This is a genomic window from Empedobacter sp. UBA3475 (assembly GCF_002378465.1).
Classification (GTDB): Bacteria; Bacteroidota; Bacteroidia; order Flavobacteriales; family Weeksellaceae; genus Empedobacter; species Empedobacter falsenii_B.
In genome coordinates this window covers 1-57,671 of record NZ_DFRA01000002.1, presented here as the reverse complement: position 1 = coordinate 57,671, position 57,671 = coordinate 1, and the positions used below count along the sequence as shown (strand labels likewise).

55 protein-coding genes and 4 tRNA genes (1 of these 59 running past the window's edge) are annotated in these 57,671 nt (G+C 32.7%); 37 read left to right on the top strand and 22 right to left on the bottom strand.

The window, feature by feature from the left end; translation table 11 throughout:
- Both B3I31_RS00655 and B3I31_RS00650 read left to right on the top strand, forming a co-directional pair.
- Window positions 1–58: the 3' portion of an alpha-ketoacid dehydrogenase subunit alpha/beta gene (locus B3I31_RS00655; RefSeq protein WP_291071916.1), read on the top strand. It extends 2,357 nt beyond the left edge of the window; the window shows 58 of its 2,415 coding nt (coding positions 2,358–2,415); its start codon lies beyond the left edge, outside the window; the stop codon is at window positions 56–58.
- 84 nt (window positions 59–142) lie between these two features.
- Complete coding sequence (locus B3I31_RS00650; RefSeq protein ID WP_291087364.1) at window positions 143–1,399, top strand: type IX secretion system plug protein domain-containing protein; 1,257 nt, start codon at window positions 143–145, stop codon at window positions 1,397–1,399.
- Window positions 1,400–1,404: 5 nt separating this feature from the next.
- Here B3I31_RS00650 and B3I31_RS00645 read toward each other — a convergent pair whose 3' ends face one another.
- Window positions 1,405–1,764, bottom strand: a complete 360-nt coding sequence (locus tag B3I31_RS00645) for a DUF2200 domain-containing protein (protein WP_219033767.1) — start codon at window positions 1,762–1,764, stop codon at window positions 1,405–1,407.
- 100 nt (window positions 1,765–1,864) lie between these two features.
- Between B3I31_RS00645 and B3I31_RS00640 the strand changes: the two genes are divergently transcribed.
- The 5 genes from B3I31_RS00640 (at window position 1,865) to B3I31_RS00620 (ending at window position 8,928) form a co-directional block, all read left to right on the top strand.
- The gene (locus tag B3I31_RS00640; RefSeq protein ID WP_286495084.1) at window positions 1,865–2,854 is read left to right on the top strand and encodes a hypothetical protein; all 990 of its coding nucleotides are present in this window, start codon (window positions 1,865–1,867) and stop codon (window positions 2,852–2,854) included.
- Window positions 2,851–5,412 carry a hypothetical protein gene (locus B3I31_RS00635; RefSeq protein WP_291047727.1) on the top strand — a complete coding sequence of 854 codons (2,562 nt, stop codon included), beginning with the start codon at window positions 2,851–2,853 and terminating at the stop codon, window positions 5,410–5,412. The genes B3I31_RS00640 and B3I31_RS00635 overlap by 4 nt, the downstream gene beginning before the upstream one ends.
- 66 nt (window positions 5,413–5,478) lie before the next feature.
- Window positions 5,479–6,198: a DUF1003 domain-containing protein gene (locus B3I31_RS00630; RefSeq protein ID WP_291047729.1), complete on the top strand. Its 720-nt coding sequence runs from the start codon at window positions 5,479–5,481 to the stop codon at window positions 6,196–6,198.
- A gap of 113 nt (window positions 6,199–6,311) precedes the next feature.
- Entirely contained in the window at window positions 6,312–7,940 is a 1,629-nt protein-coding gene (gene pruA / locus B3I31_RS00625) for an L-glutamate gamma-semialdehyde dehydrogenase (protein ID WP_291059281.1), read from the top strand.
- Between the two features lie 58 nt (window positions 7,941–7,998).
- Complete coding sequence (locus tag B3I31_RS00620) at window positions 7,999–8,928, top strand: cation diffusion facilitator family transporter (protein WP_125349438.1); 930 nt, start codon at window positions 7,999–8,001, stop codon at window positions 8,926–8,928.
- A gap of 98 nt (window positions 8,929–9,026) precedes the next feature.
- Here the strand turns inward: B3I31_RS00620 and B3I31_RS00615 are convergent, their stop codons facing one another.
- Entirely contained in the window at window positions 9,027–9,671 is a 645-nt protein-coding gene (locus B3I31_RS00615) for an OmpW/AlkL family protein (protein ID WP_286495079.1), read from the bottom strand.
- 239 nt (window positions 9,672–9,910) lie between these two features.
- Between B3I31_RS00615 and B3I31_RS00610 the strand changes: the two genes are divergently transcribed.
- The 19 genes from B3I31_RS00610 (at window position 9,911) to B3I31_RS00520 (ending at window position 27,657) form a co-directional block, all read left to right on the top strand.
- Entirely contained in the window at window positions 9,911–11,053 is a 1,143-nt protein-coding gene (locus B3I31_RS00610; protein WP_291059283.1) for an acyl-CoA dehydrogenase family protein, read from the top strand.
- A 68-nt stretch (window positions 11,054–11,121) separates the two neighbouring features.
- On the top strand, window positions 11,122–11,316 hold the full coding sequence (gene rpsU, locus B3I31_RS00605) for a 30S ribosomal protein S21 (protein WP_038331168.1): 195 nt from the start codon (window positions 11,122–11,124) through the stop codon (window positions 11,314–11,316).
- Between the two features lie 82 nt (window positions 11,317–11,398).
- Window positions 11,399–12,298, top strand: coding sequence for a tyrosine-type recombinase/integrase (locus B3I31_RS00600; protein ID WP_125349436.1), 900 nt, complete (start codon window positions 11,399–11,401; stop codon window positions 12,296–12,298).
- Between the two features lie 2 nt (window positions 12,299–12,300).
- Window positions 12,301–12,600 (top strand): ribosome hibernation-promoting factor, HPF/YfiA family, encoded by a 300-nt coding sequence (gene hpf / locus B3I31_RS00595; RefSeq protein ID WP_038331066.1) that lies wholly within the window; start codon window positions 12,301–12,303, stop codon window positions 12,598–12,600.
- 130 nt (window positions 12,601–12,730) lie between these two features.
- Window positions 12,731–12,804: transfer RNA gene (locus B3I31_RS00590), tRNA-Thr, on the top strand.
- 31 nt (window positions 12,805–12,835) lie between these two features.
- Window positions 12,836–12,916 (top strand) — tRNA-Tyr (locus B3I31_RS00585).
- A 73-nt stretch (window positions 12,917–12,989) separates the two neighbouring features.
- A tRNA-Gly gene (locus B3I31_RS00580) sits at window positions 12,990–13,062 on the top strand.
- A gap of 185 nt (window positions 13,063–13,247) precedes the next feature.
- On the top strand, window positions 13,248–14,435 hold the full coding sequence (gene tuf / locus B3I31_RS00575; RefSeq protein ID WP_038331067.1) for an elongation factor Tu: 1,188 nt from the start codon (window positions 13,248–13,250) through the stop codon (window positions 14,433–14,435).
- A 60-nt stretch (window positions 14,436–14,495) separates the two neighbouring features.
- Window positions 14,496–14,566, top strand: a tRNA-Trp gene (locus tag B3I31_RS00570).
- A 15-nt stretch (window positions 14,567–14,581) separates the two neighbouring features.
- Window positions 14,582–14,770, top strand: coding sequence for a preprotein translocase subunit SecE (gene secE / locus B3I31_RS00565; RefSeq protein WP_038331172.1), 189 nt, complete (start codon window positions 14,582–14,584; stop codon window positions 14,768–14,770).
- 32 nt (window positions 14,771–14,802) lie between these two features.
- Window positions 14,803–15,351, top strand: coding sequence for a transcription termination/antitermination protein NusG (nusG, locus tag B3I31_RS00560; protein WP_219033762.1), 549 nt, complete (start codon window positions 14,803–14,805; stop codon window positions 15,349–15,351).
- Window positions 15,352–15,424: 73 nt separating this feature from the next.
- The gene (rplK, locus tag B3I31_RS00555) at window positions 15,425–15,865 is read left to right on the top strand and encodes a 50S ribosomal protein L11 (protein ID WP_038331069.1); all 441 of its coding nucleotides are present in this window, start codon (window positions 15,425–15,427) and stop codon (window positions 15,863–15,865) included.
- A gap of 17 nt (window positions 15,866–15,882) precedes the next feature.
- Entirely contained in the window at window positions 15,883–16,578 is a 696-nt protein-coding gene (rplA, locus tag B3I31_RS00550) for a 50S ribosomal protein L1 (protein WP_038331070.1), read from the top strand.
- 18 nt (window positions 16,579–16,596) lie between these two features.
- Complete coding sequence (gene rplJ, locus B3I31_RS00545) at window positions 16,597–17,109, top strand: 50S ribosomal protein L10 (RefSeq protein WP_291059290.1); 513 nt, start codon at window positions 16,597–16,599, stop codon at window positions 17,107–17,109.
- Window positions 17,110–17,155: 46 nt separating this feature from the next.
- Window positions 17,156–17,524, top strand: coding sequence for a 50S ribosomal protein L7/L12 (gene rplL / locus B3I31_RS00540; RefSeq protein ID WP_019974307.1), 369 nt, complete (start codon window positions 17,156–17,158; stop codon window positions 17,522–17,524).
- A 102-nt stretch (window positions 17,525–17,626) separates the two neighbouring features.
- Window positions 17,627–21,469, top strand: a complete 3,843-nt coding sequence (gene rpoB / locus B3I31_RS00535; protein ID WP_125349434.1) for a DNA-directed RNA polymerase subunit beta — start codon at window positions 17,627–17,629, stop codon at window positions 21,467–21,469.
- A gap of 62 nt (window positions 21,470–21,531) precedes the next feature.
- The gene (gene rpoC / locus B3I31_RS00530; RefSeq protein ID WP_291075993.1) at window positions 21,532–25,809 is read left to right on the top strand and encodes a DNA-directed RNA polymerase subunit beta'; all 4,278 of its coding nucleotides are present in this window, start codon (window positions 21,532–21,534) and stop codon (window positions 25,807–25,809) included.
- Complete coding sequence (locus B3I31_RS00525) at window positions 25,809–26,102, top strand: DUF3467 domain-containing protein (protein ID WP_038331074.1); 294 nt, start codon at window positions 25,809–25,811, stop codon at window positions 26,100–26,102. Before rpoC ends, B3I31_RS00525 begins: the two co-directional genes overlap by 1 nt.
- Window positions 26,103–26,337: 235 nt before the next feature.
- The gene (locus tag B3I31_RS00520; protein WP_291059149.1) at window positions 26,338–27,657 is read left to right on the top strand and encodes a dihydrolipoamide acetyltransferase family protein; all 1,320 of its coding nucleotides are present in this window, start codon (window positions 26,338–26,340) and stop codon (window positions 27,655–27,657) included.
- A 38-nt stretch (window positions 27,658–27,695) separates the two neighbouring features.
- Here the strand turns inward: B3I31_RS00520 and B3I31_RS00515 are convergent, their stop codons facing one another.
- Window positions 27,696–28,271 (bottom strand): DUF3575 domain-containing protein, encoded by a 576-nt coding sequence (locus B3I31_RS00515; protein WP_291047747.1) that lies wholly within the window; start codon window positions 28,269–28,271, stop codon window positions 27,696–27,698.
- Window positions 28,272–28,370: 99 nt separating this feature from the next.
- Here B3I31_RS00515 and B3I31_RS00510 point away from each other — a divergent pair, with 99 nt between their 5' ends.
- A complete protein-coding gene (locus B3I31_RS00510; protein WP_291087361.1) occupies window positions 28,371–28,886 on the top strand; it encodes a hypothetical protein in 516 nt (171 codons plus the stop codon).
- On the opposite strand, the gene B3I31_RS00505 is transcribed toward B3I31_RS00510, so the two are convergent.
- The 3 genes from B3I31_RS00505 to B3I31_RS00495 all read right to left on the bottom strand — a co-directional run bounded on the left by B3I31_RS00505 (window position 28,858) and on the right by B3I31_RS00495 (window position 31,486).
- Complete coding sequence (locus B3I31_RS00505; protein WP_286495068.1) at window positions 28,858–29,340, bottom strand: hypothetical protein; 483 nt, start codon at window positions 29,338–29,340, stop codon at window positions 28,858–28,860. The genes B3I31_RS00510 and B3I31_RS00505 overlap by 29 nt on opposite strands.
- Before the next feature lie 67 nt (window positions 29,341–29,407).
- Window positions 29,408–29,827, bottom strand: a complete 420-nt coding sequence (locus tag B3I31_RS00500) for a hypothetical protein (RefSeq protein ID WP_219033756.1) — start codon at window positions 29,825–29,827, stop codon at window positions 29,408–29,410.
- A 144-nt stretch (window positions 29,828–29,971) separates the two neighbouring features.
- Window positions 29,972–31,486: a Do family serine endopeptidase gene (locus B3I31_RS00495; RefSeq protein WP_291059152.1), complete on the bottom strand. Its 1,515-nt coding sequence runs from the start codon at window positions 31,484–31,486 to the stop codon at window positions 29,972–29,974.
- A gap of 163 nt (window positions 31,487–31,649) precedes the next feature.
- On the opposite strand from B3I31_RS00495, the gene dapF reads away from it, so the two are divergent.
- From dapF to B3I31_RS00480, 3 genes are read left to right on the top strand one after another with little or no spacing between them, the layout of a single operon-like run.
- Entirely contained in the window at window positions 31,650–32,426 is a 777-nt protein-coding gene (dapF, locus tag B3I31_RS00490) for a diaminopimelate epimerase (RefSeq protein WP_291059154.1), read from the top strand.
- 9 nt (window positions 32,427–32,435) lie between these two features.
- Complete coding sequence (mltG, locus tag B3I31_RS00485; protein WP_291059156.1) at window positions 32,436–33,458, top strand: endolytic transglycosylase MltG; 1,023 nt, start codon at window positions 32,436–32,438, stop codon at window positions 33,456–33,458.
- Between the two features lie 29 nt (window positions 33,459–33,487).
- The gene (locus B3I31_RS00480) at window positions 33,488–34,888 is read left to right on the top strand and encodes an FAD-dependent oxidoreductase (RefSeq protein WP_038331084.1); all 1,401 of its coding nucleotides are present in this window, start codon (window positions 33,488–33,490) and stop codon (window positions 34,886–34,888) included.
- A gap of 46 nt (window positions 34,889–34,934) precedes the next feature.
- On the opposite strand, the gene B3I31_RS00475 is transcribed toward B3I31_RS00480, so the two are convergent.
- From B3I31_RS00475 to panB, 9 genes are all read right to left on the bottom strand, one after another.
- Window positions 34,935–37,682, bottom strand: a complete 2,748-nt coding sequence (locus B3I31_RS00475; RefSeq protein ID WP_114998873.1) for a TonB-dependent receptor — start codon at window positions 37,680–37,682, stop codon at window positions 34,935–34,937.
- Window positions 37,683–37,777: 95 nt separating this feature from the next.
- Window positions 37,778–38,554: a GLPGLI family protein gene (locus B3I31_RS00470; RefSeq protein WP_291047757.1), complete on the bottom strand. Its 777-nt coding sequence runs from the start codon at window positions 38,552–38,554 to the stop codon at window positions 37,778–37,780.
- Between the two features lie 140 nt (window positions 38,555–38,694).
- Window positions 38,695–39,297: a bifunctional nicotinamidase/pyrazinamidase gene (gene pncA, locus B3I31_RS00465; protein WP_280035291.1), complete on the bottom strand. Its 603-nt coding sequence runs from the start codon at window positions 39,295–39,297 to the stop codon at window positions 38,695–38,697.
- 98 nt (window positions 39,298–39,395) lie between these two features.
- Window positions 39,396–40,181, bottom strand: coding sequence for a GLPGLI family protein (locus B3I31_RS00460; RefSeq protein WP_221853969.1), 786 nt, complete (start codon window positions 40,179–40,181; stop codon window positions 39,396–39,398).
- A gap of 65 nt (window positions 40,182–40,246) precedes the next feature.
- Window positions 40,247–41,035: a GLPGLI family protein gene (locus B3I31_RS00455; protein ID WP_221853968.1), complete on the bottom strand. Its 789-nt coding sequence runs from the start codon at window positions 41,033–41,035 to the stop codon at window positions 40,247–40,249.
- Window positions 41,036–41,141: 106 nt separating this feature from the next.
- Window positions 41,142–42,134 carry a glycosyltransferase family 2 protein gene (locus B3I31_RS00450; protein WP_291059168.1) on the bottom strand — a complete coding sequence of 331 codons (993 nt, stop codon included), beginning with the start codon at window positions 42,132–42,134 and terminating at the stop codon, window positions 41,142–41,144.
- A gap of 13 nt (window positions 42,135–42,147) precedes the next feature.
- Window positions 42,148–43,008 (bottom strand): lysophospholipid acyltransferase family protein, encoded by an 861-nt coding sequence (locus B3I31_RS00445; protein WP_221853966.1) that lies wholly within the window; start codon window positions 43,006–43,008, stop codon window positions 42,148–42,150.
- 24 nt (window positions 43,009–43,032) lie between these two features.
- Window positions 43,033–43,716, bottom strand: coding sequence for an RluA family pseudouridine synthase (locus B3I31_RS00440; RefSeq protein WP_221853965.1), 684 nt, complete (start codon window positions 43,714–43,716; stop codon window positions 43,033–43,035).
- A 98-nt stretch (window positions 43,717–43,814) separates the two neighbouring features.
- Window positions 43,815–44,630, bottom strand: coding sequence for a 3-methyl-2-oxobutanoate hydroxymethyltransferase (panB, locus tag B3I31_RS00435; protein ID WP_221853964.1), 816 nt, complete (start codon window positions 44,628–44,630; stop codon window positions 43,815–43,817).
- Between the two features lie 247 nt (window positions 44,631–44,877).
- On the opposite strand from panB, the gene B3I31_RS00430 reads away from it, so the two are divergent.
- The 5 genes from B3I31_RS00430 to B3I31_RS00410 all read left to right on the top strand — a co-directional run bounded on the left by B3I31_RS00430 (window position 44,878) and on the right by B3I31_RS00410 (window position 49,576).
- A complete protein-coding gene (locus tag B3I31_RS00430; RefSeq protein WP_221853963.1) occupies window positions 44,878–46,044 on the top strand; it encodes a nucleotide sugar dehydrogenase in 1,167 nt (388 codons plus the stop codon).
- Window positions 46,045–46,065: 21 nt separating this feature from the next.
- The gene (gene rfbB, locus B3I31_RS00425) at window positions 46,066–47,112 is read left to right on the top strand and encodes a dTDP-glucose 4,6-dehydratase (protein ID WP_291059170.1); all 1,047 of its coding nucleotides are present in this window, start codon (window positions 46,066–46,068) and stop codon (window positions 47,110–47,112) included.
- Window positions 47,113–47,374: 262 nt separating this feature from the next.
- On the top strand, window positions 47,375–47,785 hold the full coding sequence (locus B3I31_RS00420) for an ABC transporter permease (protein WP_221853961.1): 411 nt from the start codon (window positions 47,375–47,377) through the stop codon (window positions 47,783–47,785).
- 701 nt (window positions 47,786–48,486) lie between these two features.
- The gene (locus B3I31_RS00415; protein ID WP_221853960.1) at window positions 48,487–49,203 is read left to right on the top strand and encodes a hypothetical protein; all 717 of its coding nucleotides are present in this window, start codon (window positions 48,487–48,489) and stop codon (window positions 49,201–49,203) included.
- A 193-nt stretch (window positions 49,204–49,396) separates the two neighbouring features.
- A complete protein-coding gene (locus tag B3I31_RS00410; protein ID WP_221853959.1) occupies window positions 49,397–49,576 on the top strand; it encodes a glycosyltransferase family 2 protein in 180 nt (59 codons plus the stop codon).
- 2 nt (window positions 49,577–49,578) lie between these two features.
- On the opposite strand, the gene B3I31_RS00405 is transcribed toward B3I31_RS00410, so the two are convergent.
- The 6 genes from B3I31_RS00405 to nusB all read right to left on the bottom strand — a co-directional run bounded on the left by B3I31_RS00405 (window position 49,579) and on the right by nusB (window position 54,517).
- Window positions 49,579–50,274 (bottom strand): response regulator transcription factor, encoded by a 696-nt coding sequence (locus B3I31_RS00405; RefSeq protein ID WP_221853958.1) that lies wholly within the window; start codon window positions 50,272–50,274, stop codon window positions 49,579–49,581.
- Window positions 50,275–50,278: 4 nt separating this feature from the next.
- Window positions 50,279–51,832 carry a sensor histidine kinase gene (locus B3I31_RS00400; protein ID WP_221853957.1) on the bottom strand — a complete coding sequence of 518 codons (1,554 nt, stop codon included), beginning with the start codon at window positions 51,830–51,832 and terminating at the stop codon, window positions 50,279–50,281.
- Between the two features lie 72 nt (window positions 51,833–51,904).
- A complete protein-coding gene (coaE, locus tag B3I31_RS00395; protein WP_291047769.1) occupies window positions 51,905–52,507 on the bottom strand; it encodes a dephospho-CoA kinase in 603 nt (200 codons plus the stop codon).
- Between the two features lie 70 nt (window positions 52,508–52,577).
- Entirely contained in the window at window positions 52,578–52,934 is a 357-nt protein-coding gene (gene yajC, locus B3I31_RS00390) for a preprotein translocase subunit YajC (protein WP_221853955.1), read from the bottom strand.
- Window positions 52,935–52,958: 24 nt separating this feature from the next.
- On the bottom strand, window positions 52,959–53,450 hold the full coding sequence (locus B3I31_RS00385; protein ID WP_221853954.1) for a DUF1573 domain-containing protein: 492 nt from the start codon (window positions 53,448–53,450) through the stop codon (window positions 52,959–52,961).
- A 44-nt stretch (window positions 53,451–53,494) separates the two neighbouring features.
- Window positions 53,495–54,517 carry a transcription antitermination factor NusB gene (nusB, locus tag B3I31_RS00380; protein WP_291059172.1) on the bottom strand — a complete coding sequence of 341 codons (1,023 nt, stop codon included), beginning with the start codon at window positions 54,515–54,517 and terminating at the stop codon, window positions 53,495–53,497.
- Between nusB and B3I31_RS00375 the strand changes: the two genes are divergently transcribed.
- Together B3I31_RS00375 and B3I31_RS00370 are read left to right on the top strand one after the other, a co-directional pair.
- On the top strand, window positions 54,508–56,265 hold the full coding sequence (locus tag B3I31_RS00375) for an ABC transporter ATP-binding protein (RefSeq protein ID WP_286495050.1): 1,758 nt from the start codon (window positions 54,508–54,510) through the stop codon (window positions 56,263–56,265). The two genes, nusB and B3I31_RS00375, sit on opposite strands and share 10 nt — an antisense overlap.
- Window positions 56,266–56,382: 117 nt before the next feature.
- The gene (locus tag B3I31_RS00370) at window positions 56,383–56,763 is read left to right on the top strand and encodes a PUR family DNA/RNA-binding protein (protein WP_280052022.1); all 381 of its coding nucleotides are present in this window, start codon (window positions 56,383–56,385) and stop codon (window positions 56,761–56,763) included.
- Between the two features lie 56 nt (window positions 56,764–56,819).
- Here B3I31_RS00370 and B3I31_RS00365 read toward each other — a convergent pair whose 3' ends face one another.
- Complete coding sequence (locus B3I31_RS00365) at window positions 56,820–57,530, bottom strand: hypothetical protein (protein ID WP_286495049.1); 711 nt, start codon at window positions 57,528–57,530, stop codon at window positions 56,820–56,822.
- Window positions 57,531–57,671: the final 141 nt, after the last annotated feature.

Sequence of the window (57,671 nt, the reverse complement as noted above, 5' to 3'; positions counted from 1 at the left end):
ACAAGTCTATGAACTAATGCGCGAAGCGAAACCAAACGAGTTTCCTGCTTTGTACTAAAAAATAAATTTTAGAGTTATATAAGCGTATGTCTTTTTCAAAAAGGCATGCGCTTTTTTTGTATTTTTAACAATCAAAATTATAATGAAAATGAAATTCTATTCGATTATACTTTGTCTATTGACTTCAATTCTTTTTGGGCAATTTCAAGATGTAATTCCTCTAAAGAATATCAAGACGGTTCAAGTTTTTAATCCGCAAACAAACGATAATACACCCGTTATCAAGTTAGGTTCTAGCGAAAGATTAATTTTTCTTTTTGATGATATTAGTGCAGGTTATAAGCGTTATCAATATTCTATTGAACACAGAAATGCAGATTGGTCAGAATCGAATATTTTTCAAACCGAATTTTTAAATGGTGTTAATGCTGATTATGCGCGAACATATAAGAATTCATTCAATACGTATCAAAAATATACCAATTATCAAATTCAATTTCCGAATGATCAAATGAATGTAAAATTACCTGGAAATTATGTGTTAAAAGTGTATTTAGAAAATGATTCAAACCCAATTTTCACGAAACGTTTTGCCGTTTATCAACCAATTGCGGATGTTGGAGTGATGGTTTCTCGTTACAATAATCCAACCGTAAAAGAATTGAATCAGCGTTTGCAAGTTCAAGTTTCGAGTGGAACACAAAATTTAACTGAAGTTCCTGATGGTGCAAGATTATTTTTGATGAAAAATAACAATTGGAACGAAGGTTATTTTGTCAATCGACCATCTTTTTCTCGTCCAAATCAATTAACATATAATGATACTAATATTTTGTTTGACGGTGGTGCAGAATACAATTGGTTTGATAACAAAAATTTAGAAGTTCCGAGTTTAACAACAGAAAAAACATTCAGAAAAGATAGTGTTTATCACACTGTTTTGCGTGCAGATATTCCGAAATATAATTTACCTTATGATGATTATCCAGACATTAATGGTAATTTTTATATCCGAAATAACCGTTATGGAAACGAATATGCAGCAAATTCTGAAGCAGATTATTCATGGGTTTATTTTGCCTTAGATGCTTTCGAAGATCAAAATGGATTATACGTTCCGTATGTTGTAGGTGCTTTTAATAATTGGGAAATTGATGAAAATTCGAAATTAGAAAAAGACGATGCAGGATTTTGGGTAACCGAATTATTCTTGAAACAAGGTTATTACAATTATCAATATGTCGTAAAAAATACCAAAACAGGCAAAATCGATCCAAGTTATGTGAGCGGAAGTTTTTGGCAAACCGAAAATCAATATCAAGCATTGTTTTACTATCGCCCTTGGGGACAACGATACGATGTGTTGATGGGATATGGAACTGGAAATTCGAGGAGATAAGTAGCTTAACTTCTCAAAATTTTTTCCATTATTTTTCCTTTGGCTAATTCATCGATTAATTTGTCTAAATATCGAATTTTTTGCATCAATGGATTTTCAATTTCTTCCACACGATAACCGCAAATCACACCTTTTATTTTAGTTGCATTTGGATTAAACTTTGGTGCATTTTCAAAAAAATCATGAAAGTTAGTTTTCTTCGTTAAAATTTCTTCCAAATCTTTTTCAGTATAACCTGTTAACCAAAAAATAATTTGATCAACTTCCGTTTTTGTTCGGTTTTTCTTTTCTGCTTTTGTGATGTAATGCGGATAAACACTTGCAAAAGACATTTCGATTACACGCTGAAAATTTTTATCATTCATTTTTTAAGAATATTATAGAGGATAAATTTCGACAATTAATTTGATAAAATCTCACTATTTTCATCGATTGTGATTTATAGATTTTGAGTTAAATTTGAGTATGAAATTTTTATTTAGATTTTTAATACTGTTTACGATAATTAGTTTGGTTGGATGTACTTCTGAAACCAAAAAATCACCAATTGATTTTTATTATTGGCGAAGTAATTATTCGGTGAATGAAACAGAGAAAAAAGCGGTTGATTCACTAAAAGTGGAAAATATTTATGTTCGTTTTTTTGATGTGGATAAAAAGTTGAATAAAATTTCTCCAGTTGGAATTATTCAGAATTTTGATGCAACGAAACTCAATGTCAATTATATTCCGACGGTTTTTATTACCAATCAAACTTTTCTGAATACATCAAAAGATCAAATCAAAATTTTAGCAAAAGATGTGTATAATTTTTTGAGTGAAACGGCTGAAAGAGGAAATCTAAAAAGTTTCAATGAAATTCAGATAGATTGTGATTGGACGAAATCTACGCGCGAAAATTATTTTATGTTTTTGTCGGAATTGAAACATATTTCGGGCAAAAAACTTTCGGCAACTTTGCGTTTGCATCAAGTCAAATTTAAAGACAAAGAAGGAGTTCCGCCTTTGGATAAAATGGTTTTGATGTGTTATGCAACCGAAAATCCAACTGATCAATCTGAAAATAATTCGATTTTAGATTTGAAAATAGCAAAAGATTATTTAAAAAACTTGAACGATTATCCAATCAAATTAGATGTTGCTTTGCCAATTTATTCGTGGGCAATTTTGACAAATCATCAAGGAAAAATAAAATTAATCAATTCTTTTTCGGAGCAAGATTTGATAGGAAAACCTGTAAAGAAAATCAGAAATGGATTTTATGAAGTGGAAGATGATTTTTTTGTACGAAATTTTTATGTGAGCAAAGGTTTTACAATAAAAGTTGAAATGATTTCTCCTGAATTATTAATTGAAACAAAATCATTTATCGATACAAAATTATCTTACAATTATCGCTTGATTTATTTTCATTTAGACTCAAAATTTTTGAAAACAATACCAACACAATTATGAAAAAAATAGTACTTACTTTATGCTTAACTTTTGGTTTAACCAAAGTATTTGCGTGTGCTGATGGAGGTGGAGAAGATTATTATTACTACAATCTTTTTTCGCAAACTTTAAGCGAAGCGCCTCAATATCAGCCATTTTTGATGACGTTGGATAATCCATATTATACGATGGATGCAAATCAAAAGAATGAGAATATTTTGGATTGGCAAAAAACGTTAGGAATTAGCTATCAGCAAGCGTTTGAGTTGGTTTTTAAAGTATCGAAACAAGAAATTGATTTGATGGTAAAGAATGGAAAATCGTCCAATACGAACTATAATTTTGCGACAACAGATTGGGTAAAAAAGAATAAGCAAAGTTTACTTTACTTGTCGTATGCCAAGTATTTAGAGCCTTATATGGCTTTTTATTATATCGATAATGGTGAATGGTCGTATGTAGATCGTCCAGAAAAAAATGTCAATAATCTAAACTATAGAAAAGTTCTTGAGGTTCTAAAGAAAAGTTGGAATGCAGAAACGGACAAAGAATTAAAAGTTCGTTACGGTTATCAATTGGTGCGTTTTGCGCATTATTTCCACGAATATAAAGACGCTATCAATTATTTTAATATGTATGTGGCGTCGCAAGGACTCAAAAATTCGATGTATTATTATGCGTTAGATCAAAAAGGTGGAGCGGAGCGTGCACTTGGAAATTATATTCAGGCGAATTATGACTTTTTCGAAGTTTTTTCTCATTCGAATGATCGAAAAATGAGTGCTTATCAATCGATGCGCGTGACAGAAGATTTGAATTATGAGAAAATGTTAGCCAATGCCAAAACGATTCAAGAAAAAAATGATTTGTATTTATTGATTGGTTATAATGATTTTTCGAATCCGTTAGCTCCTGCGAAAAAAATTATTGCGAATGATGTAAATGCGCCACAAGCGAGAATTTTATTTGCACGTTCTATTAATTTAATTGAACGCGAATATTTGCAACAAAATCCTGAAGATTATTATTGGAATTCTTCTCAAGAACGAAAAAAATATACAGATTTATATTTACCTGTAAAAACAAATGGCAATTATTACAGTAACCCCGAAGATTCAAAAGATGAAGTTCAGATTAATGAATTGATTGCTCTGGCAAAATCACAAGCGATAAAAGCTGACGACAAAGAATATTGGAAATTATCGGTGGCATATTTGAATTTATTGAACAAAAATTTTGCGGAAACAAAAACGTATTTAACCAAAGTAAATTCAACTTCGAAAGAATTTCAACAACAGAAAAAAGTGATTGAAATTTTATTAGAAATTTTCGAACAAAAGAAAATTACAGATAGTTTTGAGAATCAATTGATGCAAAAATATGCGTCGATTTTGAATTATGAATATCCAAAATTACCAGAAGATGTCTATGGTTATTCGGATGAAGATGATCAAAAAATGAACTTGAAAAATGTGATTTTAGATGTTTTAGCAAATCGATATTTTTTGCAAGGTGACAAAGGAAAAGCATTTTTGATTCATAATGAAATTACACAATTAGGTTCAAATCCAGATTGGGCGATTATCAATGATTTAGATAAATTGGATAAAAAATCGAATAAAACAGCTTTCGAAAAATATTTGATTAATGCAAAAGTAAAATCGAGTTCATGGGATTGGAGAACAAAAAAATCAAAAGAAATTCAGTTTAAATTATCAGATTATTTAGCCGATTTCAAAGGAACATTGTATTTAGGCGAAATGAAATTTGATTTGGCGAAAAAAGAATTTGAGAAGATTGATCAAAAATATCACACGTCAGAAAGTGCTTATTTTGTTTATGATTACGATTATACAACAGAAAAAGAAAGCAAAACTTGGGTAGAAAATCAGTTTGATGGTTATCATAATATTCCGAATAAAATCTTTGGATATAATAAGATTGAATGTTTTAATTGTGACGAAAATCAAGTGATCGCAACTCCTTATTTGAATGAATTTAAATTTATCAAACCAAAAATGTCAAAATTAGAATTGACAAATGCGATGATTGAATTGAATAAAATAGCAAAGAAGAATACCGAAGAAGCTGCAAAAGCGAATTATTTGTTGGGGAATTTCTTTTACAATACGACGACTTTAGGCTATTATCGTTATTTGTTGACATTTGATCGAAACAATGATAATGGACCAAAATTTAATAATTATGGTGATCAATATGAAGCGACAAGCAACTTCTTTTACAAAAGTTTCGGTTGGGGTGGAAACTACGTAGATAATTTTACGCCGTCAGAAAATTATTTGAAAAAAGCTTTTGATTCGACAAAAGACAAAGAAATGAAAGCGCAAATTTTATTTGCATTGTCTAAGAATGAACAAGGAAGATTTTATAATGCAAAAGATCCTGTGTTGAAACGTTTGTACGAAAATCAATATGACAACGAAGATAAAATTTTAGCGTTTAAAGTGGCAAATTATCGTTCTAATTTTAAAAATTTGAAACAATATTCGGACACGAAAACATATCAAGAAATAAAATCAAATTGTAAATATTTCGATTATTACACAAATAACTTTTAATAATTAAAACGCTTCTAATTTTAGGAGCGTTTTTTGTGATGTGATTTTTGACTAAAATAGATTATTATGAAATGTTTTGTAACTCAAGAACCAATTAATCGCTACGAAGCTGTAAAAGGAAAAGAAATTCAGCAAGAGATTTTTAAATTGATTGAGCAAGATTATCCAGCAATTACCGAAGAAGATTATGTTTCGATAAAAATATTGAACAAATATCGTCGTCAATTTTTTGCAAATTTGATTTCGCAAGAAAAAGGTGAAATGGAAAAATTGGATCAAGATGTAGTAGAAGCAATTCGTGATAATTCTATTCTTTCCGAAAATATAAAAGAAAATACATCAAAGCCATTGACAACAGGCGATAGAATCGCAGATAAAGTAGCGTCTTTTGGAGGAAGTTGGACATTTATTATTTCGTTTTTTATTTTCTTATTGGTTTGGATGTTTCTTAATTTTTGGATGTTGCACAACAAAGGTTTTGATCCCTATCCATTTATTTTACTCAATTTGATTTTGTCTTGTTTAGCAGCAATACAAGCTCCAATTATTATGATGAGTCAAAATCGTCAAGAAGATAAAGACCGTGATAGAGCCGAACATGATTATAAAATTAACTTGAAAGCTGAATTGGAAATAAAATTATTAAGCGAAAAAATAGATCATTTATTGGTTCATCAGAATAAGAAATTATTAGAAATACAGGAAATGCAAATCCAATATTTAGAGAATATCGAAAATCAAATTCTTCATACAAAAGATAAAAAAGAAAATAAAAAGGAAGAATAATGGATGATTTTATGTTTAAAGTGGTAAAAGACTTAATTATCTGAACTGAAACATTTCCATTTATTTTTCTTAAATTTGAACTTTGAAAAGTATAAACAAACAAAATAATCAAAATGTCAAAATCATTTGCTCAAATTCCTCACGCTGTTAACGAAGAGGTAAAATCATATGCTCCTGGAACACCAGAGCGTGCGCAATTATTAGACGCTTACAAAAAAATGTTTAACGAGGTAACTGAAGTTCCTCAATACATTGGTTCTGAAGAAATTTTTTCAGGAAATAAAAAAGAAATTCGTCCTCCACATGACCACCAAAAAGTTGTTGGTTATTTCCACGAAGGAACACAAGATGATGTAAGAAAAGCGATTGATACAGCTTTAGCTGCAAAAGAAGCTTGGGTTGCAATGCCTTGGGAAGATAGAGCGGCAATTTTCTTGAAAGCTGCAGATTTGATTGCTGGTCCTTACCGTGCAAAAATAAATGCTGCAACAATGATTGGTCAATCTAAAAATGCAATGCAAGCAGAAATTGATTCAGCTTGTGAGTTGATTGACTTTTTACGTTTCAATGTACAATACATGACAGAAATTTATGCAGATCAACCAATTTCTTCTCCTGGAATTTGGAATCGTGTAGATTATCGTCCATTAGAAGGATTTACTTTCGCAATTACTCCATTCAATTTTACTGCAATCGCTGGTAACTTACCATCTTGTATGGCTTTGATGGGGAACGTTGTAGTTTGGAAACCTTCTGATAAACAAACTTTAGCTGCTAAAGTAACAATGGAAGTGTTCAAAAAAGCTGGTTTACCAGATGGTGTAATCAACATGATCTTAACTGATGGAGCAGAAACTGCAAAAACAGTTTTAGAACACAAAGATTTCGCAGGTTTACACTTCACAGGTTCTACAAAAGTTTTCAATACTTTATGGAAACAAATTGGAGATAACATCAACAATTACAGAACTTATCCACGTATCGTAGGAGAAACAGGAGGAAAAGATTTCTTAATGGTTCACAAATCAGCTTGTCCAACAGAAGTTGCTGTAGGTTTAGTTCGTGGAGCATTTGAATACCAAGGACAAAAATGTTCTGCTGCTTCTCGTGCTTATATTCCATCTAACTTATGGAACGAAGTTGAGAAACAAATGAAAGAAATGTTAGCAACTGTTAGATTAGGATCTCCAGAGGATTTCTCTAATTTCATGACAGCGGTTATCGATAAAAACTCTTTCGAAAAATCTAAAGCATATATCGATCGTGCACAAGCATCTTCTGAAGCTGAAGTTGTAATCGGTGGTACTTATGATGATTCAGTTGGATATTTTGTTCAACCAACAGTTATCAAAGCAACGAATCCTAAATATGAATCAATGGTAGAAGAAATCTTCGGACCTGTATTATCAGTTTATGTTTATGATGAAAATGAATTTGAAGCAACTTTAAAATTAGTTGACGAAACTTCTGCTTACGCATTAACAGGATCAATCTTCGCGAAAGATCGTGCTGCTGTAGAATTAGCTGCTAAAGCATTGAAAAATGCTTGTGGAAATTTCTACATCAACGATAAACCAACAGGTGCAGTTGTAGGTCAACAACCATTTGGTGGAGCGCGTGCTTCTGGTACAAATGATAAAGCAGGTTCTGCAATGAACTTGTTACGTTGGACTTCTGTTCAAACAATCAAAGAAACATTTGTTCCTGCAAAAGATTACAAATACCCATTCTTAGAAAAATAATATTTTCGAGATACAAAATTAGAATAAGCCTTACATTTGTAGGGCTTATTTTTTTGGTATGAATGATAATTCGGAAAAAGCAATCAAAGCTTCAATTTTTAGTATTGTAGGAAACGCTTCTTTGGCTGGAATTAAGTTTTTGGCTGGTTATTTTGGGAATTCTTACGCACTTATTGCAGATGCAATCGAGTCTTCGGCAGATGTTTTTTCTTCTATATTTGTTTTCTTTGGACTAAAGTATTCTGCAAAACCTGCAGATGAAAATCATCCTTATGGACACGGAAAAGCAGAAGCGTTAATCACATTTTTAGTGGTTACTTTCCTTATTGTTTCTGCGATTATCATTGCAAAAGAAAGTATTAACAATATTATTACACCACATCATCAGCCCAAACCATTTACCTTATTAGTTCTTGGAGGAATTATTTTATTCAAAGAATTATCGTTTCAGTATGTAATGCGAAAAAGTGTTGAAACCAATAGTTCTTCTCTAAAAGCAGATGCTTGGCATCATCGTTCGGACGCAATTACATCGTTAATGGCGTTTATCGGAATTTCGATTTCATTGGTAATGGGACCAGGTTGGGAGGCAGCAGATGATGTTGCAGCACTTTTTGCATCAAGTTTTATTTTATATAATGCGTACAAAATCCTTCGACCTGCGTTGGGAGAAATTATGGATGAGCAATTGTACGAAAATGAAATTGAACAAATTAGAGAAATCGCTTCGCATGTTCCGGGTGTTATGGCGACTGAAAAATGTAATGTGCGTAAGAATGGAATGAATTATTATGTCGATTTACATGCAATAGTCGATGGAACGATTTCGGTGGTGGAAGGACATAAAATTAGTCATGATCTGAAAGATGCTGTACAAGCTAAAATGCCACAAGTAAAAGATGTATTAGTGCATATAGAGCCTACTTTTGTCTCGGTTCGAGAATATTTTCGAACAAATCACATCGAAGATAAAAGAGTGGAGGAGTAAAAATAAATTATATTAAATAAAAAAAGAGAAGCAATTGCTTCTCTTTTTGATCTTTTAGTTGGTTAATAAAAAATCATAATATATATAAAAGGTCGATTTTAGAATAATTTGAAACCAATACCAGTACTGATTAACCAAGGATTAAGATCTACATCTGCTGGTACATAAACTTGTTTGTCTAAAGCTGCACCAACTGTAACGTCTGTGTTTAAGTATAATTTTTTAACATCTACGTTCCAGTATAATTTATCATTGATTTTGTAATCAAATCCTAATTGAAATCCGAAACCTACATTGTTTTTGTAATCTACACTAGTTACGGCTGCGTTTCTCCCTTTTCCTTGCCCTTGATCATAGAAGATTGTATAATTAATTCCAGCACCAACATAAGGTTTTAGGTTTTTGGTTGGATACAAATGATATTGTACATTAAGAGTTGGAGGTAACAGCATTACTCGTCCCAAATCTAAATTTCCTAATGCAGTATTTACCGCTACAACTTCGTGTTTAGATGTTCCTAAGATTAATTCGGCCGCGATATTTTTTGTAATATAATAGGTAAAGTCAATTTCTGGAATAAGATTGTTTGTAACTGCTACATTTCCACCTATTGCTTCTATTTTAGCATCTTCCATAGGAACTACACCAGTTGCTCTTACACGCATATGTAATTCACTAGCCTCTTGTCCAAATGAAATTGTTGATGCAAAGATTGCTCCTAATATTAATAGTCCTTTTTTCATAATGTTTATTTTATTTTTCGAAACAAAACTCGGATTAATTCATCCGAATTAAAATGTCAAATATCATTTCCGAAAATGACTTTAAACATTTGTTTTTTTTAAGGATATTATTAACTTAAACACGCTGATAGTCAATTATTTTTAATGAGTAAAAATAATCGTAAAAGAAAAACTTTTCACTTAATAGAAATTTATTACTTTTGGAGGAAAGTCATAAAAAAACAAAAAAACTCAAAAAAATGGATTTCTTAGAAAATGAAAATTTATCATTAATCGCGCAATCGGCAAGAGATTTTGCAAAACAATACATTCAACCGAATATAATGGAGTGGGATGAAGCTCAAACTTTTCCAGTTGAAGTTTTCAAAGAACTTGGAAAAATGGGATTCATGGGAATCGTTGTTCCAGAAGAATATGGAGGAAGTGGTTTGTCATATGATGAATATGTATCAATTGTAGATGAAATTTCACAAGTTGATCCTTCTATCGGTTTGTCTGTAGCGGCACATAATTCACTTTGTACAAATCATATTTTAGAATTCGGAAACGAAGAACAAAAACAACGTTGGTTACCAAAATTAGCAACAGCAGAATGGATTGGTGCTTGGGGATTAACAGAGCACAACACAGGATCTGATGCTGGAGGAATGTCTACAACAGCTGTAAAAGATGGTGATGAATGGGTGATTAATGGAGCAAAAAACTTTATTACACATGCAATTTCTGGTGATGTTGCGGTTGTGATGACAAGAACAGGAGAGAAAGGAGCTAAAAATAACGCGACAGCTTTTGTAATAGAAAAAGGAACGCCAGGTTTTACATCGGGTAAAAAAGAAAATAAATTAGGAATGCGTGCTTCGGAAACGGCAGAGTTAATCTTCGATAACGTACGTGTTTCGGATGTAAATCGTTTAGGAAATGTTGGTGATGGTTTCAAGCAAGCACTTAAGATTTTAGATGGTGGTCGTATCTCGATCGCAGCTTTATCTTTAGGAATTGCGAAAGGAGCTTATAAAGCAGCATTGAAATATGCACAAGAGCGTCATCAATTTGGAACTGCAATTGCAAATTTCCAAGCAATTAACTTTAAATTGGCTGAAATGATTACAGAAATCGAAGCTTCAGAATTATTAATTCGTAAAGCATCTTATTTAAAAAATCATAAAAAACCAATGACGACAGAAGGTGCAATGGCAAAATATTATGCATCGGAAGCGTGTGTTAAAATCTCGAATGAAGCAGTTCAAATATTTGGTGGATACGGATATACAAAAGATTTTCCAGTAGAGAAATTCTACCGTGATTCTAAGTTGTGTACAATCGGTGAAGGAACAACTGAGATCCAAAAATTAGTGATTGGAAGAAATATTTTGAAAGATTAATACAAAACGATTTGTTTAATTACTAAAGAGTTGTATATTTGCCATCTCAAAAAGAAATAGATAAAATTATGTTGATTATACCAGTAAAAGACGGAGAGTCAATCGAAAGAGCTCTAAAAAAATACAAAAGAAAATTTGATAAAACAGGTGTTGTACGTCAGTTAAGAGCACGTCAACAATTTACAAAACCTTCTGTTACAAATAGAATTAAGATGAGTAGAGCAATCTACAAACAAGCCTTAATCGAAAAGGAGGAAGCATAAATTGCCGTTTTAAACGATATAAAGAAATTAATTTCTGTTGACCTATTTGTTAAAGTTGTAACTTTGATGAATAGGTTTTTTTATGGAATTTATTCAACTATTCTTAGATTATTTAGCGCTCGAGAAAAACTATTCTACGCTAACAATTACTAGCTACAAAAGAGATTTGGACGATTTTGTTGAGTTCTATCAACAAGAAGAAAATTCGTCAGAAATACAACTTGCAACAAAAAATCATATTCGTGCATTTGTGATGCATTTATCAGAATTAGAAAAGTCTGAGAAAACAGTTAATCGCAAATTAAGCGCTTTACGAACGTTTTATAAATATTTGGTCAAAGAAAATCATCTTTCCATTAATCCAATCGAGCAAATTCATTCACTTAAACAAAATAAACAAGTTTTAGTACCTTTTACAGAAGCAGAATTGAATGATTTGTTGAATAATGATGAATTTTTCCCTGACACATTCGAAGGTTTACGTGATCGATTAATGATTGATGTAATGTATCAAACAGGAATTCGACGTGCCGAATTAATTGGTTTGAAAGAAAATGATATCGATCCGAATACACTTTCTATAAAAGTTCTTGGAAAAAGAAATAAAGAACGCATAATTCCTATTTCTACCTTTCTGTTAGAGGATTTGGCGAATTATAACACTAGAAAACATAACGAAATTACTTTACAATGTACGAATGTTTTTGTAACAGAAAAAGGAAAACCTTTGTACGATAATCTTGTTTATTCGAAAGTAAAATACTATCTTAGTCTTATAAGTGTAAAACATAAAAAAAGTCCTCATATGTTGAGGCATTCATTTGCGACTCATATGTTAGATTCAGGAGCAGATCTGAATGCAGTAAAAGATATTTTAGGGCATTCAAGTTTGTCATCGACTCAAATTTATACACATGGGAGTATAGAAAATTTAAAAAAAGTGTTTAACAAAGCTCACCCGCGTGAGAACAAAAAAGAGTAATTATGACAATTAACTTTCAAGCAGTAAACTTCAATACTAAACCAGGTTTAGAGGAGTATTTAGAGAAAAAATTAGAAAAATTAGAAACTTTGTCAGACAAAATCATTGCAGCGAATGTTTCTTTTAAATTAGAGAATACTGCAGAAAAAAATAACAAGACAGTTGATATTAAGTTAGAAGTACCAGGAGATGATATTGTTGTAAGTAAAACAGGACAATCTTTTGAAGAATGTATTGATTTAGCGGTAGATACATTAAAAAAATTAATTATCAGAAAAAAAGAAAAAATTAGCGAAAGATAAAAAATAGGGAATTGACTAAAAAAAGAACCTAAAAATTTGGTTAATTCAAAAAACAACGTAAATTTGCAGTCCGTTAAACAAACATATTTAACGGACTGTTCTTTTAAATAACGCTTTTAAAAACAAAAATGCCGATGTAGCTCAGCTGGCTAGAGCAGCTGATTTGTAATCAGCAGGTCGTGGGTTCGAGTCCCTCTATCGGCTCAAGGTTTTTAGAAGAACAAAAAAATAAGGCGGGGAGATACTCAAGCGGCCAACGAGGACGGACTGTAAATCCGTTGGGTAACCTTCGCAGGTTCGAATCCTGCTCTCCCCACAAACTTAATTTTTAAAATTTTTTGTGGTTTAGGATTTAATCTTTAAATTTGCAAAGCTTTTTAGAAGTGAATGCGGGAATAGCTCAATTGGTAGAGCGTCAGCCTTCCAAGCTGAATGTTGCGGGTTCGAGTCCCGTTTCCCGCTCAAATTCTGGTTCGTCCAGTATAGTTAATCTTTTAAGTAGTTGTTGAAACTCATTTAAACCAAGGTTAACGCGAGTCAAAAATTAATATCTTTATATAAATCAAAAAGTGTACTTTTACACTTGAAAATAATTTAAAGTTATTTTTTTAATTTAAGTATAACAATAGAAATTAATAAAAAGTAAAATGGCAAAGGAAACTTTCAACCGTAATAAGCCGCACTTAAATATTGGTACTATTGGTCACGTTGACCACGGTAAAACAACTTTGACTGCAGCGATTACTAAAGTATTAGCTGATGCTGGTTATTCAGAAGCAAAAGCTTTCGATCAAATCGATAATGCTCCAGAAGAAAAAGAGCGTGGTATTACAATTAATACATCTCACGTAGAGTATGAAACTGCTAACCGTCACTACGCACACGTTGACTGTCCAGGTCACGCGGATTACGTAAAAAACATGGTTACAGGAGCTGCTCAAATGGATGGTGGTATCTTAGTAGTAGCTGCTACTGATGGTCCAATGCCTCAAACTCGTGAGCACATCTTATTATGTCGCCAAGTAAACGTTCCTCGTATCGTTGTTTTCTTAAACAAAGTTGATATGGTTGACGATGCTGAGTTATTAGAGTTAGTAGAAATGGAAGTAAGAGATTTATTATCTTCTTACGAATATGACGGAGATAACACTCCAGTTATCCAAGGATCTGCTTTAGGTGCATTAAACGGTGAGCCTCAATGGGTTGAAACTGTATTAAACTTAATGAACAATGTTGATGAGTGGATTGAGCAACCAGTTCGTGATCAAGATAAACCATTCTTAATGCCAGTAGAGGATGTATTCTCTATTACAGGTCGTGGTACTGTTGCTACAGGACGTATCGAGGCTGGTGTAATTAACTCTGGGGATCCAGTTGACATCGTTGGTATGGGAGAAGAAAAATTAACTTCTACTGTAACAGGTGTTGAAATGTTCCGTAAAATCTTAGATAGAGGTGAAGCTGGTGATAACGTAGGTTTATTATTACGTGGTGTTGATAAAACTGACATCCGTCGTGGTATGGTTATCGCAAAACAAGGATCTGTTAAACCACACAAAAAATTCAAAGCTGAGGTTTATATCTTAACTAAAGAAGAAGGTGGTCGTCACACTCCATTCCATAACCGTTACCGTCCACAGTTCTACGTACGTACAACTGACGTAACAGGGGAAATCAACTTACCAGAAGGAGTTGAGATGGTTTTACCAGGAGATAACTTAACTATTACAGTTGAATTATTACAACCAATCGCATTAAACGAAGGTTTACGTTTCGCAATCCGTGAAGGTGGACGTACAGTTGGTGCTGGTCAGGTAACTGAAATTTTAGACTAATTAGTCAAAATATAATATAGAAGATGTGGTAATCTTCAATGATTACCACTCTTTTTATCTACGGGCATAGTTCAATGGTAGAATAGCGGTCTCCAAAACCGTTGATCAGGGTTCGAATCCTTGTGCCCGTGCTAAATGAAAACGATATGAAAGTCGTACAATATTTTAAAGATTCCTTTGTAGAATTTAAAGATCATGTTACATGGCCATCATTCTCAGATCTACAAAGAGACACAATTATTGTTGCAATAGCTACAGTTTTGTTAGCTATATTTTTATATGCGGTAGATACATTATTCACACAAGTGCTTAACTTTATCTACGGCGCTTTTTAGTTTGTAAAATATCCCGTTTAGTAATTAGAATCATGAGTGAAAAGAAATGGTATGTAATCAAGACTGTAGCTGGACAAGAGCTGAAAGTTAAGGATTATATTGAAAGAGAAATTCAGTACCAAAATTTGAATGATTATGTAGGACAAATTGTTGTTCCTATGGAAAAAGTGATTCAAATCCGTAACGGTAAAAAATATCAAAAGGAAAAAGTACACTTTCCTGGTTACATCATGATAGAAGCCGAACTTGTAGGGGAAATTCCTCACATGGTAAAGAATACATCAGGTGTAATTAGCTTTTTGAGTGCAACGAAAGGAGGTGATCCTGTACCAATGAGACAATCGGAAGTTAACCGAATGTTAGGTAAAGTTGACGAATTAGCAGAAAACGTTGATACAAACTTAGGAATATCTTACATCGTAGGAGAAACTGTAAAAGTAATCGACGGACCATTCAATGGCTTCAACGGAACAGTTGAAAAAATCATTGAAGATAAACGTAAACTTGAAGTGATGGTTTTAATCTTCGGACGTAAAACACCACTAGAGTTAAGTTTTAACCAAGTTGAAAAGATTGCATAATCAATCTATCAACAAATTAAAAGTAGAAATTTAGGCTGCTTCCACATAACGCTTAATTTTAAGAATTAAAAAAATGGCAAAAAAAATTGAAAAAGTTGTAAAACTTCAAGTTAAAGGAGGACAAGCAAATCCTTCGCCACCAGTAGGGCCAGCTTTAGGTGCTGCAGGTGTTAACATCATGGAGTTTTGTAAACAATTTAATGGACGTACACAAGAAAAACAAGGTGCAGTGTTACCAGTTGTTATTACTGTGTATCAAGACAAATCATTCGATTTCGTAATTAAAACTCCACCAGCTGCTATTCAGTTAATGGAAGCTGCGAAATTGAAAAAAGCATCAGGTGTACCAAACCGTCAAAAAGTTGGTACTGTTACTTGGGATCAAGTTAGAGCTATTGCTGAAGACAAATTAGCGGACATGAACTGTTTTACTGTTGAATCTGCTATGAAAATGGTTGCTGGAACTGCACGTTCTATGGGTATAACTGTAAAAGGTGGGCAAGCTCCAGAATAATTAAAACATTTTAGGAAATGGCAAAGTTAACAAAAAGACAAAAAGAAGTATTAGCTAAAGTAGAAAAAAACAAACTTTACTCTATTGATGAAGCATCATCATTAGTAAAGGAAGTTAACTACGCTAAGTTTGATGCTTCTGTAGATATAGCAGTTCGTTTAGGTGTAGATCCTAAGAAAGCTAACCAAATGGTTCGTGGTGTAGTTTCATTACCACACGGAACAGGTAAAGATGTAAAAGTATTAGCATTAGTTACTCCAGACAAAGAAGCAGAAGCTAAAGCAGCAGGTGCAGACTATGTAGGATTAGACGAATACTTACAAAAAATTAAAGAAGGTTGGACAGATGTTGACGTTATCGTTACTATGCCAGCTGTTATGGGTAAATTAGGACCATTAGGACGTGTTTTAGGACCTCGTGGATTAATGCCTAACCCAAAATCAGGTACTGTAACTTTAGAAGTAGGTAAAGCCGTTTCTGAAGTAAAAGCAGGTAAAATCGACTTCAAAGTAGATCGTTACGGAATCATCCACGCTGCAGTTGGTAAAGTATCTTTCGATGCTGATAAAATTAAAGAAAATGCGAATGAGTTAATTCAAACTTTAATTAAATTAAAACCAACAGCTGCTAAAGGAACATATGTAAAAAGCATCACGCTTTCTACAACTCAATCTGTAGGTGTATCAGTAGATCCAAAAAGTGTAAACGCTTAAAATTAGTAGATTATGGCAATGACAAAACAAGATAAAGCAAATATGATAGATGAATTGCAAGCTGTATTAGCAGAAGCAAAAATCATCTACTTAGCAGATATCGACGGATTAAACGCTGTTAATACTACTGAATTAAGAAGAGCTTGCTTCAAAAGCAATGTATCTTTACGCGTAGTAAAAAACACTTTATTAAAGAAAGCTATGGAGCAAATCGAAGACAAAAACTTCGAAGAGCTTTACGGATCTTTAAAAGGAAATACAGCATTAATGACTGCTGAAGTTGGTAATGCACCAGCTAAAGTAATCGATACTTTCAGAAAAAAATCTGAAAAACCTATTTTAAAAGGAGCTTGGATTGAAGATAATACATTCGTAGGTGATGACAAATTACCACAATTAGTAGCATTGAAATCTCGCGAAGAATTAATCGCAGACATCATCATGTTACTTCAATCTCCAATCAAAACTGTTGTTTCTCAATTAGAGAACAAAGACGCTGCAAAAGCAGAAGAAGGAGCTTCAGAAGAATAAGACACACTCATATCAAATAAAAGTTTAAAAAACAAAAAGCATTAAAATGGCAGATTTAAAAAAATTAGCTGAAGAGTTAGTAAACTTAACAGTTTTAGAAGTTAATGAATTATCTACAATCTTAAAAGATGAGTACGGAATCGAACCAGCTGCTGCTGCTGTAGTTGTTGCTGCAGGTGGAGCAGGTGAAGCTGCTGAAGAGCAATCAGAATTCGACGTAATCTTAAAAGAAGCAGGTGCATCTAAATTAGCAGTTGTTAAATTAGTTAAAGAATTAACTGGTAAAGGATTAAAAGAAGCTAAAGATTTAGTAGATTCAACTCCAGCAACAGTTAAAGAAGCAGTTTCTAAAGACGAAGCTGAAGCTTTAAAGAAACAGCTAGAAGAAGCTGGTGCAGTAGTAGAATTGAAGTAATTTTTATTACTCAAAAATATAGGTTTGGACCTAACACAGGACGTGTTAGGTCTAAACCTTTTTACGCATAAAGTCATTATATAAACCAAAATTCATTCGAAATTGGCCACTAAAGCAACATTAAGCAACTCGACTGAGAAAAAAGAAAGATTGAACTTCTCTTCTGCAAAAGCAGTCGCTCAGTTCCCAGATTTCCTTGACATTCAGATCAAATCGTTTGAAGATTTTTTCCAGTTGGAAACAAGACCTGACCAACGAAAAAATGAAGGTCTTTACCGAACATTTGCTGAGAATTTTCCAATTACGGATACTCGCAATCAGTTTGTTTTAGAATTCTTAGATTATTTCGTAGATCCACCACGTTACACAATTGATGAGTGTATCGAAAGAGGATTAACGTACAGCGTACCATTGAAAGCTCGTCTTAAATTGTACTGTACGGACGAAGAACACGAAGATTTCGAAACTGTAGTGCAAGACGTATACTTAGGAACAATTCCTTATATGTCTCCTTCAGGATCATTCATTATTAATGGTGCAGAGCGTGTTATTGTATCTCAATTACACCGTTCTCCTGGGGTATTCTTCGGACAATCTTTCCACGCGAATGGTACAAAATTGTACTCATCTCGTATCATTCCTTTCAAAGGATCTTGGATTGAGTTCGCAACAGACATCAACAGCGTAATGTACGCTTACATCGATCGTAAGAAAAAGTTACCATTAACTACCTTATTACGTGCTATCGGATACGAAAGAGATAAAGATATCTTAGAAATTTTCGACTTAGCAGAAGAAGTAAAAGTTAATAAAGCTAATTTAAAGAAAGTTGTAGGTCGTAAACTTGCTGCACGTGTATTAAATACATGGCACGAGGATTTCGTAGATGAAGATACAGGAGAAGTTGTATCTATCGAGCGTAATGAAATTATCTTAGACCGTGAAACAATCTTAGAGAAAGATCACATCGATCAAATCGTAGATTCTGGTGTTAAGACGATCTTATTACACAAAGAAGACATCAATTCTGCTGATTATGGAATTATCCATAATACTTTACAAAAAGACCCTACTAATACTGAAAAAGAGGCAGTAGAGTATATCTATAGACAATTACGTAACGCTGAGCCACCAGATGAGGAAACAGCAAGAGGAATTATTGACAAATTATTCTTCTCTGATCAACGTTATTCATTAGGTGAAGTAGGTCGTTACAGATTAAATAAAAAATTAGGCTTAAGCATTAGCGAGGACGTACAAGTATTGACTCGTGAAGATATCATTTCGATTATTAAATACTTAATCGAATTAATCAACTCTAAAGCAGAGGTGGATGATATCGACCACTTATCTAACCGTCGTGTAAGAACGGTAGGTGAGCAAATGGCTAGCCAATTCGGAGTAGGTTTAGCTCGTATGGCTAGAACTATCCGCGAAAGAATGAATGTTCGTGACAACGAGGTGTTTACACCAATCGATTTGATTAATGCTAAAACATTATCATCTGTTATCAACTCATTCTTCGGAACGAACCAGTTATCTCAGTTCATGGACCAAACAAATCCATTATCAGAGATTACACACAAACGTCGTTTATCAGCATTAGGACCTGGAGGTTTATCAAGAGAAAGAGCGGGATTCGAGGTACGTGACGTACACCACACTCATTACGGACGTTTATGTCCAATTGAAACTCCTGAGGGACCAAACATTGGTTTGATTTCGTCATTATGTGTATTCGCTAAAGTTAATAACTTAGGGTTCATCGAAACACCGTACAGAAAAGTAGAAGATGGAAAAGTGGACGTCGAATCAGCACCAATCTATTTAACTGCGGAAGAGGAGGAATCAAAAGTAATTGCTCAAGCCAATATCGACATGACAGACGATGGTACTATTGCTACTGAACGTGTAACTGCTCGTGAAGATGGGGATTTCCCTGTTGTAACGCCAGCAGAAGTTGATTTAATTGACGTTGCACCTAACCAGATTGCTTCTATCTCAGCATCATTAATTCCTTTCTTGGAGCATGATGACGCCAACCGTGCGTTAATGGGATCGAACATGATGCGTCAGGCAGTTCCATTATTAAAACCTCAAGCACCAATTGTAGGTACTGGATTAGAAAAACAAGTTGCAAAAGATTCAAGAATCTTAGTAAATGCAGAACGTGAAGGTACAGTAACTTATGTTGATGCTGACATTATAACAATTAAATATGATCGTTCAGAAGACGAAGAATTAGTAAGCTTCGATACTGCTGAGAAAACATATAATTTAACAAAATTCAGAAAGACGAATCAAGGAACTACAATTACGTTGAAACCAATTGTAAAAGTTGGTGATCGTGTAGAGAAAGGACAAGTTTTATCTGAAGGTTATGCAACAGAAGGAGGAGAATTAGCAATTGGTCGTAACATGGTTGTTGCCTTTATGCCTTGGCAGGGGTACAACTTCGAGGATGCTATTGTAATCTCTGAAAAAGCTGTTCGCGAAGACTGGTTTACATCTATCCACATCGATGAGTATTCATTAGATGTACGTGATACAAAATTAGGTATGGAAGAATTAACTTCAGACATTCCTAACGTTTCGGAAGAGGCTACAAAAGACTTAGACGAAAACGGTATGATCCGTATTGGAGCAGAAGTAAAACCTGGTGATATCTTGATTGGTAAGATTACTCCAAAAGGAGAATCTGATCCAACTCCAGAAGAAAAATTATTACGTGCAATCTTTGGTGACAAAGCAGGTGATGTAAAAGATGCTTCTCTTAAAGCTTCTCCATCATTACGTGGTGTTGTTATTGACAAAAAATTATTCTCACGTAGTATTAAGGATAAACGTAAACGTTCTCAAGACAAAGCTATCATTGATAGTGTAGAAGCTGAGTACGACGTTAAATTCAACGAATTAAGAGAGATTTTATTAGAGAAATTATACGTTTTATTAAACGGAAAAACTTCTCAAGGTATTTACAACGACTTGAACGAAGAAGTAATCAAGAAAGGTGTAAAATACACACAAAAAATCTTATCTAATGTTGAAGATTTCTTAAACTTAACTGGGGCAGAATCTCTTTGGACAACAGACGAGGATAAGAACGAATTAGTAAAAGAATTGTTACATAATTACAAAATTAAGTACAACGATTTACAAGGAGCACTTAACCGCGAAAGATTTACAATCTCTGTTGGAGACGAGTTACCTGCAGGTATCGTTAAATTAGCGAAAATCTACATTGCGAAAAAACGTAAACTAAGAGTAGGGGATAAAATGGCAGGACGTCACGGTAACAAAGGTATTGTTGCACGTATCGTTCGCGACGAAGATATGCCTTTCTTAGAAGACGGAACGCCAGTAAATATCGTGCTTAACCCACTTGGGGTACCATCTCGTATGAATATCGGTCAGATTTATGAAACGGTATTAGGATGGGCTGGACTTAAAATGGGTCAAAAATTTGCTACACCTATCTTCGATGGTGCTGAAATTGCTGATATCGATCGCATCACAGAAGAAGCAGGTATTCCAAAACACGGTACAACATATTTATATGATGGTAACACTGGAGAACGTTTTGATCAAAAAGCTACTGTAGGTGTGATTTACATGTTGAAATTAGGACACATGGTTGATGATAAAATGCACGCGCGTTCTATCGGACCATACTCATTAATTACTCAACAACCATTAGGAGGTAAAGCACAATTCGGTGGACAACGTTTCGGAGAGATGGAGGTTTGGGCATTAGAAGCATTCGGTGCATCTAATATCTTACGCGAAATCTTAACAGTTAAGTCGGATGACGTAATTGGACGTGCGAAAACTTACGAAGCAATCGTAAAAGGAGAGCCAATGCCAGAACCTGGTATTCCAGAATCATTTAACGTATTGTTACATGAATTACAAGGTCTTGGATTAGACATAAACTTGGAAGAATAATAGGGCAACCTATTATTCTACCTTTTTCGTTATAATAATATAATTGTTAGATACATTTCTATATGTCAACAAAAAATAAAACAAGTCAATTCTCAAAAATCCGTATCGGGTTAGCTTCTCCAGAATCGATTCTTCAAGAATCTAAAGGTGAAGTTTTAAAACCTGAAACGATTAACTATAGAACGCACAAACCAGAGCGTGACGGGTTATTCTGTGAGCGTATCTTTGGACCTGTAAAAGATTACGAATGTGCCTGCGGAAAATATAAAAGAATCCGTTATAAAGGTATCGTTTGTGACCGTTGTGGGGTTGAAGTTACTGAAAAGAAAGTTCGTCGTGAGCGTATTGGACACATCAATCTTGTTGTGCCAATTGCACATATTTGGTACTTTCGTTCATTACCAAACAAAATTGGTTACATCTTAGGATTACCATCTAAGAAATTAGACATGGTAATTTACTACGAAAGATATGTAGTGATTCAACCAGGTATCGCAAAAGGACCAGAAGGTGAAGAATTAAATAGATTAGATTTCTTATCAGAAGAAGAGTATTTAGATATTTTAGAAACTCTTCCAATCGAGAATCAATATCTTGAAGATACAGATCCTAATAAATTTGTTGCGAAAATGGGTGCTGAAGCATTAGAAGACCTATTATCTCGTATCAATTTAGATGAGTTATCTTACGAATTAAGACATAAAGCACATAACGAAACTTCTAAACAACGTCGTACAGAAGCGTTAAAACGTTTACAAGTTGTTGAGTCGTTACGTGAGTCAAATATGCACCACGTAAACCGTCCAGAATGGATGGTAATGCGCGTTATTCCGGTTATTCCACCAGAATTACGTCCATTAGTTCCATTAGATGGTGGTCGTTTTGCAACATCAGATTTAAATGATTTATATCGTCGTGTAATTATCCGTAATAATCGTTTGAAACGATTAATGGAAATCAAAGCGCCAGAAGTAATCTTACGTAATGAAAAACGTATGTTACAAGAAGCGGTTGATTCATTATTCGATAACACGCGTAAAGCATCTGCTGTAAAAGCTGATGGTAACCGTCCGTTAAAATCATTATCTGATTCATTAAAAGGTAAACAAGGTCGTTTCCGTCAAAACTTATTAGGTAAACGTGTGGATTATTCTGCTCGTTCTGTAATTGTTGTTGGACCAACACTTAAATTACACGAATGTGGTTTACCAAAAGATATGGCAGCTGAATTATACAAACCATTCGTAGTTCGTAAATTAATCGAGCGTGGAATTGTAAAAACAGTTAAATCGGCTAAGAAAATTATTGATAGAAAAGAGCCAGTTGTTTGGGATATTTTAGAAAATGTAATCAAAGGTCACCCAGTTTTATTAAACCGTGCCCCTACGTTACACCGTTTAGGTATCCAAGCATTCCAACCGAAATTAATCGAAGGTAAAGCAATTCGTTTACACCCATTAGTGTGTACTGCCTTCAATGCCGATTTCGATGGTGACCAGATGGCTGTTCACTTACCATTAGGACCAGAAGCTGTTTTAGAAGCACAATTATTAATGTTGGCTTCTCAAAATATTTTGAATCCTGCTAATGGTTCTCCAATTACTGTACCTTCTCAGGATATGGTTTTAGGTCTTTACTATATGACGAAAATTCGTCGTACTGACCACCAATTTACAGTAAAAGGTGAAGGATTAACTTTCTATTCAGACGAAGAAGTTCAAATTGCATACAACGAAGGAGCCGTTGACTTAAACGCGCCAATTCGTGTAAAAGGAACTATTCGTGTAGGAGAGGAGTTAGTAGAAAATCAATTAATAGAAACTTCAGTAGGACGTGTGTTATTCAACCAAATCGTTCCGAAACAAGTAGGTTATATTAATGAAGTATTAACGAAAAAATCGTTACGTACAATTATTAATAAAATTATCAAGATTACAGATTTCCCTACAACGGCTGCTTTCTTAGATGATATGAAACAATTAGGATACCGTAATGCCTTCGAGGGTGGTTTATCATTCTCATTAGGAGATATCTTAATCCCAGAACAAAAGAAAGACCTTATCTCAGGTGCGATCAACCAAGTTGAGAACATTAAGATGAACTATAACATGGGTCTTATTACAAATAACGAACGTTACAACCAAGTTATTGATGTTTGGACAACAACAAACGCAACATTAACAGAAATTGTAATGAAACGTATGACAGAAGATCAACAAGGATTTAACTCTGTATTCATGATGCTTGATTCTGGAGCGCGTGGATCTAAAGAGCAAATTCGTCAGTTATCAGGTATGCGTGGATTGATGGCTAAACCTCAAAAAGCTGGTTCTACTGGTGGGGATATCATCGAAAACCCAATTATCTCTAACTTCCGTGAAGGTCTGTCTATCTTAGAGTACTTTATTTCTTCGCACGGTGCGCGTAAAGGTCTTGCCGATACTGCCTTAAAAACTGCCGATGCTGGATACTTGACTCGTCGTTTAGTTGACGTTGCACAAGACGTTATAGTAATGCACGAAGATTGTGGTACATTAAGAGGTTTAGAAGTATCTGCTCTTAAGAAAAAAGAAGAAATTATCGAAAGTTTATCTTCTCGTGTATTAGGTCGTACTTCATTAAATGATATTTACAATCCAGATAATGGTGAGTTAATCATTGCTGCTGGTAACATTATCACAGAAGATATTGGTGAAGCTTTAGAAGCTGCAGGTATCGAAAATGTAGAAGTTCGTTCTCCATTAACTTGTGAAGCGAAAACTGGAATTTGTGCTAAATGTTACGGACGTAACTTAGCTACAGGTAAAGGTGTTCAGAAAGGTGAATCAGTTGGTGTAGTTGCTGCACAATCTATTGGTGAGCCTGGTACACAGTTAACATTACGTACTTTCCACGTTGGGGGTACTGCAGGTAACGTTTCTGAGCAAAATACAGTTAATGCTAAAGTTGACGGTACAGTTGAGTTTGATGACTTACGTACTGTTGAATCGACAGATGATGCAGGTAACAAAGTAGATACAGTTGTTTCTCGTTCTACAGAGATGAAAGTGATTGACGATTTAGGAAACGTTCGTCAACAAACTAACATCGCTTATGGTACTATCTTATCTGTTAAAAACGGAGCTAAAGTTCAAAAAGGTCAAGAGATTGCAAGTTGGGACCCTTATAACGGGGTTATCATTGCGGAATCTACTGGTAAAATCGAGTACGAACAATTAGAGCAAGGAGTAACTTTCCAAATTGAAATCGATGAGCAAACAGGATTCCAAGAAAAAGTTATTTCTGAATCACGTAATAAAAAATTAGTTCCAGCGTTAAGAGTTATCACAATTGATGGTGAAGAAAAAACATACAACTTACCAGTAGGTGCACACTTAATGGTAAATGATGGTGAAAAAATTAATGCAGGTAAAATCTTAGTTAAGATTCCTCGTAAGTCAGCTAAATCTGGCGATATTACAGGAGGTTTACCTCGTATTACAGAGTTGTTAGAGGCTCGTAATCCATCTAATCCAGCAGTTGTTTGTGAAATGGATGGAGTTGTTTCTTTTGGTAAAATAAAACGTGGTAACCGTGAAATCATCGTTGAATCTAAAAATGGTGAAATCCGTCGTTACTTAGTTAAATTATCAGCACAGATCTTAGTTCAAGAAAATGACTTCGTACGTGCAGGTGAGCCTTTATCAGATGGAGCAATTACACCAGAAGATATTTTAAGAATCTTAGGGCCAACAGCGGTTCAAGAATACTTAGTAAACGAGATTCAAGATGTATACCGTTTACAAGGGGTAAAAATTGATGACAAACACTTCGAAATTATCGTACGTCAAATGTTACGTAAAGTTCGTATTGTAGACTCAGGAGATTCAAGATTCTTAGAAGATAGTTTAGAGCACAAAGACGATTTCATGCAAGAAAACGATCGTTTATTTGGAATGAAAGTCGTAGAAGATGCTGGTGATTCTGACACATTAAGTCCAGGACAAATCATCACAGTTCGCGAATTACGTGACGAAAACTCTAAATTAAAACGTGAAGACAAAAACTTAGTGACAGCTCGTGAGGCTTTACCTGCAACAGCAGAAGCCGTTTTACAAGGTATTACAAGAGCATCTTTACAAACTAAATCTTTCATGTCTGCGGCATCGTTCCAGGAAACTACAAAAGTTCTTAACGAAGCAGCTGTAGCTGGTAAAGTAGACGGTTTAGTAGGATTAAAAGAAAACGTTATTGTTGGACACTTAATTCCTGCCGGAACTGGATTAAAAGAGTATCAAAACATCATCGTAGGATCTAACCGTGAATACGAGGAATTAATAAACGCAAAACAAGAATTATAATGTCAGAAAATCAACAAAACGAAGGATTAAACATTGAGTTAAACGAATTAGTAGCTCAAGGTGTTTATGCTACAGGAGCAATCATCAACCACTCACCATCTGAGTTCGTTGTAGATTTCGTTCAATTTTTACCAGGTGCTAGACCATCAGTAAAATCAAGAATTATTTTGTCTCCATTACAAGCAAAACAATTATCTCAATCGTTAGCAGAAAACGTAACTAACTTTGAGAAAAGCTTTGGTGAAATCAAAGAACCTCAAGTAAACAACGGTACTGCAACTTACGAAGCTTAAGAATCATTCTTAATATTTCAAAAAGTCCCTCAATCTTAGATTGGGGGATTTTTTTATGTAATCAAAACTATCAAATCATTAAAAATAATCTTATAAAAGTTAGATCAATTATTAAATTGATAATTATTTATGATATTAATGCGAATAATTTAAAAATAAAAAGCATTAATCTTTTTAACAGTATTTTTTTGAATCGAAAAAATGTTTAGATTTGTATTTAGCAAATAACACAAGAATGTCTGACTATAAATTAATTCTACCTTCTATGGGAGAAGGTGTAATGGAAGCTACTGTAACAAATTGGATCAAAAATATTGGCGATTCGATTAGTGAAGATGAATCGGTTGTAGAAATCGCAACAGATAAAGTAGATTCTGATGTTCCTTCGCCAGTTGCAGGAGTTTTAAAAGAAATCTTAGTTCCAGTAGACAAAATTGCAAAAGTAGGTGAGCCTATCGCAATTTTGTCTGTTGATAGAGTTGTAGAACAAGCTGATTCGGTAGAAGAAGTAGATACAAATAGCGATCAGGAAATTGCTGATGCAGCAAAATCTATCGAAGCTGAAGTTGCAACAATCAAAACTGAAACGCTTATTACTTCGTCAGATGATAAATTTTATTCTCCTTTAGTAAAATCTATTGCGAAAGAAGAAGGTGTTTCTCAGGCTGAGTTAGATCAAATTTTAGGTTCAGGAAAAGACGGACGTGTAACGAAAGATGATATTTTGGATTTCGTTAAAAATAGAGGAAATCAACCAGCGAAAACAGTTGTTACGACTTCTGTTGCTGCACCAGTTGCTCAACCTCAAGCACCGCAAGTGCAATCTGCGCCAATTTCTGTTGGTGAAGGAGACGAAATTATCGAAATGGATAGAATGCGTAAAATTATTGCGCAAAATATGCTACAAGCAAAACAAATTGCTCCTCACGTAACGTCTTTCGTAGAAGTTGATATGACGAATATTGTGTTGTGGAGAGATAAAAATAAAAATGAATTTCAGAAAAAACATGGTGAGAAAATTACCTTCATGCCAATTTTTATCGAAGCTGTAGCAAAAGCAATTCAAGATTTCCCAATGATTAATGCTTCGGTTGATGGAGATAAAATTATTAAGAAGAAAAATATCAATATTGGAATGGCGGCTGCTTTACCAAGTGGAAATTTAATTGTTCCTGTTATCAAAAATGCAGATCAATTTAATTTAGCGGGGTTAGCTTCTCAGGTTAATGATTTAGCAAATCGTGCGCGTAATAATAAATTGAAACCAGCAGAAATACAGGGAGGAACGTATACAATTACAAATATTGGTTCTTTCGGAAATACATTAGGAACGCCAATTATTCCTCAACCTCAAGTAGCTATTTTGGCTGTTGGTGCAATTGTGAAAAAACCTGCTGTTATCGAAACTCCGCAAGGAGATATGATTGCAATTCGTCATAAAATGTACTTATCTCATGCTTACGATCACCGTGTTGTGGATGGAGCTTTAGGAGGTATGTTTGTAAAACGTGTTGCCGAATATCTAGAGGCTTTCGATATGAATACGCCTGTGTAAGAGTAAAATAATACTAGATATAAAAAATCCAACTAATTTTAGTTGGATTTTTTTCGTTTAAATTTATAAGTAAGCATTACACCGCCTTTGTAAAGCAGCCACTCCCCACTTTTATTAAATGATTGCGCAGAATCATATCGTCCCAAATTAGGAGAATCTTCTTTATAATATCCTTTGTAATTTCCTTGAGAGTGTCCTCCACCAACAAAAACATCTAATCCCCAATGTTCGTTAATTTTTACTTGATAACCTATTGTAGCTCCTGTTAAGATTGCTACTCCACGTTGATATTTATCAGTGTTCCAATAATTCCATTTTTGAATATCAAAGAAACCAACTCCAATGTTTGGACCTATATAAAATTTACTAAAAGATTTATCAAAGTAATATCTACCTTCACCAAAAGCCATATACATTTGTAAATGATTACCTGCAAATGATTTCCAAGGAGAGATAAAACCGTCAGCTTGTAAAGTTATTCTATCTGTGATTGCATGTTCAACACCAAGATTTACCATTGCAAGTGGCATTGTTAACGCATTAACTTTTATTTGTGTTTCTCCTTTTTGAGCAAAGATTGTGGCGGGAAATAACAACCAAATTAATTTATTCATTCGTAATTTTTATCAGTTTGCGAAGCTAAGGTAAAAAAAAAGGTTTATTTAGATATTAATTCAAGCTTTTTTATAACTTTACTTAACATTTAATATATTATGGCACCAATCATATCAATCCTAATAATATTTTTGATTTTCGGAATTTTTGTTTCGATATTCTTTGTTATTGCCGTATCTGATGCGAAAGTCAGAGAGAAAAATGAACAACATACGCTGAAAAGTTTACCAGATCAGGTAGATCTAAAGGCTGTTGTACGTTATAATATTGGGCGTCCGCAAGGTAGATTTCTTAAAATGAAATCTTTTCAAGGAAGTGGTGTGTTGTATGCGCAAGGAGAACAATTAATCTTCAAAGATATTTTGGGTAATGAAGATCATATTTTTGATTTGAAAACATGCAAATTATCTTGGGTTGAGAACAAAATAAATGGGATTACAAATGCTTTTAAAGTAGCAGATCACGAAGTTATCATCTTCTTTTATATTGATAAAGGTGTCTTTATTTTTAATGCAATTGAAGAAAATGCGTCGACTTCAGATTTATATATTCGTTTGAAAGAATTGCGTAAAAGTATTAGAAATGCTAAAAAAGCTGAGTCGGCAAGTGAATAGTTAATCCAGCTCGGAAACCGCTCATATCTTTAAAATCCTTATTTTCTCTAAACTCGAAAGAATAGCCAGCATTTAACTCTACAATGCTCAAAACTGCGATACCAGCTTTTGGAGTAATTGTCCACGGAGAAACTTCAGTACGGATAACATAAAAAGCAGAGTTAAAGTTAGAGCTATATGGATCACCAGTATTGTTGCGAAAATTGAACATATATCCAGCTCCAACTTCTGGAATTACACGAAATTTGTCTTTCATATAACCCAAATTAGCATTGGCGCTAAACGTCAAAATATTGTTATTATCTTGTACTAAGAACAAATCTGTTCCAACTTTTCCGTAATTTCCGTTCCAATATTCATAACCAAGATTAATTGTAAAATAATCGGATAAATTTTGTTGTGCTTTCGCTTGAAAACTAATGATAAAAACAAAGATTGCGATGAACTTTTTCATGTGATAAAATTAATGAATTATTTAGCTTTCTCCCAAAAAATAAATTTTCATCATCATTAATGATTTTTTATTTCAAATTGAAAGGTATATTTACTCCAATTGAAAATTGAAAACCTTTGATAGGTTTAAAACTATCTTTTTCATTAATCTTAAAACCATATCCAAAACCAAAATCTACAAAAGAAGCTAATGAAATACCAGCTTTTGGAGTAATTGTATAAGGTGTAAATTCACTTTCTACAAATGGAAAAATATACATCAACTGGCTCGCGGCAACATATCCTGTAATGCCAACTTCAGGAATTACGTGAAAATTATCTCGCATATATCCCATATTAGCATTTGCGTATAATTTAAAATCAACCATATTATCACCTAAGCCGAAAAGAAAAAATAAACCTGCTTTACCAAAGTTTCCAGATTGATTAGAGTTGCTTAAGGTTGGTCCCCATAGAACTTCTTTTGGATAAGAAAAAGAACTAAACAAAAGAAAGAGTGAAAGAATAATTATTTTTAATAAACATGGGATAGTTTTTCGTTAAACAATTTTAATGTAAAGATAAATAGCTACAACTTATCTTGTTGTAGCTATTTATAATGATTTATTAAAATTTAAAATCGACTCAAAATTTTAATCCATCGTGAATCCTTTTGTATAGATTCGTCCGTAATAATCTGCAAATTTAATTGACACGCGACCTTTATAATTTTTTAAGATTTTTTCGATATCGTCTTGTGAACTTACATTTTTATCATTGATTGATAAGATGATAAATTCTTCTTGAACACCTGCTGCCGCTAATTTTCCTGCATTATCTAGATGTTTTACCATCACACCATAATTAATTCCGAAACTATCTTTTTGACGTTCTGTTAATGGCTCAAATTCTGCTCCAAGAACTTCAGTTGGCGTTAAGTCAGATTTGCTTCTCACTTTAGTGCTTCCTTTAGCATCTTTCAATGTAATGTTGTATGTTTTCTCAGAGTTTCCACGTCTTACAGTAAGCGCAACATTGTCACCAGGACGTTTGCTTCCTACGATGAACGATAACGAAGAGAAAGATGTAATTGGTTTTCCATCTACAGCTGTAATAATATCGCCTTCTTCGATTCCAGAATCAATTGCAGACCCTTTCGCTACCAATTCAGTTACCATTACTCCATTATCGGTTTTAATATTTTTCTTGAATTGCTTGTTGTATTGTTTTACAGCATCTTCATTCGATAAATCAAAACCTTTGATACCTAAATATCCACGTTGTACAATTCCGTACGATTTGATATCCTCCACAACTTTTTTCACCAAGTTTGCAGGGACAGCAAATCCGTAACCAGAATAAGCTCCTGTTGGTGAAGAAATAGCTGTATTAATACCAATTAAATCTCCGTTTGCATTTACCAAAGCACCACCAGAGTTTCCTGGATTAATCGCTGCATCGGTTTGAATAAACGATTCGATTGGTGATTCAGAATTTTTACCTAAAATATTAATGCTACGACCTTTTGCCGAAACAATACCTGCTGTAACAGTAGAAGTCAAACCAAATGGATTCCCAACTGCTAACACCCAATCTCCAACATTAATCGCATCAGAATCGACAAATTTTGTGAATGGTAAACCTTTTTCACTAATTTTCAATAAGGCAATATCTGTACTTGGATCAGTTCCAACTAATTCAGCAATATAACTTTTTTGATTATTCAAAGTCACTTCAATTTTAGAAGCACCTTGTATCACGTGATTATTTGTCACAATGTAACCATCTTGTGAAATAATTACACCAGAACCCATTCCTGATGGTTGATCTTGATCAGGCTGTTGTTGTCGACGTTGCTGTTGTTCTGGTTGCCCGAAAAAGAAATCAAAAGGATCAAAGAATTGCTGTTGTTGTTGTTGCTGTCTTTGGTTTGAATAATTTTTAATACTTACAACGGTGTGTACAGCTTTATTCGAAGCTTGAACAAAATTAGGCGCATCATAACCATAATTTCCTTTGTAGTCGACAAACTCAAAGTCACCATTCTTTTGATTACTTGCATTCGTAATAAATGGGTTATTTCCATTATCATTCATCAAATAAAAACCTCCCATAGTTGTCATAGAGCTCACTAATCCAACTAATAAGTATCCTGTATATTTTTTCATCTTTTATTATATAAGTTTTTAATGTTTTTAGATTAAATCAAATTTAAGACCAAAATTTTAACATTTCAAACCGTTTAACGCATGTTAACACTATATTATAAATCTTTTATAACATTAGTTAAGAGTGACAAAAATGTATTTACTTTGTTTAAAATTTAGGAAGTTGAAATTAAAATTTTATAAATATCAAGGAGCTGGGAATGACTTTGTCATGATTGATGATCGAGAAAAAACGTTTCCAATCTCTATAGAATTGATTAATAGGCTATGTGATCGTAATTTTGGGATAGGAGCTGATGGTTTGATTTTGTTACAAAATGATGAAAATTCAGACTTCAGAATGGTGTATTTCAATTCGGATGGAAAGGAAAGTACAATGTGCGGAAACGGAGGACGTTGTATTATTCGATTTGCAAATGATTTGGATGTAGCTAATGACAAAATGACATTTAATGCGATTGATGGTTTGCATCATGGTGTCGTAGATCAAGAAGTTATTCGTTTACAGATGATTGATGTAAATGAAGTAGAAGATCACGACAAATATTTATTTATGAACACAGGTTCGCCGCATCACGTAGAATTTGTGGAGAATGTAAAAGATGTTAATGTTTATAAAAAAGGAAAAGCGATTCGTAATGGAGCGCCCTATTTTGAGAAAGGGTCTAACGTAAATTTTGTTGAAGTTATGCCAGATAATAGTCTTACGATACGTACATATGAACGTGGAGTAGAGGACGAAACCTTGGCTTGCGGAACAGGAATTACAGCTGCTGCGATTTCTGCTTATGTCAAAAATTTGGTAGACAAAAAAGATATCAAAGTAAAAGCAATGGGAGGAGATTTATCTGTAAATTTTGAAGAAAATAATCATAACTTTGTCAATGTTTGGTTAAATGGACCAGCAGTAAAAGTTTTTGAAGGTGAAATTGAAATTTAATTCAATCCAATGAAAAAATTAAATTTAGTATTAATATTAATCTGTTCATTCGTATTTGTAGGATGTACATTTATAGACGGTTTCAAAGGAAATGCAACCAAAGATGGTTATATCTATATTTCTCGTGGAGCTAAATTTGAGCAAGTTTTAGATTCTTTAAAACCATTTTTGAAGGATGAAAAATTGTTCAAACAATATGCAGAAGATGCAGATTATCCAGCAACGATAAAATCTGGAAAATATAAAATCTCAAGCTCAGATTCTAACCGCGATATTATTGATCGTTTGCAAGGAGGAGAGCAAGAAGAAGTGAAGCTTCGTATCAAAAATGAACCAACAATTTACCATTTGGCGGGATCAGTTTCCAAACAAATTGATATGGATTCTATCGAAGTTTTGACAGCTATTCGCGATTTTGTGAAAGAAAAAAACGATACAACGTTAAACGACGAAACGGTAAAGCAATATTTCATTCCAGAAACGTATTTCGTGTATTGGGGATTAACACCAGAAAAATTTGTTGACAAAATGGTGGCGCAGCACGACAAAGTGTGGAATGCAGATCGTTTGGCAAAAGCAAAAGCGCTCAACATGACACCTTTGCAAGTGACAACTTTGGCGTCTATTGTACAGTTGGAATCATCTGATAATATGGATGAACAACAAAAAGTTGCACGTGCATATATGAATCGTTTGGCGAAAGATATGCGTTTAGAAGCCGATCCAACATCTATTTATGCGTACAAAATGGAAAATGGTTGGGATCAAAAAGTACAACGTGTGTACAAAAAATGGACGTGGTCTTCGAATGCGTACAACACATATCGTAACAAAGGTTTGCCACCAGCACCAATTTGTTTACCAAATTTAGGAGCAATTGATGCGGTTTTATCACCAGCAAATCACGATTTTATTTTCTTTGTTGCAGATCCTAAAAAACCAGGTTACCACATTTATACCAATGATTATCAGGAACATTTGAAAAATGCTGAGAATTATAGAAATTGGTTAAAAGAGAATAATATCAAATAGTTGTATCTTTAGCTAAACCAATTTTAGCTATGTTACAACCAAATTATACAAAAAGAGAATTCCTAAAACTGCTTGGTACAGGTAGTTTAGGAATTTTTTTTATGTCTTTTTATTCGTTTGATGATTTTTTGGATGATGATTTAATAATCTTGACAAAAGATGATGCAAAATATGATCAATACCGAAAATCATTCAACAAAAGAATTGAGAAGTTTCCGAAAATTATAGCAGTTTGTAAATCTGAAACTGGAATAAAAAAAGCAATTGCATTAGCAAACGAAAAGAAACTAAAAATTGCCATTCGAAGTGGAGGACATAGTTTTGAAGGTTTTTCGAATGTTGATAACGGATTGTTGATTCATCTTGGATTGATGAACAAAATTACGTGGTTGCAAGAAAATAAAGTGAAATTACAACCAGCTTGTTTGTTGCAGGAAATTTATGCGAATTTTTTACCTAAGAAAAGAATTATTCCAGCTGGTTCGTGTGGAACTGTCGCTATTGGAGGTTTGACTTTGGGCGGTGGTTATGGTTTTTTTAGTCGAAAATATGGTTTGACCTGTGATAATCTGCTTCGTGTAAAAATGATCGATTACAAAGGAAATACAATAGACTCTGATAAAGATCCAGATTTACTTTGGGCGTGTAAAGGAGGCGGAAATGGAAATTTTGGAGTTGTGACGGAATTACATTTCAAAACTTATCCAGCACCACAATCTTTCAGTGGATATCGCATGAAGTTTAATAATTTAACTTCTGATAAATTTGTCAAATTAATTCGGCTTTGGTTTCAAACAACGGAAAAGTTACCGAACGAAGCTTTTTCTGCTTTTGTGTTGAATGGAAAATTTTTAACGATTTTATTTACCAATTTTGCAACAAATCAAACTGATTTTGAGAAAACATTTTCGAGTTTAATTCCACTAGCGAATGATTACAAACCGATGAAAAATAGAAATCTGGCCACTGCGCTCAAAAATTATTATGGTGTAACAGAACCAATTTATTTCAAAAATTCTTCAGCTGGTTTGTACACAGGAATTGAAGATATAGAAAAAGGTTTGGAAGATATTTTTGCAAAAGTTGTTGCTTCTAAAGGAATGATTTATCAGATCAATACTTTGGGAGGAAAAATAAATGAAGTCAAAGTTTCAGATTCTGCTTATCCGCATCGTGATATTAATTATTTAAGCGAATTACAAGCATATTGGGATTTACCTTCGCAAGAAAAAAAGTTGACAAAATCATTTGAAGAAGTGCAACAATTGTTAAGAAATCTTGGAAATGTAAAACAATACCGAAATTATCCAGATATCAATTTTCCTGATGCAAATAATGCTTATTTCGGAAATAATTTACTTCGTTTGCAAAAGTTGAAAAAGAAATATGATCCGAATAATTTGTTTGATTATCCACAAGTGATTAAATAGTAAAAGCCCTTCAATTGAAGGGCTTTTACTATTTAATTCATTTATTTTAGAACTTATATCGTAAACTCACGATAAAATACCTTCCCAAAACATTTTTAGTTGTAGTCGATATGTAGTTATCATTAAATCCATTCGAAACAATTACGTTGTTTCCTAATAAATTTCCACCTGTAAGAGTCAAATAAGTTTTCTTCGCAATATTGTATCGTGCAGAAGCATTCCACTCTTTTGCTGTGTTTATTTCTACTCCATCACGGTATTGTAAGCGATAAGAGAAATCGGTCTGAACTAATAATTTACTTGTAGCGGACCAAGCAGCTTCCCCATATGGACGCCAGTTCGTAAATTTCTGTTCAGATAATGATTGATATTTACTTAGGTTTAAATTAACCCCAGCCTTTAATTCAAATTTCTTTTTGAATGTAAATGAGTTCTCTAAATTATATGTTTGATTAAAACTTTTATTGTTAACATCCTTCAAATCATCATTTTTAACAACTCCATTTTCATATTCAATATTTCGTGTAATGGTATAATAATTAGAAGTAGAAATATTACCTGTTAATCGTGCATTGTACCATTTAGCAAAACGCTTCCCAATCATGAAATATCCTGAATAAGTTTCTTGGTTATTACCAGAATTAATTAAGGTATTGAATTGATAGTTATTTACAATTGTATCGTTTCCAGAGATGATAAAATCACGGTTTAAAACAGATTGCGTTTGTATACTTTTTTCTTGTAATGTATAACTCAAATTCGCAAAAATATTAAAGAATGTGAATGAGTTAAAATGACTAAAATTAAGACTTGCTGTATGTGTCAAAGCTTGTCTTAAATTTCTATTTCCGTAGAAAATAGATTGGTAACTTTGAATGGTGTACGAATCATTAAAATCTTTTGTGTACGGATAGCTATAGCTTTGTGAATAACTTGCGCGAACACTTGTTGCATTGTTGAACTTGTATTGCAAATTCAGGTGAGGTAAAAATTTCGTTTCCGAACGATTTAATTTTTCACCATCTTGGTATTTCGATTTCTCATTAAAGAACGAAACTCCAGCTCCCGCATCTACTTGAAAGTTTCCTAGTTTCTTTGTCAAAGTTACATCAGCAAAGGTCTCGTTGTAATCTAAATCTGTATTAGTGATTAATGAATTATCATTCATTAATTTCTGAAAATCATAGATTTTATTTTCAAAATCTTGCGTACTAAAATTTGTTCCAACCTTAATTTTAAGGTTAGATGTATTTGTCAACAAGTGATTGTAGATTCCGTATAATTGAACAGTGTTCAAAACAAAATTTTGATCTTGATTGATATTATATTGATTATTTACTTGAGATAAATTCTTGAACAAATTAAAAGACGAGAACGGATTTGCTGTTGATAAAACATTGTAATCTGGCGTATCTTTTTGATATTGATGACGGAAATATAAACCAACATTATCATCGCGTCCAACTTTACGGATGTAAGATAAAGTTTGTGATAAAGAGTAATTCTTTTGTTCAGAATTTACATTTCTAAAGCTATTTTTTTGATCGTTATAATAGCTATCAACCAATTGTTCGTTTTCGCTATCTAAATAATTAAAGTTTAAGCGATATTTAATTTGTCCTTTATCATTCGGATTATAATCTAAACGCAAACGCGACATTCCCATCAAAATATTGCTCTTATTTTGTTCCTGATCGACGGTTGTATAAGGTGTTTCGATGTTGTTGTAATAACGTTCTGATTTAGAATTGTAACGAATGTTATTTGTATTAAGTAAACCAAACCCAGAGATTTTTAGTTTCTTATTTGGTTCAACACCAAAATGCACAGCACCATTATAGGTATTCATACTCGGCGCATCATTTTTTGTCATTAAGTTTAGATTGTTCGAATTTCCTCTTAATGAATAGATACTTCCTTCAGAATTAAATTCAGAGTACCCACCAAAGAAGCTCATATAATCATCTTGATCAAAAACTTGTTTCCCGAATGTATTAAAATCATTGATTAATGTCCCGTCTGTTTTTTCTGAGAAATAGAAAATCTTTGCTTGTGCATCTGTATGTTTGTCCGCATCTCCACCTAGTGTTACATTACCAAATGCAAGACGTTTCATATCATCTTTTAGTTCGATGTTTAACGAGAATTGTTCGTCATCTTCTTGTAAGGAAGAAGCAAAAGGATTTGATTTGAACTTAGTGTTTAATTGAATTTTAGAAACCGCATCCGAAGGTAAATTTTTGTTCAATAATTTTTCGTTACCACCCAAAACTTCACGTCCACCAACTGTTACTTGCGACATAGGTTTACCTTTGTACATTACCTTTCCATTTTGAACTTCAATTCCAGGTAATTTTTTAAGGATATCTTCTAATGTTTCCTCATTTCCAACTTTGAAAGAATCTGCATCAAACTCAATTGTATCACCTTTTACTTTGATTGCTTGTTGAGCTTTTACAATTGTTTCTTTTAAGGAAATTTCTTTTCCTTGTTTAAGCTTTATTTTTTTGTTGACATTTTCAGTCAAATCAACATTCTCAACATATGTTTCGTAACCAGCTTGCTCAATTTCGATGTCATATTTTTGTCCACAAGGCAATTTGAATTCAAATTCACCCATATTGCTTGTAAAAACAAAACCTTTGCCTTCGTTTTTACTATCAAAAATAGAGACAGAAGCGTCTGTAACAGGAATTCCAGCATCATTTGCAACAGATCCTTTTAATTTACATTCTTGCGCAAACGAGATTTGAGCTGCAGAAGTAAATAAAATTAGATAGAGTAATTTCTTCATATGTATTTTTTAGTTGATGACTTAAATAGAGTTTTTTGTAAAACACATCTGTTTATGTGTTAGAAACAGATGTGTTTTTATATGTTTTGAATGAATTATTTAGTGTCTAGACCTCCATTCATTTGTTCTTGCATTTTTTTCTGAATATCCATTACGATTTTCATAAATTGATCTTGTGTAACAACTTCTCCTTTTGTAGGTAAAGCAATTTTCAATTCTTTTTCAGAAATTTTTAAATCTTTCAATGTGTAAATTAATTTAGCTCCATTCATTTCAAACTCAGCTTTTATAATCAAACCTGGCAATCCAGCTAATGAAGTTGGTCCATCTTTTATAGGGATTTCTGGCGCATACCAAGCTGTCACAGGAATAGAATCCATCATAACGCCTTCTGCTTTTGTCGCTTTGTAACCAGCTATATCAGTTTTTTCACGCGAGATTTTCCATTTGTAATCTGGAATTTGATCTTTAATCAAATATTGTTTTACACCCATATCAACTTCTTTGTAATACAAATTTGGAGTTACAGTAAAGTCTTTATAAGTTGGTTTATTATCCATTGCAGCCATTTGTTGAGCAATTATTCCTAATCCACCTTGTCCGTTATTTACTTTTTCTTCTAATGTAAATGTTGAATTTTTGGAATTACTTTTAAAGAAGTAAGTCATAAAAATTCCTGCATCAATTTCAGCTTTTAGCATTCCTCCAACTTGAGCTCTGTATGCTTCTGGAATAGTTTTCATGGTTTTTTCGTAGTCCATTTTAACTTCCATTACATAAGTTGCATCGATATTTTGTGTTTTATTGTCTTGCGCTATAGAAATTGTAGCTGTAATAATTCCTAAGGCAAATGTTAAGATTGCTTTTTTCATAATTGTTGTATTTGTCTAATTAGTCTGCTTTTGTAGACTAATGTTACAGATAATTTTTGAATTTATTTAAAAAATAAAATGTCATTCAAAAAGTTAAGGATTTTCAAATGACATTTTTATCTAGCGATTTATTGATAATATTATAATAAATACGTCGAGACATTTCCTCCTTTTTTGATAAAATCTTCTTTCAATTCATCAAAAAGTTCTTGGTTAATAGCCTTTGTTGTTCCTTCTAAAATATATGTTGTATATCCCAATGCTAAAGCATCTTTTGCTGTGTAATATACACAATAATCTGCTGCTAAGCCGCAAATGTATACACTCGTTATATTATGATCTTTTAAGAATCCATTTAGCCCTGTTGGATTCTTTTTATTCACATCAAAAAAAGCACTATACGAATCAACTTCTGGATTCATACCTTTTCGGATGATTGCACTTATTTTATTTTGCTTGATATCTTTGTGTATTTCTGCTCCTTTAGTGCCTTGTACACAATGATCTGGCCACAAAACTTGACGATTTCCACCTAATTCGATTACATCAAAAGGTTGTTTATCTGTGTGTTGCGAAGCAAAACTTTTGTGATTTGCTGGATGCCAATCTTGCGTTGCCACAACAACATCATACTTTTCTTGCAATTTATTTATGCGTTCGATAATTTTATCTCCATCATTCACAGCTAACGAACCTCCTGGTAAAAAATCGTATTGCATATCTACGATGATTAAAGCTTTCATAGTATTTTATTTCTTAAGATTAATTTAGAATTAAATATAAGTTTTATAATATGAAATTGAACCAATTTTTATGAAAATTAATCGAATTTTAAGAAACCTTAATCTCGTTTATTTACGCCAGAATTTCTCATTTCTTCGAAACGTGAGCGTTGTTCTTGCATCAATTTATCAAATTCTGTTTGAGAAATAGCACCTTTATCTTTTGGTTTTTCGATTGGTTTTGTATTTGTTGATGTTTTGATATCTGTCAAAGAAATAATTTTAGAACCTTTAAACATTCCTCTGTTAATCTCTGTTTGTACTTCTGCGATTAAACCTGGTAATCCCCAATAATTTTCTGGACCAGTTTTATATTTCAAAGTTGGAATGTACCAAACTGTTGTCTGAACGCTATCAATAATAGCAGTTGCTTTTTTGGCTTCGTTTCCTAAAATTGTTTTCGTTTCACGCGTTAATTTCCAATCAAAATTTTGCAAAGAATCTTTCACAACATAACTTTTCCCCATCATGTTTTGCTCTTTTAAAAGCAAATGATTTGTACTATTTTTATAAATATTATCTCCATTCATCGACATCATTCGCATTCCGCCTCCACGTGGACCCCTTATTCCTTGACTTTGATCGTTTGATATTTTTTCAACCATTTTATACAAAGATTCATCTCCCAAAATAGTCAACTTAGCTTCTTGCGGCTCCTGAATATTTTTCTTGAATTGCTCTTGCATTTCTTTTGGCATCGTACGTCCATTGCCACCTCCCGGAGGTTGAAACGTAAAATCGTCTGGCAAAATAATACGCGTTGTGTACGAAATTTCTACTTTTTCTTGTTGCGCAAAGGCAGAAAAACTAAATAGAAAAATAAAAACTGAAATTATTTTTTTCATTTTAAATGTGATTATAGCTCTTAGACAAGAAATAGTATAAAATGTTTAATGAGTAATTAAAAAAATTAATCTTTTTTATCAATAGTTTCTGAGCGCATCGATTTGAATCGTTCCATTTGCTTATCAGATAATTCTTTGAATTCTTTCTCTGTAATTACATTTTTTTCTTTTGGCTTTTCTATCGGTTTCATATCTGGAACTTCTTTAACTTCTGTAGCTTTTATAGTTACATTTCCAAAAGATTTTTTATCAGATTTTGAAGTGTTGATAATTTCCATTTCTAAAATCAATCCAGGTAAACCATTGTACATAGAAGGTCCGTCTTTGACAGCGATACTCGGAGTATACCAAGCAACAACAGATTTTGTACTATCAATTACAGCTGTTGCTTTTTTGACATCAAAACCAATTATTTTTTTTGTTTCACGTGTCAATTGCCATTTGTATTCGGTTAGTTTATCTTTTATTAAATATGACTTATCCATTAAGTTGACACTTTTTGAATATTCTTTTGTTGACAAGTCTTTCAAAATTCCGTTTCCTCCACCAGAAAAACTAACAGATATAGAAAAACCTCCACCTCCTTGTCCATTACTTAATTTTTCGACCTTTTTATAAGTTGATGTATTGTCATAAATAGTCAACGTATAATCTTTTGGTTCAGACATACTTTTAAACATATTATCGTAAAAATCTTTTGGTAAATTAACTGAACCAGAAGTTTCAACTTTCATGTTTTTCTTTAACTCATCTACATTAATATCAGTAGTTTCTTGATAATTCACTTCAAGTTTTTGTGCAAAAGAAGTTGTTAGAAAAGAACATAATGTAAAGATTGTCAATATTTTTTTCATTGTAGTTTGATTTGTTCTACAATGATAGTAAAAGATTTTATTTCTACAATAATAGACTTAAAAAATTATAGAAATTTTAAGAAATGATTTAATATTTGAAGATAGATTATTTTAAATCCTTAAAGTACTGACGTTTTTGCACGAAATATTGAAATGGCAATAACTCTTTATCTGAATAATTTTTAATTTGATGTTGTTGACGCTTTTTATACATTTTTATAAAACCAAAATAAAAATGCATATGTGATAAGAAAACAGCCCAAACATGTGGAAGTCCTTGTTTGGGTAAAAAGGCAACAGCAGCAATTCCATCCATTGAAAGACGTGTGAAAAGCATCGGAAAAAGTTTGTTTGCAGGTAGATTTTTAAGCATCATCCACAAACTATTTCGGTAATTTAAAAACCATTTTTTTGGATTGGATTTATCCAAAGTTGCACCGCCCAAATGATAAACAGTTGATTCTCCACAATAATAAATTTTTCGCCCAGCATTGTTTAACCGCCAACACAAATCGATTTCTTCCATATGTGCAAAGAATTCTTCATCAAAACCATTTTGATCAAAGAAATCTTTTTTTCGGATGAATAAACTTGCACCGGTTGCCCAAAAAATTTGTGCGGTATCGTTGTATTGCCCATTGTCTTTTTCTAAAGTTGAAAAAACACGTCCGCGACAAAATGGATAACCAAATTTATCAATGAAACCTCCTCCAGCACCCGCATATTCAAAATATTCTTTGTTTTTGTAGTCTAATATTTTGGGTTGAATTGCGGCGATATCAGGATTGTTGTCAAACAATTTTTCAATTGGTTCTATCCAATTTTCAGTTACTTCGACATCCGAATTTAATAAACAGAAATATTCTGCATCAATTTCTTTTAAACCTTCGTTATAGCCTTGTGCAAAACCATAATTTCCTTTGTTCTGAATGATTTTGACAGAAGGAAATTGAGTTGTCAACAATTCGATAGAGTTGTCAGTCGACGCATTATCAATTACATAAATTGTTGCGTTTTTAGAATTGTTAATAACCGAAGGTAAAAATTGAGGCAATAATTTTTCGCCATTCCAATTTAGGATTGCAATTGCTGTTTTCATGAATATTTAAAAATTACAAATCGGCATATTTCCAACGTTTGTGGCTCCAAAGCCAATTATCTGGATGTTGTTGAATAGTTTGTTCTAAATGATGAAAAAATTGATGAACAATTTCATTTTCTTCAAATTTATCTCGTTGAGGTTGTAGTCGAATAAAAGTTGTGTGATAATGACCGCGTTTTATTTTTTCGGTTTGACAAAAGACAACAGCCATATCTTTGCGGCGTGCAATTTTATCAAAACCATTAAATACGGGAGTTCTCTGATTGAGAAAATCAATAAAATAATGAACAGCCGATTGTTTTGGACTTTGATCTGCGACAAATAAATAGGCTAATTCTCCATCATTTGGAGCTTTCATCATAAAACGCAACACATCTTTCATGTCCAATGCTTTTGTTCCGAAACGCCCACGCATAGCGTTGATTTTATCGTTCCAAAATGGATTTCGAATTTTATGATAAACAGCTGCACTTTCTTTTGTTGGTAAATGTTTCACCGTTCCAATAAACCATTCCCAGTTAAAAATATGCCCACACATCAACATGACATCTCGTTTTTCAGTTTTTATTTCATTAAAAACGTCGAGATTAGAATATGTAAATCGTTTGTCCAATTCTTCTTGAGAAATAGAAAAACTTTTTAAAGTTTCGACCAAATAATCACAAAAATTTGCATAGAATTTTTTATGAATTGCTTTGATTTCTTCGTGAGATTTTTCAGGAAAAGAGTTTTCTAAATTTGTTCTAATGACACGTCTTCTATAACCAATAACCGTGTACAACAGAAAGAACAGAAAGTCCGAAAATCTGTATAAAACCGAAAGTGGTAAACGTGAAATTTGAAAAATTATGAAATAAAAAATGCTGTTCATTTAACAAACAAATAAGCGACAAATTTACGAATTAAATTTGTTCGTTGCTTGCCAAATTGCATCTTTCGGAACAGGAGCTACAATTGTCAATTCTTCTTTTTTGACAGGATGCTCAAACGTGATGCGATGCGCATGTAAACAAATGCTTCCATCAGGATTAGAACGTTTAGCGCCGTATTTCAAATCGCCTTTGATAGGACAACCAACTGAAGAAAGTTGCGCGCGAATTTGATGTGAACGACCTGTAAATAACTTCACTTCGACACAATGAAAAGTATCCAAAGCACCTAAATAGGTGTATTCTAAAATTGCTTTTTTAGCATCAGGCGTTGGTTTAGAATAAACAGTTGTTTTATTATTTTTTGGATTTTTCTTTAGATAATGTTCTAATCTTTCGAAGTCTTTTGACGGTTTACTTTGAACAATTGCACGGTAAACTTTGTCAATATTTCGTTTCTGAAACATTTCGTTCATTCGTGTTAACGCTTTCGAAGTTTTAGCAAAAATCAACACACCAGAAGTTGGACGATCCAAACGGTGCACCAACCCTAAGAAAACATTTCCAGGTTTGTTATCGCGTTCTTTTATATAGTTCTTCAGACTATCGATAAGCGGAATATCGCCTGTTTCGTCTCCTTGTGCTAATTCACCTGCTTTTTTGTTGATGATTAACAAATGATTATCTTCGAATAAAATTTTTGGATTCATGAGTGAGTTTTGAGTGGTGAGATAAAAGTTTTGAGTTAGAATTTCCTCAAGTTGTTATTGAAAAACTCACTACTCAAAACTTATTACTCATGACTTATTTAATATTGTTCATTCACATTTGGAAAGTCGCCCGATTTTACATCCAGAACATATTGTCCAATTGCTTGGTGAATTTGATCTTCTAAGTTTAAATATTTACGAACAAATTTTGGTTTGAATTCGTTGTTTAATCCCAACATATCATGTACAACTAAAACTTGACCGTCGCAACCTGCACCTGCACCAATTCCAATTGTAGGGATATTAACAGAGGCTGTTACTTTAGCAGCTAAATCAGCTGGAATTTTTTCCATTACTAATGAAAAACATCCTAATTCCTCTAATAATTTAGCATCGCTAATTAATTTTTCTGCTTCCGCATCTTCTTTTGCACGTACTTTATATGAACCAAATTGGTAAATAGATTGTGGTGTAAGACCTAAGTGTCCCATAACAGGAATACCAGCATTTACGATACGACGAATAGATTCTTCAATTTCTTTTCCACCTTCTAATTTGATCGCATGTGCACCAGATTCTTTCATGATTCGAACAGAAGACTCTAAGGCTTTTTGTGGATCAGATTGATAAGTTCCGAAAGGTAAATCAACCACAACCAAAGCACGTTTAGCTCCTCGAACGACACATTGAGCATGGTAAATCATTTGATCCAAAGTAATTGGTAAAGTAGTTTCGTGACCAGCCATTACATTCGCTGCAGAATCACCAACTAAAATAACTTCAGTTCCAGCCGCATCTACAAGCGAAGCGATTGTAAAATCGTAAGCCGTTAACATCGAAATTTTTTCTCCGGTAAATTTCATGTTACGCACAGTTTCGGTAGTGATACGTTTGATTTCTTTATTTACAGACATTACGTTTATATTTTTAACTTTTGTAAAGTTAATTTGAATATTAAGACAGAACTAATTTTGACTGATATTTTTTCCAGTTTGACAGATGAGGAATAAGATAAACGGTTAGTTAAAAATGAAATAACAATTTTCACAATTTTGTAAAAGTAAATATACTTGTCTATTTGCTCATTTTTAGTAAATTGGTGTTCGAATTGAGAGAATTTCACTAAATTTGTTCTCTTAAACTAATTTTAAATAACCATAAATGAAAATAGCAATAGTGGGGACAGGCTACGTTGGTCTGTCTAACGCAATTTTATTAGCTCAGCGTAATGAGGTAGTGGCGTTAGATGTTGTTCCAGAAAAGATTGCAATGCTCAATGCAAAAAAATCTCCAATTGAAGATAAAGAAATTATAGATTTTTTGCAGAATAAGGAGCTTAATTTTCTTGCGACTTTAGACAAAGAAACTGCGTATGCAAATGCAGAATATGTGGTTGTTGCAACGCCTACGGACTATGATCCAAAAACAAATTATTTTAATACATCAAGCGTAGAATCGGTTATAAAGGATGTCAAGCAATATAATCCGAATGCTGTAGTTATTATAAAATCAACTGTTCCGGTTGGTTTTGTTGAAGATTTAAAATCACGATTAGACTATCAAAATATTATTTTTTCTCCCGAATTTTTGCGAGAAGGAAAAGCTTTATACGACAATTTGTATCCATCAAGAATTATTATCGGTGAACAAAGTGAAAGAGCAGAAGTTTTTGCTAATTTGTTAAAAGAAGGAGCAATTAAGAAAGATATTCCGACATTGTTTACACATTCAACAGAAGCAGAAGCAATCAAATTATTTTCGAATACCTATTTAGCGTTGCGTGTCGCTTATTTTAATGAGTTAGATAGTTATGCACAAACATTCAACTTGGATAGTAAACAAATTATCGAAGGAGTTGGTTTGGATCCTCGTATCGGTTCGCATTATAACAATCCATCGTTTGGTTATGGAGGATATTGTTTGCCAAAAGATACGAAGCAATTATTGGCTAATTATGATGCAGTTCCGAATAATATTATTCAAGCAATTGTTGATGCAAACAGAACGCGAAAAGATTTTATTGCAGATTCTATCATTGCAAAAAATCCTAAAAAAGTTGGTGTTTACCGCTTAATTATGAAATCAGGTTCAGATAATTTTAGAGCATCAGCAATTCAAGGAGTAATGAAACGTATCAAAGCAAAAGGAATTGAAGTGGTGGTTTATGAACCAGTTCTGAAAGAAGATTCTTTCTTTGGATCGAAAGTGATGAATGATTTTGAAGCTTTTAAACAAGAATGTGATGTGATTATCTCGAATCGAAATGCACCTGAATTAGCTGACGTGAAAGAGAAAGTTTATACGCGCGATTTGTTTGGAAACGATTAAAAATAACAACTATAAAATACTATGAAAACTATTTTAATTACAGGTGGAGCTGGATTTATCGGTTCTCACGTTGTAAGAGAATTTGTCTTAAAATATCCTGAAACGAAGATTATCAACCTTGATGCGTTGACATATGCAGGAAATTTAGAGAATTTGAAAGATATCGAAAGTAAATCAAATTACGAATTCGTAAAAGCTGATATTACGGATGCCAAACATATTTTAGAGGTTTTTGAAAAGCATCAACCAGATGGTGTTATTCATTTAGCAGCGGAATCTCACGTGGATCGTTCTATTACAAATCCGTTGGATTTTGTGATGACGAATGTGATTGGAACAGTAAACTTATTGAATGCTGCCAAAACGATTTGGAACAATAATTTCGAAGGAAAACGTTTTCATCATGTTTCGACAGATGAGGTTTTCGGAGCTTTGGGAGATGAAGGATTCTTTACGGAAGAAACATCGTATGATCCGCATTCACCTTATTCTGCATCAAAAGCATCTTCAGATCATTTTGTGAGAGCCTATCATGATACATATGGTTTACCAATTGTGATGACGAATTGTTCGAACAATTACGGACCAAATCATTTTCCAGAAAAATTAATTCCATTGTGTATTCATAATATTTTGAATGGAAATCCACTTCCAATATACGGAGATGGTAAATATACGCGCGATTGGTTGTTTGTGATTGATCATGCGAAAGCGATTGATTTGGTTTTCCACGAAGGTAAAAATGGAGGATCTTACAATGTAGGAGGTTTCAATGAATGGCAAAATATCGACTTGGTGAAAGAATTGTGTAAGCAAATGGATGAAAAATTAGGGAAAGAAGCAGGAACTTCCGAACAATTAATCACCTTTGTAAAAGACCGTCCAGGACATGATTTACGTTATGCTATTGATGCAACTAAAATCAACGAAGAATTGGGTTGGAAACCATCGGTGACATTTGAACAAGGTTTATCTAAAACAATCGATTGGTTTTTAGAAAATCAAGAATGGCTGGACAATGTAACATCTGGCGATTATCAAAATTATTACGAAAAACAATATAATTAAAAAAGGGTTTTATAGGTTAATGAAGAAATTAATCTATAAACTTAAAACCTTAACCTAAAAAGTTTTTATGAGTTTAAAAACAGTAGTTTACTCTTCTGACAAAAAAAACACATTTCCTCAAGGAATTAAAAAATATATTTAAAGATATATCAAATTCTCACTTTTTAGCTTTTCAGATGGCTAAAAGGGACATACAAGCACAGTATAGACAGTCTTATTTGGGTATTTTTTGGCATTTGCTCCAGTTATTATTAACTAATTAGTGTGGCTGTTTTTAAATGGATCAGGTGTTGTTTCAGTACAAGGAGTTGGTATTCCTTATCCTTTGTTTGTTGTGATTGGTACAATTTTATGGAGTGTATTTGCTGATACAGTTCAAAGCTCTATGGTTTCTGTAAACGCAGGAAAGGGAATTATTTCTAAAATTAATTTCCCTAAAGAAGCGCTTCTAATGGCTGGTATGTATAAAATAAGTTTCAATCTAGGATTGAAACTTATTTTGTTAGTCGTCTTTTTAATTTATTTCGGTGTTAATTTAGATATTAATTTTCTCTACTTTCCATTTCTATTGGTGGTACTTTTAATTTTTAGCTTTGCTATCAACAATATCCCAGTTTATTATATCAATCAGATTACTGCCGTTTATACTTTTTCCGAATATATTCACAGTTAGCAAAAAATCATTCAAATCTTATAAATATTAATAATAAGGAGGTTAGCAAATTAAAGAAACTTTAAAAAAAAAGCTAAATAATTCACAAAAGAAACTAATTCATAAAAGAATTAAAAATCATATTTTTTTTATTTTGAAATACTCAACGTTTGATATTTCGTATATAAATTATATTAAAGATATTGGCTTTAGAACATCTTTAAAACTAATAAAATGGAAATGACAACATTTCTACTAAATTAGAGTTACTAAAAAAATCAAGATTACTAAAATTACTATATAAATTAGGACTATTTAAAGGATATAAATACCTATAATTAGAAAAAGCTCATATTAATCGGTAACAACTTTACTTTACAACAAAACCTAATAGCTAACCTCTACTAATCTACATTTAGCAAGAAACACTAAACAATCTGTTTGTATAAAACAAATCAAAATCAAAATTAAGCAATCCACAAATTTATTCAGCATCATTATAGCTAATATACATGAAGTATCATCACAAATTCCTATAACAAACCTCCTCTTTAAGTCGGCTTAGAGGCGACATAAAGGTAGCACAGAGGTAGCATAGAACTACTATAAAAATAACTTAGGAATACAGTTGAAGAAGTAAAAAATAATTAAAAAGGAGAAAAATAGAAATAAATTCGCTAAATTTAATTAATTGATTTTCAATAGTTAAATATAGTAAATTTATGGCTAAAACAGATAATGAATTTAATATAAATGGTAAATTAGGAAATTTAATTTTTTTTCAACGTAATGGTAAATCTTTTGTCAAAAAATATGCAGGCGGATTTGTTAATAGTTCAGCACAACAACATCCAAATACAATAGAAGTTAAGAGACGTTTCAAAGAATTATCGATGTTTTCCGCATCATTCAAGAAACACATACTACCATTCAACTGGAAACAAAAAGACGGAACTTTTCACAACCAATTGGTTTCATTTTTTTCTACTATAAAAAAAGAAACCAATCAATCTACCATGTACACAGCACTAGTAGAAGCCTACAAAAATGGTAAATTACAACATCGTTCACTCAACAAAAAGTGCAAACTATCCCCGTTTTATGTGGAATATAATGCCCAAACAAATGAATTAAAAATACAAGCAGGCCTAGTATTTCAACACAAATCCAAATTCCCAAACGCTTTTTTAGAAATCAGTATAGGATGGTTGGTTTGCACCGAAGAATTAGAGTTAAATCTTATCAATTTTCAAAATTTCTATGTTCCAATAGATAACCTTGCTACACCACTTGCAGAAATTAAATTATCACCACAAATACAAGAACAACAAAACTCATCAACAATTTTTCCTTTTGTCGGCATATCCATTGTGACACAAGACAACGAACAAGCTAAACTCTTTCATCCTTTTCACTATACACTCACCACATTCCTATAAATAAGAAAGCATAAGCTATAATTAGTAAATCTACTTTTCATTAAGAATATCTTAATTATCGTATAAAATAAATAATGATAAATAAATACGCTTAAAAAATAGAAGAGCAATGCCATCAAATAATAACTTGTATATTCTTACAAATGAAGTAACATTGTAAACAGCTAAATTAGAAACACTTAATATACACATCATGCAACAACCTCTTATTTCGGTTATTGTTCCTTGCTACAATCAGTCTATTTATATGGACGAATGTCTACAATCAGTCTTAGATCAAACCTATCAAAATTGGAAATGTATTATTGTAAATGACGGTACAATACCACAAAAAAACCTCAACTATGTTGAGGTTTTTTTCTATAAAGATTAATCTTATTCCTGAATTAAAAGTCGGAATCCTTCACCGTGAATATTCACGATTTCTACTGCTGGATCTTTCTTCAAATACTTACGTAATTTCGCAATATATACGTCCATAGAACGTGATGTAAAGTAATTATCATCGTGCCAAATACGTGTTAAGGCAATCTCACGAGGCATTAAATCATTTTTGTAAACTGCCAATAAACGTAATAATTCGTTTTCTTTTGGCGAAAGTTTCTGTGATTTACCATCGTAAATTAATTGTCTCAATTTTGCATTGAACGTAAACTTACCAATTTTGAAATCTTCTTGTTCAAATTTTTCTTCTTCGCCAGAATTACGTTGTAAAACAGCTTTTATTTTGTACAATAAAACTTCTGAATCAAATGGTTTTAAGACATAATCGTCTGCTCCAATTTTGTAACCATTCAAAACATCCTCGCGCATGTTTTTCGCTGTTAAAAATATAATTGGTTGTTCACTTTTTAGTTCTTTGATCTCTTTTCCTAATGTAAAACCATCTTTTTTAGGCATCATTACATCAAGGATGCATAGATCATAATCACTTTCTTTAAATTTGGTAAGACCGTCCTCACCATCGATTGCGTGCGTTACGTCAAAATCGTTTATAACCAAATAATCCTTTAATACACTTCCGAAGCTTGGATCATCTTCTACTAAAAGTAATCGTTGTTTATCACTCATTGATCTATGATTTTAGAGGGATTTTAATGAAAAAAGTACTTCCTTTTCCTGCTGAACTTTCTGCCCAAACCTGTCCGCCGTGAAGCTGAACGATTTTTTTGACATAAGCCAACCCAAGTCCATGACCTTTTACATTGTGTATATTTCCCGTTTCTTCTCTATAAAATTGTTCAAATATTTTTTTCAGAACGTTTTGCGACATTCCCATTCCTTTATCAGAAATTTCAATTAAAAAATTGTTGTCTTTGTTGTATGTTTTTACTCTAATCTCTGGTGTGTTTGGAGAGTATTTTCGAGCATTATCCAATACATTAATAACGATATTCTCTAAATGGAAGGGATCTCCTTTTACAAATGATTGTTCTGCGTTGTATTCCTCAAATATTGTACCATTTCTTTCTTCTACAATAAATCTTATCGGCTCAACACTTTTTTGTACAATACCATTCAAATTTACTTCCTGAAAATTCATGTCCATTTGATTGCGATCAAGCTTCGACATTCGTAAGACCATCTCAACGTGAGCATTCATACGTTTGTTTTCTTGTTTGATCAAATCTGCATAATATTTCACCTTTTCAGGATCAGTAAATATCTTTTCATTACGCAATGCATCAGACGCAATATTAATGGTTGCAATAGGCGTTTTGAATTCGTGCGTCATATTATTGATGAAATCTGTTTTGATTTCCGAACTCTTGCGTTGCAATTGCATATAATAAATTGACAAGGAGAAAACCGTAATAATAATCATGGTTAAGATAAATGTCAACGAAATAACTGGAACGGTTGGTGCAATAATGGCTAAATTTCGGTTAACAAAATTTGCTGCCAAATAATATTCGATATGATCCTTTCTATCCAAAAATAGCGGAACCATAAACTCAATTTTATTGCGATCGAAATCTTTTGATTTGACATTTGTTTCTGTCGAATCTTTTTTCAAAACTGCCAAAATTGGCATTGCTTGGTGAATTCCTCTGTTGCGTAATTCGTTTTTCAAAATAGAATCTAGCATCGCATAATTCACACGTTTGTCGATTGGCGTAGAACCAGCGTCCCAACGTGCAGCACTTTCCAATGTAAATGTTCCGTCTTGTAAAGCGTGTTCAAAATTCAGATTAAGATTCGGAATTCCTCTTGCAGAAGAATCTTTGTCTATTTTGAAAACGCGTTCTTGCGAATAAATATTCGCTTTCGTTAAGCTGTCATTGTATTTTCCAGATGATGGCAACATCGATTTTTCGACTACATAGCGCGTTACATAAGCGTACGTTACACCAAGCGAATCTTTGATGACTTGATTGGTTACAACTTGCGGTTTATCTTTATTTGATTTTAAATCAGATTGTATATTATTGAATTTCTTATAATAACGCTCTAATTCGTTTTTGTTTATTTTCTCTGTTGTATAATTCATCGCTTGGTACACATTGTTGTTAAAACTGTCTGTACCATTCTGAATTGTTAAGTTTAGCCAATAGAATTGAATAATTATCAATCCTATAAGCGCAACACTCATGATAACGATTAAGATTTTATAAAATCCTTTTTTCATTTATTTTTTATTGAATGATTAAAAATAGTTTAATCTTTTCTAATTTCTATCTTTTTGTTAAAATTTGGACGATTAAATCATTTTTTTGATTTTGATAAACGTTTGTTCCACTTCATTTTTCAAGTGAGCTAAATCGCCATTATTATCAATAATAAAATCTGATTTAGCGATTCGTTCTTCGTCCGAAATCTGATTGTTTATTCTCGCAAGAATTTCTTCTCGTGATAAACCATCTCTTTCTATAGTTCGTGCAATTCGCGTTTCTATATCGACCACTACACTTATCACAACATCGCAATCTTTGTAACTACCACTTTCTATTAAAATGGCAGCTTCTTTCATTACAATGTCCGATTTTTGAGCTTTTTTCCAATCTTCAAAATCTTGGAAAACTGCTGGATGAACAATTGAATTTAATAGCTTCAATTTTTCATTATTCTGAAAAACTTGTTTTGATAGATATGGTTTATTCAAACCATTTTCATTGTACGCTTCTTCACCAAAAGCTGCAATAATTTTAACTTTTACTTCAGAGTTTTCATTCTGAATCGTTTTCGCTCTTGTGTCAGAATTATATACCGGAATACCTAATTCTTCGAAGAATTTTGCTGCTGTACTTTTGCCAGATCCTATTCCGCCAGTAATACCTGCTACAAAAGGTTGGTTGTTTTTCATGGTTTGAAGTTAAAAAAATGCCGAAGAATAATTCCTTCGGCAATCAGTTAAATATATGTTAACCTTAAACTTAGTTTTTTTCTTCTACTACTTTGTCTGATTTTTCAGCTTTGTCAGTCGTTTTTGAATAACGTGCAGCAGTTAATTCACGAGAAATTGCAGCCTTTTCAAATTTAATTTTTCCAGCTCCAGTTTCGATGATAACAGCGTCGTCATAAATTTCGTTGATTTTCCCGTGAATTCCAGAAGTTGTTACAACTTGATCACCACGTTTGATATCCGTTTGAAATTGTTTTTCTTGTTTCGCTTTCTTTTGTTGAGGACGAATCATGAAAAAGTACATAATTACGAACATTCCTCCGAACATCAAAAGCATAGACATTCCTCCGCCTTGTGCACCAGCTTGTAAAAAGATTGTTTGAATCATTTTTATATTTTATCGATTTAATACTTATTGTCCAAATGCTTGTTGCGCATTTTGATCATTTGCAGTAGCTCCAACAACGTTTGCAGAAATATCAAATTTCTCGTGACCGTTTACTGTGTTTGTTACTAAAGTTACTGTTTTTTGTTGTTTTCCGTTCATGTTTCCAGCTGTGTAAACAACTTTGATAGAATCTGTAGCTCCTACCGCAATTGGAGTAGAAGGGAATTCAGGAACGGTACAACCACAAGTTGCAGACGCATCGCGAATAACTAATGGAGATTTACCATCGTTTTTGAACTTGATATATGTTTCTACTTTATTGTTAGCTTTTACATCTCCAAAATCGTGATTTGCTTCTGCTAATGTTAAAACTGGAGCTGTAGCTGGATCTACAACATTTTCAGCTTGTTGAGCTGTTTCTTCTGCTGTAAAATTGTCGCTAGCTTTTTTCTCTCCACAAGAGCTGATTGCGAATGATAATGCAAATGCACCTAAAATAAATAATTTACTTTTCATTTTTATAATTATTTGTCTTAGTCAAAATTAAGAAAAAATAGTGATTATAATAAACCTCTACCGTATTTTGGTAAATTATTATTGTCTTTTAACTCTTTTAATGTTTTATCTAAGATTCCGTTAACAAAAACACGCGATTTTTCTGTCGAATAACTCTTCGCTAATTCCACATATTCGTTGATTGTAACTTTTGCAGGAATATTTGAGAAATATAAAAATTCTGTCAAAGCCATTTCTAAAATAATCAAATCGATTGTCGCAATACGATCTAATTCCCAGTTTTGAGCTTTTTCGTCAATGATTTTTCTTGTTTCTACTTGGTGACGAATAGTTTTACGGAATAATTCTTCAGTAAATTTTTTGTCATCTAAATCTTTGTAAACTTTGAACAAAGAAATCAACGGAGAACTGTTTTGACGGAACGATTTTATCGTTGTGTGTACCATCGCATTTGCAATATGTACATCGTCTGCCCACGTGATCTGAATTCCTTCTAAGTAATCGTGTAAATCTTCATATTCAGCAATAAACCCTACGAAAAAGTTCAAGATAAATTCTTTGTCTTCTTCAAAAGAATGTTTGTCGCTGCTCATGTACGTTTTGTACAATTCACTTTCTGTCAAATTTTTAAAGATATTGTTTGGATAAGAATCATAAATATCCCAAAGTAAAAATTTGTTGTCATTTGAATAACGAGATAATTCAAGATTTTGTTCAATAATTTTGAATACTTTATTCTGAACAAATTTTAAATTTGGATTTAAATCTTCTTGGGTTGGAAAGTTTTTTGATTTTGCAAGTTCAATTTTATGCTCTGCAATGTCCTTTTGAACTTTAATCAAATTTAGGAGATAAATGTACAAATCGTAGATTTGATCGATACTTTTCATCATATTTTTCTCGACCGCTCTTTCTTCGCCTTCAGTTCCTAAACTATTGTAAGCATAGATATTCTGCATTACTTTTTCGCGTAGTTGTCTTCTTCCCAACATAATTTCAATGATATAACGTCTAATAAATTGATGCAAAGGTAAAAAAAAGAATGTAATTTTGTTTTGTGAAATCATTACAAAAGTTAAATAAATTTTTATGGAAGTATAAATGGAGAATATTTTTGGGCTTCATTTTTACGATTTGTGCCAATTGGGTGCAGGTTTATTCCGTTACATATATTAGAGAAGCAATCAATACAGTTGAAGAATTGCTACGAAATTTTAAGAAAGAAGGAACAGATAATCTCGATCTTTTGAAAGATGGTTTGATGTACGCCAGTTTGGCTTTTTTCTTTTTTAAAGTTTTGGGAGGAGTTTTGACGGTTGGTACACGACAAATGATTATTGTGGCATCGCGTTATATTGAGTTCGATTTGAAAAATGTGATTTACGATAAGTATCAAAAATTATCGTTGTCCTTTTACAAAAAACACAAAACGGGCGATTTGATGAATCGTATTACCGAAGATGTCGGATTGGTGCGTATGTATCTTGGACCTGGAATTATGTATCCAATTGATTTGGTATCGCGAGTTGTGATCATTGCGTATTTTATGTTGCAAATTGATCAACAATTAACGCTTTATACATTAGCTCCATTACCGATTTTATCATTGTTAATTTATAATGTTGCACGAAATATTAACAAGAAAAGTAAGCGCGTACAAGAACAACAATCTACGATTTCGTCATCTGTACAAGATACTTTTGCTGGAATTCGTGTGATAAAATCATTCAATTCGGAAGAATTTATTAAATCTAAATACGAAGTAGAAGCAGACGAATATCAGAAACGTGCGCTTAATTTAGCTCAAATTCAGGCAGCTTTTGGACCATTGATGGTTGTTGTAGTTGGTGTGAGTAATTTGGTGATTTTGTATTTGGGAGGAGTAAAATATATAGAAGGAACAATGGATATTGGTTCTATTGCACAATTTTTCCTTTACCTAAATATGTTAATTTGGCCATTTACTTCGTTGGGTTGGATTACAATGGTTGTGCAGCGTGCGGAAGCATCAATGTTTCGTATCAACGAATTTTTGAATGCTGAAACTGATGTGAAAGAAAAACAATTAGTCAATCATGAAGTAGAAGGAACAATCGAATTTAAAAATGTGACGTATATCTACGAAAACACAGGAATTAAGGCGTTGGATAATGTTTCGTTCAAAATTAATAAAGGTGAAACTTTAGCGATTCTTGGAAAAACAGGTTCAGGAAAATCGACAATTGCTTTGTTAGTTGCGCGTTCGCTGGAACCGACTTCTGGTGAAATTTTGATTGATGGTAAAAATATTCATGATATTAATGTAGAATCTATTCGAGAAGAAATTGGTTATGTTCCGCAAGAAGCTTTCCTTTTCTCGGATTCGCTAACCAATAATATTTTGTTTGGTTCTGACGATACAGATGAGCAAACGGCTGAAATTTTTGCGAAGAAAGCTGTTGTTCATGATAATATTGATCGATTTAAAGAACGTTACGAAACAGTTGTTGGTGAACGCGGCGTTACGCTTTCTGGAGGTCAAAAACAACGTGTTTCTATAGCTCGTGCATTGGTAAATGATCCGAAAATATTAATCTTTGATGATAGTTTGTCTGCTGTAGATACCGAAACCGAAGAACAAATCTTGAATAATTTATCTTCTGAGATTAATGGTAAAACAACCATCATTATTACGCATCGTGTGTCTTCTGCAAAGCGCGCTGATCAGATTTTGGTTTTAGAAGATGGTCATGTTTTAGAAAATGGTTCGAACAGCGAATTATTAAATAAGCATGGTTATTATTATGAATTGTACAATAAACAACTGCTAGATTAAGTTTATTTATATAGATTTAATAAAATAATAGAAAATAATTGTTTAAAACGTTGTTATTTTCTTAATTTTTTTTAGATTTGTTAGGAAACATTTAACAATTAAACTCTATTTAGACTTATGAATGATTTTGAAAACCAAGAAAAGGTGGATGCAGAAGGAGTCTTTTCAAAGGTATTAAGGGCTGGAAGAAGAACTTATTTTTTCGATGTCCGCGAAACAAGAGCAGGGGATTATTACTTGACGATTACTGAAAGTAAAAAAAATACGCAGGAAGATGGAAATGTGTATTACAAAAAACATAAAATCTACTTGTACAAAGAAGATTTTGAAAGTTTCAAAGATATGTTAGACGAAACGACCGATTTTGTTTTTGCTCAAAAAGGACAAGAGGTAATTTCGGAAAGACATCAGAAAGATTTTGATCCAAAAATTAAAGTTGTGGGTAAAGACGAAACGCAAGTTGAATCTTTTACCAATATCGATTTTGACGATATATAGACTTTACTAAATATGCGTAAAAAGAAACCTCCACTCAATAATTTGAGCGGAGGTTTTTATTTATGCTTGAATATTTTTATGTCTCCTATCAACAATCCTCCATCTTTTTCAAAATCTATATTATCCAAAATAGTTAGATATTTAGTTATATTCTTTTTCTTGAGAAATTTGTTTAATATTATTGAATATATTCTTTGAATCTCATAATCAAACTCACATAATAGAGATTCAAGATCATAAGATTCATCAATATCTTGATTTTTTATTAATAGAATTTTATCATTTTCTAAATCAACCCGTGAAATTTCGTAAACATCAAAATCTTTAGAGTCATTGCTTATGTAATTCGTAGAGTGAGCACCAATTTTATTTCTTAATTCAATTATTTTATACTTTTTTAAATCATTAACTATTTTGGATTTGTGTGGAATTTTATGAATCTCAATTAAGTTAATTATTGCTAATTGTTGTTGATAAACAGCATTTAAAATTCCGTAAAGCCTCAGGTATTGTTCTCCTATATCTAGTATTTTAGTAGGTCCAGATAATTTAAATTTTAAGTAATTTTTCTTGGCGTATTCTGTGTCATCAATTACGTATAGAGCATTTAATAATATATTCCAATCAAATTCTTTTTCAAAGTAAAAGAATTTAATAACATCTGATTTAAAATTTTTAGATTTTTCAGGATTCCATTTAATTGAAAAATCACTTAAAACTTCATTATGTAAATCTTTATATTTACTTATAATAGACCTATTGTCCATATTTATTTTTTCTAAAATTACAATATTTTAATTTATCAGCTTTATTTAGTAAAATCATTTAATTACAAAATGTCAAGTAGAATTTATTTCAGGTTCGCATCTCGTGAGATTCTGAAACAGGTTCCTTTAGATTTGAAAATC

What these genes read in the sequence shown, in the direction of transcription:
- B3I31_RS00650 (WP_291087364.1), top strand. Translation starts at nt 143, where the DNA reads ATGAAAATGAAATTCTATTCGATTATACTTTGTCTATTGACTTCAATT.
- B3I31_RS00645 (WP_219033767.1), bottom strand. Translation starts at nt 1,764, where the DNA reads ATGAATGATAAAAATTTTCAGCGTGTAATCGAAATGTCTTTTGCAAGT.
- B3I31_RS00640 (WP_286495084.1), top strand. Translation starts at nt 1,865, where the DNA reads ATGAAATTTTTATTTAGATTTTTAATACTGTTTACGATAATTAGTTTG.
- B3I31_RS00635 (WP_291047727.1), top strand. Translation starts at nt 2,851, where the DNA reads ATGAAAAAAATAGTACTTACTTTATGCTTAACTTTTGGTTTAACCAAA.
- B3I31_RS00630 (WP_291047729.1), top strand. Translation starts at nt 5,479, where the DNA reads ATGAAATGTTTTGTAACTCAAGAACCAATTAATCGCTACGAAGCTGTA.
- pruA (WP_291059281.1), top strand. Translation starts at nt 6,312, where the DNA reads ATGTCAAAATCATTTGCTCAAATTCCTCACGCTGTTAACGAAGAGGTA.
- B3I31_RS00620 (WP_125349438.1), top strand. Translation starts at nt 7,999, where the DNA reads ATGAATGATAATTCGGAAAAAGCAATCAAAGCTTCAATTTTTAGTATT.
- B3I31_RS00615 (WP_286495079.1), bottom strand. Translation starts at nt 9,671, where the DNA reads ATGAAAAAAGGACTATTAATATTAGGAGCAATCTTTGCATCAACAATT.
- B3I31_RS00610 (WP_291059283.1), top strand. Translation starts at nt 9,911, where the DNA reads ATGGATTTCTTAGAAAATGAAAATTTATCATTAATCGCGCAATCGGCA.
- rpsU (WP_038331168.1), top strand. Translation starts at nt 11,122, where the DNA reads ATGTTGATTATACCAGTAAAAGACGGAGAGTCAATCGAAAGAGCTCTA.
- B3I31_RS00600 (WP_125349436.1), top strand. Translation starts at nt 11,399, where the DNA reads ATGGAATTTATTCAACTATTCTTAGATTATTTAGCGCTCGAGAAAAAC.
- hpf (WP_038331066.1), top strand. Translation starts at nt 12,301, where the DNA reads ATGACAATTAACTTTCAAGCAGTAAACTTCAATACTAAACCAGGTTTA.
- tuf (WP_038331067.1), top strand. Translation starts at nt 13,248, where the DNA reads ATGGCAAAGGAAACTTTCAACCGTAATAAGCCGCACTTAAATATTGGT.
- secE (WP_038331172.1), top strand. Translation starts at nt 14,582, where the DNA reads ATGAAAGTCGTACAATATTTTAAAGATTCCTTTGTAGAATTTAAAGAT.
- nusG (WP_219033762.1), top strand. Translation starts at nt 14,803, where the DNA reads ATGAGTGAAAAGAAATGGTATGTAATCAAGACTGTAGCTGGACAAGAG.
- rplK (WP_038331069.1), top strand. Translation starts at nt 15,425, where the DNA reads ATGGCAAAAAAAATTGAAAAAGTTGTAAAACTTCAAGTTAAAGGAGGA.
- rplA (WP_038331070.1), top strand. Translation starts at nt 15,883, where the DNA reads ATGGCAAAGTTAACAAAAAGACAAAAAGAAGTATTAGCTAAAGTAGAA.
- rplJ (WP_291059290.1), top strand. Translation starts at nt 16,597, where the DNA reads ATGACAAAACAAGATAAAGCAAATATGATAGATGAATTGCAAGCTGTA.
- rplL (WP_019974307.1), top strand. Translation starts at nt 17,156, where the DNA reads ATGGCAGATTTAAAAAAATTAGCTGAAGAGTTAGTAAACTTAACAGTT.
- rpoC (WP_291075993.1), top strand. Translation starts at nt 21,532, where the DNA reads ATGTCAACAAAAAATAAAACAAGTCAATTCTCAAAAATCCGTATCGGG.
- B3I31_RS00525 (WP_038331074.1), top strand. Translation starts at nt 25,809, where the DNA reads ATGTCAGAAAATCAACAAAACGAAGGATTAAACATTGAGTTAAACGAA.
- B3I31_RS00520 (WP_291059149.1), top strand. Translation starts at nt 26,338, where the DNA reads ATGTCTGACTATAAATTAATTCTACCTTCTATGGGAGAAGGTGTAATG.
- B3I31_RS00515 (WP_291047747.1), bottom strand. Translation starts at nt 28,271, where the DNA reads ATGAATAAATTAATTTGGTTGTTATTTCCCGCCACAATCTTTGCTCAA.
- B3I31_RS00510 (WP_291087361.1), top strand. Translation starts at nt 28,371, where the DNA reads ATGGCACCAATCATATCAATCCTAATAATATTTTTGATTTTCGGAATT.
- B3I31_RS00505 (WP_286495068.1), bottom strand. Translation starts at nt 29,340, where the DNA reads ATGAAAAAGTTCATCGCAATCTTTGTTTTTATCATTAGTTTTCAAGCG.
- B3I31_RS00495 (WP_291059152.1), bottom strand. Translation starts at nt 31,486, where the DNA reads ATGAAAAAATATACAGGATACTTATTAGTTGGATTAGTGAGCTCTATG.
- mltG (WP_291059156.1), top strand. Translation starts at nt 32,436, where the DNA reads ATGAAAAAATTAAATTTAGTATTAATATTAATCTGTTCATTCGTATTT.
- B3I31_RS00480 (WP_038331084.1), top strand. Translation starts at nt 33,488, where the DNA reads ATGTTACAACCAAATTATACAAAAAGAGAATTCCTAAAACTGCTTGGT.
- B3I31_RS00475 (WP_114998873.1), bottom strand. Translation starts at nt 37,682, where the DNA reads ATGAAGAAATTACTCTATCTAATTTTATTTACTTCTGCAGCTCAAATC.
- B3I31_RS00470 (WP_291047757.1), bottom strand. Translation starts at nt 38,554, where the DNA reads ATGAAAAAAGCAATCTTAACATTTGCCTTAGGAATTATTACAGCTACA.
- pncA (WP_280035291.1), bottom strand. Translation starts at nt 39,297, where the DNA reads ATGAAAGCTTTAATCATCGTAGATATGCAATACGATTTTTTACCAGGA.
- B3I31_RS00460 (WP_221853969.1), bottom strand. Translation starts at nt 40,181, where the DNA reads ATGAAAAAAATAATTTCAGTTTTTATTTTTCTATTTAGTTTTTCTGCC.
- B3I31_RS00455 (WP_221853968.1), bottom strand. Translation starts at nt 41,035, where the DNA reads ATGAAAAAAATATTGACAATCTTTACATTATGTTCTTTTCTAACAACT.
- B3I31_RS00450 (WP_291059168.1), bottom strand. Translation starts at nt 42,134, where the DNA reads ATGAAAACAGCAATTGCAATCCTAAATTGGAATGGCGAAAAATTATTG.
- B3I31_RS00445 (WP_221853966.1), bottom strand. Translation starts at nt 43,008, where the DNA reads ATGAACAGCATTTTTTATTTCATAATTTTTCAAATTTCACGTTTACCA.
- B3I31_RS00440 (WP_221853965.1), bottom strand. Translation starts at nt 43,716, where the DNA reads ATGAATCCAAAAATTTTATTCGAAGATAATCATTTGTTAATCATCAAC.
- panB (WP_221853964.1), bottom strand. Translation starts at nt 44,630, where the DNA reads ATGTCTGTAAATAAAGAAATCAAACGTATCACTACCGAAACTGTGCGT.
- B3I31_RS00430 (WP_221853963.1), top strand. Translation starts at nt 44,878, where the DNA reads ATGAAAATAGCAATAGTGGGGACAGGCTACGTTGGTCTGTCTAACGCA.
- rfbB (WP_291059170.1), top strand. Translation starts at nt 46,066, where the DNA reads ATGAAAACTATTTTAATTACAGGTGGAGCTGGATTTATCGGTTCTCAC.
- B3I31_RS00415 (WP_221853960.1), top strand. Translation starts at nt 48,487, where the DNA reads ATGGCTAAAACAGATAATGAATTTAATATAAATGGTAAATTAGGAAAT.
- B3I31_RS00410 (WP_221853959.1), top strand. Translation starts at nt 49,397, where the DNA reads ATGCAACAACCTCTTATTTCGGTTATTGTTCCTTGCTACAATCAGTCT.
- B3I31_RS00405 (WP_221853958.1), bottom strand. Translation starts at nt 50,274, where the DNA reads ATGAGTGATAAACAACGATTACTTTTAGTAGAAGATGATCCAAGCTTC.
- B3I31_RS00400 (WP_221853957.1), bottom strand. Translation starts at nt 51,832, where the DNA reads ATGAAAAAAGGATTTTATAAAATCTTAATCGTTATCATGAGTGTTGCG.
- coaE (WP_291047769.1), bottom strand. Translation starts at nt 52,507, where the DNA reads ATGAAAAACAACCAACCTTTTGTAGCAGGTATTACTGGCGGAATAGGA.
- yajC (WP_221853955.1), bottom strand. Translation starts at nt 52,934, where the DNA reads ATGATTCAAACAATCTTTTTACAAGCTGGTGCACAAGGCGGAGGAATG.
- B3I31_RS00385 (WP_221853954.1), bottom strand. Translation starts at nt 53,450, where the DNA reads ATGAAAAGTAAATTATTTATTTTAGGTGCATTTGCATTATCATTCGCA.
- nusB (WP_291059172.1), bottom strand. Translation starts at nt 54,517, where the DNA reads ATGATTTCACAAAACAAAATTACATTCTTTTTTTTACCTTTGCATCAA.
- B3I31_RS00370 (WP_280052022.1), top strand. Translation starts at nt 56,383, where the DNA reads ATGAATGATTTTGAAAACCAAGAAAAGGTGGATGCAGAAGGAGTCTTT.
- B3I31_RS00365 (WP_286495049.1), bottom strand. Translation starts at nt 57,530, where the DNA reads ATGGACAATAGGTCTATTATAAGTAAATATAAAGATTTACATAATGAA.